At 31.4% G+C, this 42,299-nt stretch carries 46 protein-coding genes and 3 pseudogenes; 19 read left to right on the top strand and 30 right to left on the bottom strand.

Annotated features, from left to right (window positions below; genetic code table 11):
• From KA900_RS10850 to KA900_RS14890, 3 genes are all read right to left on the bottom strand, one after another.
• Positions 1 to 345, bottom strand: a 345-nt coding sequence (locus KA900_RS10850) for an alcohol dehydrogenase catalytic domain-containing protein (protein WP_210139606.1), incomplete at its 3' end; no start/stop codon positions are given.
• A gap of 175 nt (positions 346 to 520) precedes the next feature.
• Entirely contained in the window at positions 521 to 1,852 is a 1,332-nt protein-coding gene (locus KA900_RS10845) for a hypothetical protein (RefSeq protein WP_210139605.1), read from the bottom strand.
• A 223-nt stretch (positions 1,853 to 2,075) separates the two neighbouring features.
• The gene (locus KA900_RS14890; protein ID WP_021459888.1) at positions 2,076 to 2,168 is read right to left on the bottom strand and encodes a type I toxin-antitoxin system Fst family toxin; all 93 of its coding nucleotides are present in this window, start codon (positions 2,166 to 2,168) and stop codon (positions 2,076 to 2,078) included.
• A gap of 203 nt (positions 2,169 to 2,371) precedes the next feature.
• Here KA900_RS14890 and KA900_RS10835 point away from each other — a divergent pair, with 203 nt between their 5' ends.
• The 3 genes and pseudogenes from KA900_RS10835 to KA900_RS15015 form a co-directional block, all read left to right on the top strand.
• The gene (locus tag KA900_RS10835) at positions 2,372 to 2,629 is read left to right on the top strand and encodes a type II toxin-antitoxin system Phd/YefM family antitoxin (RefSeq protein ID WP_210139604.1); all 258 of its coding nucleotides are present in this window, start codon (positions 2,372 to 2,374) and stop codon (positions 2,627 to 2,629) included.
• Positions 2,630 to 2,896 (top strand): Txe/YoeB family addiction module toxin, encoded by a 267-nt coding sequence (locus KA900_RS10830; RefSeq protein WP_210139603.1) that lies wholly within the window; start codon positions 2,630 to 2,632, stop codon positions 2,894 to 2,896.
• 81 nt (positions 2,897 to 2,977) lie between these two features.
• Positions 2,978 to 3,054, top strand: a pseudogene (locus tag KA900_RS15015) (hypothetical protein); the annotation flags it as partial.
• 1,936 nt (positions 3,055 to 4,990) lie between these two features.
• Here KA900_RS15015 and KA900_RS10825 read toward each other — a convergent pair.
• The gene (locus tag KA900_RS10825; protein ID WP_210139602.1) at positions 4,991 to 5,410 is read right to left on the bottom strand and encodes a plasmid mobilization protein; all 420 of its coding nucleotides are present in this window, start codon (positions 5,408 to 5,410) and stop codon (positions 4,991 to 4,993) included.
• 789 nt (positions 5,411 to 6,199) lie between these two features.
• Positions 6,200 to 6,595: an HTH domain-containing protein gene (locus KA900_RS10820; RefSeq protein ID WP_210139600.1), complete on the bottom strand. Its 396-nt coding sequence runs from the start codon at positions 6,593 to 6,595 to the stop codon at positions 6,200 to 6,202.
• 252 nt (positions 6,596 to 6,847) lie between these two features.
• Here KA900_RS10820 and KA900_RS10815 point away from each other — a divergent pair, with 252 nt between their 5' ends.
• Positions 6,848 to 7,546 carry a MerR family transcriptional regulator gene (locus KA900_RS10815; RefSeq protein WP_245339181.1) on the top strand — a complete coding sequence of 233 codons (699 nt, stop codon included), beginning with the start codon at positions 6,848 to 6,850 and terminating at the stop codon, positions 7,544 to 7,546.
• A gap of 515 nt (positions 7,547 to 8,061) precedes the next feature.
• On the opposite strand, the gene KA900_RS10810 is transcribed toward KA900_RS10815, so the two are convergent.
• The 4 genes and pseudogenes from KA900_RS10810 to KA900_RS10795 all read right to left on the bottom strand — a co-directional run bounded on the left by KA900_RS10810 (position 8,062) and on the right by KA900_RS10795 (position 11,197).
• On the bottom strand, positions 8,062 to 8,409 hold the full coding sequence (locus KA900_RS10810) for an ArsR/SmtB family transcription factor (protein WP_064210029.1): 348 nt from the start codon (positions 8,407 to 8,409) through the stop codon (positions 8,062 to 8,064).
• An 18-nt stretch (positions 8,410 to 8,427) separates the two neighbouring features.
• A complete protein-coding gene (gene cadD / locus KA900_RS10805) occupies positions 8,428 to 9,045 on the bottom strand; it encodes a cadmium resistance transporter CadD (protein ID WP_210139598.1) in 618 nt (205 codons plus the stop codon).
• Between the two features lie 867 nt (positions 9,046 to 9,912).
• Positions 9,913 to 10,210, bottom strand: a pseudogene (locus KA900_RS14800) (protein rep); the annotation flags it as partial.
• A 15-nt stretch (positions 10,211 to 10,225) separates the two neighbouring features.
• A complete protein-coding gene (locus KA900_RS10795; RefSeq protein ID WP_002508634.1) occupies positions 10,226 to 11,197 on the bottom strand; it encodes a replication initiator protein A in 972 nt (323 codons plus the stop codon).
• Between the two features lie 418 nt (positions 11,198 to 11,615).
• On the opposite strand from KA900_RS10795, the gene KA900_RS10790 reads away from it, so the two are divergent.
• The gene (locus tag KA900_RS10790) at positions 11,616 to 12,350 is read left to right on the top strand and encodes a DUF536 domain-containing protein (RefSeq protein ID WP_046466204.1); all 735 of its coding nucleotides are present in this window, start codon (positions 11,616 to 11,618) and stop codon (positions 12,348 to 12,350) included.
• 118 nt (positions 12,351 to 12,468) lie between these two features.
• Here KA900_RS10790 and KA900_RS10785 read toward each other — a convergent pair whose 3' ends face one another.
• From KA900_RS10785 to KA900_RS10770, 4 genes are all read right to left on the bottom strand, one after another.
• On the bottom strand, positions 12,469 to 12,603 hold the full coding sequence (locus KA900_RS10785) for a hypothetical protein (RefSeq protein WP_002509686.1): 135 nt from the start codon (positions 12,601 to 12,603) through the stop codon (positions 12,469 to 12,471).
• 13 nt (positions 12,604 to 12,616) lie between these two features.
• Positions 12,617 to 13,501, bottom strand: coding sequence for a permease (locus KA900_RS10780; protein WP_002509687.1), 885 nt, complete (start codon positions 13,499 to 13,501; stop codon positions 12,617 to 12,619).
• A 90-nt stretch (positions 13,502 to 13,591) separates the two neighbouring features.
• On the bottom strand, positions 13,592 to 13,912 hold the full coding sequence (locus tag KA900_RS10775; RefSeq protein WP_002509688.1) for an ArsR/SmtB family transcription factor: 321 nt from the start codon (positions 13,910 to 13,912) through the stop codon (positions 13,592 to 13,594).
• Positions 13,913 to 13,961: 49 nt separating this feature from the next.
• Positions 13,962 to 14,156, bottom strand: a complete 195-nt coding sequence (locus KA900_RS10770) for a hypothetical protein (RefSeq protein WP_002509689.1) — start codon at positions 14,154 to 14,156, stop codon at positions 13,962 to 13,964.
• Between the two features lie 284 nt (positions 14,157 to 14,440).
• Here KA900_RS10770 and arsD point away from each other — a divergent pair, with 284 nt between their 5' ends.
• The 6 genes from arsD to arsC are packed head-to-tail and all read left to right on the top strand — an operon-like array spanning position 14,441 to position 20,176.
• A complete protein-coding gene (arsD, locus tag KA900_RS10765) occupies positions 14,441 to 14,788 on the top strand; it encodes an arsenite efflux transporter metallochaperone ArsD (protein WP_013730043.1) in 348 nt (115 codons plus the stop codon).
• On the top strand, positions 14,775 to 16,496 hold the full coding sequence (arsA, locus tag KA900_RS10760) for an arsenical pump-driving ATPase (RefSeq protein ID WP_210139607.1): 1,722 nt from the start codon (positions 14,775 to 14,777) through the stop codon (positions 16,494 to 16,496). The genes arsD and arsA overlap by 14 nt, the downstream gene beginning before the upstream one ends.
• Complete coding sequence (locus tag KA900_RS10755; RefSeq protein WP_210139596.1) at positions 16,496 to 18,160, top strand: FAD-dependent oxidoreductase; 1,665 nt, start codon at positions 16,496 to 16,498, stop codon at positions 18,158 to 18,160. Before arsA ends, KA900_RS10755 begins: the two co-directional genes overlap by 1 nt.
• On the top strand, positions 18,157 to 18,471 hold the full coding sequence (locus KA900_RS10750) for an ArsR/SmtB family transcription factor (protein ID WP_002509693.1): 315 nt from the start codon (positions 18,157 to 18,159) through the stop codon (positions 18,469 to 18,471). Before KA900_RS10755 ends, KA900_RS10750 begins: the two co-directional genes overlap by 4 nt.
• On the top strand, positions 18,471 to 19,763 hold the full coding sequence (gene arsB / locus KA900_RS10745) for an arsenite efflux transporter membrane subunit ArsB (RefSeq protein ID WP_210139595.1): 1,293 nt from the start codon (positions 18,471 to 18,473) through the stop codon (positions 19,761 to 19,763). Before KA900_RS10750 ends, arsB begins: the two co-directional genes overlap by 1 nt.
• A 17-nt stretch (positions 19,764 to 19,780) precedes the next feature.
• Entirely contained in the window at positions 19,781 to 20,176 is a 396-nt protein-coding gene (gene arsC / locus KA900_RS10740; protein ID WP_002509695.1) for an arsenate reductase (thioredoxin), read from the top strand.
• A gap of 306 nt (positions 20,177 to 20,482) precedes the next feature.
• On the opposite strand, the pseudogene KA900_RS10735 reads toward arsC, so the two are convergent.
• The 8 genes and pseudogenes from KA900_RS10735 to cstR form a co-directional block, all read right to left on the bottom strand.
• Positions 20,483 to 20,608: pseudogene (locus tag KA900_RS10735) on the bottom strand (helix-turn-helix domain-containing protein); the annotation flags it as partial.
• Positions 20,609 to 20,888: 280 nt separating this feature from the next.
• A complete protein-coding gene (locus tag KA900_RS10730) occupies positions 20,889 to 21,437 on the bottom strand; it encodes a YdhK family protein (RefSeq protein WP_031797011.1) in 549 nt (182 codons plus the stop codon).
• Between the two features lie 19 nt (positions 21,438 to 21,456).
• Entirely contained in the window at positions 21,457 to 22,890 is a 1,434-nt protein-coding gene (gene mco, locus KA900_RS10725; protein WP_000277153.1) for a multi-copper oxidase Mco, read from the bottom strand.
• A gap of 14 nt (positions 22,891 to 22,904) precedes the next feature.
• Positions 22,905 to 24,950, bottom strand: a complete 2,046-nt coding sequence (copB, locus tag KA900_RS10720) for a copper-translocating P-type ATPase CopB (RefSeq protein ID WP_080947926.1) — start codon at positions 24,948 to 24,950, stop codon at positions 22,905 to 22,907.
• Positions 24,951 to 25,377: 427 nt separating this feature from the next.
• On the bottom strand, positions 25,378 to 25,704 hold the full coding sequence (locus tag KA900_RS10715) for a four-helix bundle copper-binding protein (RefSeq protein ID WP_031917994.1): 327 nt from the start codon (positions 25,702 to 25,704) through the stop codon (positions 25,378 to 25,380).
• A 122-nt stretch (positions 25,705 to 25,826) separates the two neighbouring features.
• Positions 25,827 to 26,432: a recombinase family protein gene (locus KA900_RS10710; protein ID WP_031917995.1), complete on the bottom strand. Its 606-nt coding sequence runs from the start codon at positions 26,430 to 26,432 to the stop codon at positions 25,827 to 25,829.
• A 119-nt stretch (positions 26,433 to 26,551) separates the two neighbouring features.
• Entirely contained in the window at positions 26,552 to 27,307 is a 756-nt protein-coding gene (locus KA900_RS10705) for a sulfite exporter TauE/SafE family protein (protein WP_031863945.1), read from the bottom strand.
• Complete coding sequence (cstR, locus tag KA900_RS10700) at positions 27,307 to 27,567, bottom strand: persulfide-sensing transcriptional repressor CstR (protein ID WP_031863946.1); 261 nt, start codon at positions 27,565 to 27,567, stop codon at positions 27,307 to 27,309. Before cstR ends, KA900_RS10705 begins: the two co-directional genes overlap by 1 nt.
• 137 nt (positions 27,568 to 27,704) lie before the next feature.
• Between cstR and cstA the strand changes: the two genes are divergently transcribed.
• From cstA to KA900_RS10670, 6 genes are all read left to right on the top strand, one after another.
• Complete coding sequence (gene cstA, locus KA900_RS10695; protein ID WP_012816716.1) at positions 27,705 to 28,772, top strand: persulfide response sulfurtransferase CstA; 1,068 nt, start codon at positions 27,705 to 27,707, stop codon at positions 28,770 to 28,772.
• 30 nt (positions 28,773 to 28,802) lie between these two features.
• Positions 28,803 to 30,137 carry a persulfide dioxygenase-sulfurtransferase CstB gene (cstB, locus tag KA900_RS10690; RefSeq protein WP_031863947.1) on the top strand — a complete coding sequence of 445 codons (1,335 nt, stop codon included), beginning with the start codon at positions 28,803 to 28,805 and terminating at the stop codon, positions 30,135 to 30,137.
• Positions 30,138 to 30,307: 170 nt separating this feature from the next.
• Positions 30,308 to 30,901 carry a recombinase family protein gene (locus KA900_RS10685; protein WP_021459089.1) on the top strand — a complete coding sequence of 198 codons (594 nt, stop codon included), beginning with the start codon at positions 30,308 to 30,310 and terminating at the stop codon, positions 30,899 to 30,901.
• Positions 30,873 to 32,315, top strand: coding sequence for a Mu transposase C-terminal domain-containing protein (locus KA900_RS10680; protein WP_210139593.1), 1,443 nt, complete (start codon positions 30,873 to 30,875; stop codon positions 32,313 to 32,315). Before KA900_RS10685 ends, KA900_RS10680 begins: the two co-directional genes overlap by 29 nt.
• The gene (locus KA900_RS10675; RefSeq protein WP_040030688.1) at positions 32,308 to 33,123 is read left to right on the top strand and encodes an AAA family ATPase; all 816 of its coding nucleotides are present in this window, start codon (positions 32,308 to 32,310) and stop codon (positions 33,121 to 33,123) included. The genes KA900_RS10680 and KA900_RS10675 overlap by 8 nt, the downstream gene beginning before the upstream one ends.
• Positions 33,124 to 33,279: 156 nt before the next feature.
• Entirely contained in the window at positions 33,280 to 33,417 is a 138-nt protein-coding gene (locus tag KA900_RS10670) for a hypothetical protein (protein WP_021459086.1), read from the top strand.
• A 73-nt stretch (positions 33,418 to 33,490) separates the two neighbouring features.
• Here KA900_RS10670 and KA900_RS10665 read toward each other — a convergent pair whose 3' ends face one another.
• The 3 genes from KA900_RS10665 to KA900_RS10655 all read right to left on the bottom strand — a co-directional run bounded on the left by KA900_RS10665 (position 33,491) and on the right by KA900_RS10655 (position 35,150).
• Positions 33,491 to 33,658 carry a hypothetical protein gene (locus tag KA900_RS10665; protein WP_021459085.1) on the bottom strand — a complete coding sequence of 56 codons (168 nt, stop codon included), beginning with the start codon at positions 33,656 to 33,658 and terminating at the stop codon, positions 33,491 to 33,493.
• 30 nt (positions 33,659 to 33,688) lie between these two features.
• Complete coding sequence (locus KA900_RS10660; RefSeq protein WP_210139591.1) at positions 33,689 to 33,919, bottom strand: SHOCT domain-containing protein; 231 nt, start codon at positions 33,917 to 33,919, stop codon at positions 33,689 to 33,691.
• A gap of 289 nt (positions 33,920 to 34,208) precedes the next feature.
• Positions 34,209 to 35,150 carry a hypothetical protein gene (locus KA900_RS10655; RefSeq protein WP_245339180.1) on the bottom strand — a complete coding sequence of 314 codons (942 nt, stop codon included), beginning with the start codon at positions 35,148 to 35,150 and terminating at the stop codon, positions 34,209 to 34,211.
• A 144-nt stretch (positions 35,151 to 35,294) separates the two neighbouring features.
• Here KA900_RS10655 and KA900_RS10650 point away from each other — a divergent pair, with 144 nt between their 5' ends.
• Positions 35,295 to 35,969 (top strand): IS6 family transposase, encoded by a 675-nt coding sequence (locus KA900_RS10650; RefSeq protein WP_210139589.1) that lies wholly within the window; start codon positions 35,295 to 35,297, stop codon positions 35,967 to 35,969.
• A gap of 201 nt (positions 35,970 to 36,170) precedes the next feature.
• Here the strand turns inward: KA900_RS10650 and KA900_RS10645 are convergent, their stop codons facing one another.
• The 6 genes from KA900_RS10645 to merR form a co-directional block, all read right to left on the bottom strand.
• A complete protein-coding gene (locus KA900_RS10645) occupies positions 36,171 to 37,517 on the bottom strand; it encodes a dihydrolipoyl dehydrogenase family protein (RefSeq protein WP_019467798.1) in 1,347 nt (448 codons plus the stop codon).
• A gap of 125 nt (positions 37,518 to 37,642) precedes the next feature.
• Complete coding sequence (merA, locus tag KA900_RS10640) at positions 37,643 to 39,286, bottom strand: mercury(II) reductase (RefSeq protein WP_019467797.1); 1,644 nt, start codon at positions 39,284 to 39,286, stop codon at positions 37,643 to 37,645.
• 19 nt (positions 39,287 to 39,305) lie between these two features.
• Positions 39,306 to 39,986: a cytochrome c biogenesis CcdA family protein gene (locus KA900_RS10635; RefSeq protein WP_021459891.1), complete on the bottom strand. Its 681-nt coding sequence runs from the start codon at positions 39,984 to 39,986 to the stop codon at positions 39,306 to 39,308.
• The gene (locus tag KA900_RS10630) at positions 39,983 to 40,345 is read right to left on the bottom strand and encodes a TlpA family protein disulfide reductase (RefSeq protein WP_348635048.1); all 363 of its coding nucleotides are present in this window, start codon (positions 40,343 to 40,345) and stop codon (positions 39,983 to 39,985) included. Before KA900_RS10630 ends, KA900_RS10635 begins: the two co-directional genes overlap by 4 nt.
• A 117-nt stretch (positions 40,346 to 40,462) precedes the next feature.
• Positions 40,463 to 40,747: a hypothetical protein gene (locus KA900_RS10625; RefSeq protein ID WP_002510753.1), complete on the bottom strand. Its 285-nt coding sequence runs from the start codon at positions 40,745 to 40,747 to the stop codon at positions 40,463 to 40,465.
• 27 nt (positions 40,748 to 40,774) lie between these two features.
• Positions 40,775 to 41,173 carry an Hg(II)-responsive transcriptional regulator gene (merR, locus tag KA900_RS10620; protein WP_002510754.1) on the bottom strand — a complete coding sequence of 133 codons (399 nt, stop codon included), beginning with the start codon at positions 41,171 to 41,173 and terminating at the stop codon, positions 40,775 to 40,777.
• A 401-nt stretch (positions 41,174 to 41,574) separates the two neighbouring features.
• On the opposite strand from merR, the gene KA900_RS10615 reads away from it, so the two are divergent.
• The gene (locus tag KA900_RS10615; protein ID WP_046208376.1) at positions 41,575 to 42,126 is read left to right on the top strand and encodes a recombinase family protein; all 552 of its coding nucleotides are present in this window, start codon (positions 41,575 to 41,577) and stop codon (positions 42,124 to 42,126) included.
• The last annotated feature ends 173 nt before the right edge of the window (positions 42,127 to 42,299 follow it).

The following is a 42,299-nucleotide window of genomic DNA, read 5'->3' as shown; positions in this document are numbered from 1 at the left end:
AAATGAATAACCATCATAAAGGTCAATATTTTCTTCTTTTTCACGATTTGAAACTGTAGGATTAATAACAACACGATCGCCTTTGTTAAATTTTGTAACCTTAGAACCAATATCATCTACTACGCCTGCAAATTCGTGGCCTAATGTAACGGGCGCTTTTTGGCCAAGGAACGGGTCTGGTTTGTCTGTTGAAATAAATATAGGGCCTTCTAAGTATTCATGTAGATCTGTACCACAAATGCCAGCCCAAGACACTTTAACTTTAACCTCATTATCTTGTAACTCTTTAGATTTTCGATCTTCAACACGTACATCCTTTTGACCATACCAAACTGCTGCTTTCATTGATAAAACCTCCTTGTTTTAGTTAATTTAATAGTATGCCTTTTAAAAATTACTTTCAAATAAACTAACCTTTTAATATAGTGTTTCTAAATTATTATATGATTAGAGTGTACTCTAATTAAACGTTGATTTTTAAATAATGTATAAACAAACTACTTATTCACTTATATTTAGTTTATTTCTTTAGCCAATTTAAATATTTTATATATATAACTGAAATAATTATACCAACACCTATAATACTACTCACAATAAGTGGTTTATCGTCTGTGAAAATATCAATTATTTGGCCTAAAGAAATAATAGTAAATATCAGGATAATGACATTTAAAAAGTTTATTTTTGAATCCGTCACTTCCTGTTGTTTACTTATTATGTTATTCGTATTTTCAAAGTGTATTTTTTGTATAAAATCAAATTCTCTATCATCTATAAAGTTTTTATCTAGTTCACTTCTTAGATTATGGGATGGTAAATATTTTAATGAGTACCCTTGTATTATAGTCTTTTCTAGTTTATTGAGCCATTCTTTATGCAACGGTGTATCAATATACGTAGTTTCTGCTAAAAGGTTCAATATAGTTTTCTTTATATATATATGGTTTAATGCAGACATAATAAACGCATGATTAATTCCTCTAAAATGATCCTTATCACTAATATAGTCATCTTTAGATATTTCATACTCATTTTTTCCACTTTTTAAATTAATAACCATGCGATCAATATTTCCTATAAAAGTAAAATGGTTAAAATTAAATTGATTTATTCCATTTATAAAATAAGATCCGAATTTATTATAATATGGGGCTGTCGCTATTTTTTTGTAATCGTTAATATTACTAGAAATATTATGCATACTATTATCTATCATAAAAAGCGTATAATACGAATGTTTAGTAACTTGATTAAATATTTTTTCAATATTTTCGACAATTTCTTTCCAATAGTCGCTAATAAAGTCATTTATTATATCTTCTTTTATTTCCGTTTCTTCATAGTCAATTTCTCCTTCTGTTAATTTTGGAATTAAAACTTTATCTCCTTTTCCTACTATTTCCAAAATATTAAAATTATCCTCCTCTGTTTCTAACTTATCTAGTTCATCGGATATTTCCACATAAAAGATTCCTTGTTCAAATATTTTCAAAGTAAAGTATGTATAAATATTTTTATTCTCTATTTCAAATACAATAGGTGCTAAAAAAAAAGTATGGTAACTAGAATAGGAATCCATAGATATACAGTTACTGTAATACCCTTCAGACTCTAAATAATTTCTTCCGATATATTTTAATGTCTCTTTATAGAATTTTTGCTTTTGAAAAAGTTGATGGTTTTCAGTAATTTTCCCAAAATTCATTTCATTTTTTCTCTTAAACTTACCAAATGCTACGACCGGTAATACTTCCATTATTTTACTTAAATCATAGTTATCAGAGTTCTCTACTACATTTTCAAAAACATGATAATGATATATGTATCTATTGCCTTTAATATTATTCACTAAAAACTCTCCTTTGCACCTAATTTTATATCAAAATTGTATATCTAATTTACAGATTTAATTTTGTAAAGATAGTTATTTTTTCCTAGCTTTAACAAGCTTTTTGCATTCCTCTACACTATGATGTTATAATACAATTAACGAATAGAAAGTCCATAGATATACACCGAGCCCCAACCTATTGCCGTAGGTTTGGGGCTCTTTATGTGATATGGATAGTCGCCTATTTATTGTGCTGATTTAGCCAATAGGTAAACCAAGCTACAATACATCCAGTTATCACAGGTGCAATAACCGTTACGAATAAAAAGTCCACAGATGCTCACCTCCTTCCATAGTAATTTCGCCTATGGAAGTTAAGGCGACTCTGTTATTATACCATCTGTATCTTTTGAAGCATATGCACTTCCGATAAGTTGAATTATGTAAAAATCAAACTTATAACTCATTATAGGTCATAACTTTACGTACGTTTTTAAGTACGTTATAATATAGAATAATGAAAGGACGTGACTAATAATGAATATTAAAACACCTACTAATGCGAGAAAAGAATTCTATGAACTACTTAAACAAGTTAATAATAGCCACGAACCGGTTATTATAAGTAGTTCTAAGAGTGAAAATAACGCCGTAATCATAAGTCAGAAAGATTGGGATAGTATTCAAGAAACGTTATATCTTGAAACAACAGGGACTATGAATAAAGTACGAGAGCGTGAAAAAGATAACAGTGGCTACACTAACGTTGATGATTTAGACTGGGATAATCTCTAAATGGATAATTACAGTATTTCTATTAAAAATTCAGCAAAAACTGATTTAAAGAAAATTAAACAATCACAGTTGAAAACACAATTCTTAAAAATTATAGACACGTTAAAAGAAGACCCTTATTTTCCGAGTCAATCTTTTGAAAAGTTGCAACCTAAACACTTAGGGCGCTATTCAAGAAGAATAAACCATCAACATAGAGTTGTTTACACAGTTGATGAAGATGATAAGAAAGTTTTTATCCTTTCTGCATGGTCACATTATGAATAAAAGCAGCTAATTTTTAGCTATGGATTATATATTAAAATAGCATATGGGCATTTATGTAATACAATATTATTATTGATTTGTATAGAAAAAGGACAACATGCGCTAACATGTTGCTAAATGAGCCCGTTCGAAAGACGGTAGCCTTATTATTTATCTAAAATAACCATTAACCGGCTAAAGTTGGATGGTTATTTTTTTTGGTCTTTATTACTAAATAATCACTAGTAAATAATAAATCGAAATTTAAGATATGAAAGATTAATTAATCATATTGATATATTTGATTATATATCATTACTAAATTGGTTGGATAAAATAAATATAACAGAACCACATGCTATAATCGGAAAAATAAAACGTGGTTTCAATTCATATATGAGTGTTAATTTTAAAAATGATGCAGTAAAACAAATGAAACGGATTGATGAAATTATTTAGGGAACTATTAATATAGTTCTCTTTTACCTACAAGTGATGTAAAAGATGCATTAAGTTAATAAAGTATATTTCAAATATCTTTAGAGGAATTTATATTATGTATAGATTCCTCTTTTTTATAACATTTAATTAGTATTTCAAAAACTAAACCTCTTGCATTAACTTATAACTAAGTTTAATTGCATTTAATAAATCAAAAATAAAAATGTGGTTATTTGATTTATTAAAGTATATCTAATGTTCCTAATTAGCGTCACATTTTATATACATTAATTGGTTGTTTATTAATAAACGAACTCAATTAAGATGATTAAAGTTTATTAATATAAAACTTATAACATTATATTAATGGTAATTAATAGAACAACTTATATTGTTTATTCTTGCCTATTAATTATATCAGCGACTCCTTTTAGACTCCCTGATAACAGGATAAGGAGGAACAATGCCATTGCCATGGCACCCAGCATAGCTGGGGTTCTCTAAACTTATCCTTTAACACTATAAATGCTGATATGATAGTGTTTATATAATAATTTATAACGCGATAACAATAGAGTTTGTTTATTTTTACATGGCATTTTTATGAGCATTTACCGAACGACATATCCCTTGTCCCGCAAGAGGTTTAAAAACGAGGACTCTTTAGAGTCGTTACAGACTCCCTAAAGGAGTCTGGATTTTATGTATTTTATTTAAATTAACGAGTATTTGTGAAAGACTTAACATGTATTATTTACATAATTTATTCGCCTTAAATTAACCTTTGAAATTATTTTTATGTAGTAACTTATGCTTATACATTAACGGTACCAGAATAAAAAAGTGTTCAGTTAAATATTTTAACTGAACACTTAATGTTTAAATAAATGTATTTATATCTTCATTTATTTGATTATCTTTATTGTTATTGTCATTAGTTATTGATTTGTTTGTATCATCTTCATTGGTTAATTGTTTTATGAATTGAGCATTTTCTCAGTAGTTTGTTGTGATAGGTAATATTCTTTATAACGTATTATATCGTTATTGAAATCATTTAATTGATTAATCAATTCATTTATTTCGTTTTCTTTATCTAATATAAAGTTTGAATTTTCATCAATTTTAACTTCTCCATAATTCAATTCTTCAAAGTTAATGTTTTTATATAACTAATTTAATTTCTTTTATATACCTTCTATTTGTTTAATTTTTCTAGGCGCTACCAGAATAAAATCATTCTTCTTATTTTGGTTTGTCATTTGATCTGATTCCAGTCTTATTATTTATTGATGTTAATTCATAAATTTTATCAGTACTAAAATGATTAAGTTGTTTTTTCTGAGCTTTTAGTCCTTCTTGAGTATCGTTTTCTTATTCTATTTCACTATATAATTTTTCCATTTCATCTACTGCATCGTTTCTTATATTTTCAATATCAGTATTTGAAATGTCTGTACTTTCACTTGCTGCGTTGTCTAGATCGGTAATAGCAAACAGAATTACTAGCTCTTTTTCCTCATCTTCATCTAAAATAAGCGAATGTATAACGAGTGAAGATGACAGAATTTATCGAGTGAGAAAGCCCTCGATTTTAATTGTGTGGGTGAGAACGAAAACTTCAAAATGTAATATAAATTATATTCGTATGTTTTATATCTTTGAAAAATTAAATCAGTTTTCAAAAAATGATTTAATAGCATCCCTAATATCTTCTTTAAGCTTTTCATCATTTTTATATCCATTCAAATTAATATATTCCGCATCCTCTTGTACATACTGTAAGAACTGCTTAAACGTATCAATATAAGTTTTATAATGTTCACATTGTGCTTCTAAAAGTTCAACATCTTCTTTTGGTACGCTTGTCTCTAAAGCCATTTCAAGTTTTTGTTTTTCTTTTTTTAACTGTTCAGTATGCTCATCTGTGTTGTAGACAATTGTAGGTTTGATACGATTACCTAATGCCACAAGCCGTGTATAAGCTGTTGGATTTAAATCTCTATCTTCTGCTAACGCTTTTACCTTTTTATATTCTTCTTCAGTCAAATTGATATTGATTGTTTTAGCTTTTCTATGACTTTTATCGATCATTTTTGACCCCTCCATAACTAAGTAATTACTCATTTGTTCATCCGATAATATGGTTAGTAATCACTTAATATTTTTACAAAAAATAAACTAAGTAAATACTCATCTATTTTAACAAGTTGTTGACTTAGCAATTACTTAGTTTTATCGTATCATATTAAACTTAGTAATTACTAATAAAATATAGAATGAAATATTGATTAATTTAGAAGGGAAATAGGGAATCCTTTAGGGAATCCCTAGGGAATCTAAAGATTCCTTGTTGCTAAATCCCTTGCGCCCCAAAGGATATAAGAATTGCTGTTTTCCAAAGAAAATGCCATGTAAAATTTCATGGATTCCTTTGTGTCCATCATTAAATATGATTCATAAACACCGTAATATCAGCATTTAGATCTTTTAAAGATAAGTTTAGAGAACCCCAGCTATGCTGGGTGCCATGGCAATGGCATTGTTTCTCCTTATCCTGTTGTCCGGGATTCCTTCCGCGATTCCTTTGGTTAAAGTCTTAGTCAATATAAATTCATTTTCAATGATCTAAAAGTATAAATAACTCTCTTTCATAAAATATATATTAAACTCCTTTTTTTATCATTACAAATACTGCTAACAAACTTTCAATAAAAAAAGTGACCTATTGCATTAATTCTTAATACATGTAGGTCACTTTTTACTCACATTATTTATTTATAAAATTCGAACACTATGTTGGTTAGCTCAGATTCAATATTTAGACCTAACAATAAAATACTGCTTACTAATATCATAAATTAAAGTTTTTTTATTTGTTCTTTAATTCCTCTCTCTTTTATATTTAAGCAATTCTTTATTAGCATCTAATTGTAATTTTTGTTGCTGTTTGAATAATATCGTTAAATCTTCAATTAAGTTATCTTTCTTACTAATTTCGCTTTTAAGATATTCATTATCTTTAAAAATTTCTTCAGCTCTTTTTTCCAGTAAAACTGTTTCCATATCTGAATCCTTAGATTCCTGCTTTTCACTATTTAAATCTTCATTTCTATTTTTTAATATACTATCTTTTAAAAATTTTTCTACCTCAGTATCAATTTTGTAAACGTTTTTTTGTTTAAATTTTGATAAATCCTGAGATAGTTTTTTTAAATGGTTTCTAACTGTGGTGTTAGAAACGCTTAAATTTATTGCAATCTCTTGAATTGTTTTCAATATAAATATTCTCCTTATATATAATCAAGCTACCACATAGTGTCAATTTTTTTACCACCAGTATGATTTTATCAATAATTAAATTAAAAATCTTACAAATGATACTATATAATTTAAAAAGAACATTATTTCTATATAGTATCAAGACAAAAAGAAACTCGTTTCAAAATCACCAAAAATAATAAATATTTATCGCTTTGTATTGACCATTACGTTAGGTCATAGAATACAAATGAAAGTGGAGGTGAAACTATGTCTGAATATTCAACAGGAGAATTAGGTAAATTATTTAATATTTCCAACAGATCCATTCAATTTTATGATAAAAAAGATTTATTAAAACCTGCATATATCAAAGATAACAATTACAGAGTTTATACTGAAAAAGAAGTTGAAAAGCTTAAAATCATCTTAATTTTAAAAAACATGGATATATCTCTAAAAGACATCACAGAATTACTAAAAAATGATAAAGATATGAGATCAACCAACTTGATAATAAGCGAAAAAATTAACGAAACAGAAAAAATCATTCAAGAAAACAAGAAAAAGTTAGACCATATGTACAATATAAAAGCTATGATTTCCGAAAAATCTAATTCTCAAATACAAAAGTTAATAGACATAGAAAACGCTATGACAAAAAACGCAGAACGTAAGAAACTATACAAAAAATTATTTTTAATCGGCGGTATAGGAACATTTTCACAACTATTAGGTATTTCTATAAGTTTTGCAATTAAAAGTTATTTACCCTTTTTAATATCACTAATAATAGCAATACTATGCGCTATATTAATAACAAATAAATATTTCCAATCAGTCATATACATGTGTCCTAATTGTCATAACCAATTTAAGCCAAAACTTTTACACATAATGTTCGCAGCACATACGTCAAAAACTAGAAAATTAACATGTCCATATTGCAATGAAAAAACCATTGCTTAGAAGTTATACACGATTAAAAAATTAGTTACTTGATTGATGTTGAGACTCGAAACCTCTAACAAATCCAAAATTTGTCGAATGATCGGTTTAATAGCTCACACTATGATGATATTCATTTGCAAGCTTAGTTAAGAATTTTTCGCAACACACAATATATTTTCTCAGCATAAAATAAAGAAATACCACAAAACTTTAAGTAAAATGTCTCAAGGCGTGGGCGCTTTATTTTTTGTGGTTTTAAGTGTTGCATTAGTAACAGGACCTATCGGCGATATACTAATGATTAATAGCTATGCAGAAAGCATTCATGATCAAAACATACAAACTGTACAAATTATCAGCAGAAGACGAATGATGTTTTAAGAGTCTGGGACGAAGGGCCAGACTCTTATTTTTTAAATGATATTAAAGAATTAATTTTTATGAACTTAAATCAAAAGCTATTGTAATAATGGATTACATATTTGAATTATTTCTAATAGTATCAAGACAAGAAGAAACTCGTTTCACTCGTTTCAAAAACCCTCCTGATTTTTAGAGAAAAACTCTCTTATTTCATCGTCTTTAATAAAATAATATGCCATCTTTCCCTCTTTATAAAAATCAAGTACATCATTTTTATATAAAAGTCTTAAATGATGTGAAGTTGAAGCAACACTCATTTTCAATATCAAAGAAATATCACAAACACACAACTCATCTTCTTTAATCAAAGATAATATGATTTTCAATTTCTTATCATCACAAATTTTTTCTAAAATGTTAAGTAATTTCTTAGATTTATCATCTTCTAAAAAACTTAAAGCATTGTTAACTTTATCCTCATGTACACAGATCACATCACAAGCATTTTCATAACTCATATAAAATCACACCCTAAATTAAAATATAAATCCTAAAATTGTTTGAATAGTGTCATTTTCAATAATAATAAATAAACCTAAAGCTATATAAATAACAGCCATAATCCAACGACTAAATTTCTCAACAATTTCTCCAACTCCTGGAATATTAGCTAATTTTTGTGCAGTAAATACCAAGAAGAAAATTAAAATTAAAAAGACAAACAAAGTAATTAATAAATTAGTAACACTTAATGTCACAAAATACGGAACAAATAAACCAATATTATCAGCACCACAACTTGCTATCGTAACAATTACAACCGTACCAACTAATTTAGACAACCCTTTTTCATTCAATTCTTTTTTAGCTCTCTTTTCTCCTTCACAATCACCATAAATAGCCACTTTAATTCCTAAATAAATCGGTATTAACCCTAATAATCCTAATATCCATTTTTCAGGAACATAATTTAATACATAAGCTAAAAACAAACTAACTAATATTAAAATAATAGAACCCAAATACTGACCAATATAAATATCTCGATATTCTTTCCTAGTCTTTGCTCTAGCAAAAAATATTAATAAAATCACTAATAAATCTACTGCTGTCGCAATATAAAGAATAGCAGCAGTTACAATAGTCTGAATCATAATTACACCTCATTCAAAAATATTTTTGAATGTATTATAACTTATGTTTTCAAATAATCATAGATGCTTTATTCCAATTGCTTTATTGACGTTGAGCCTCGGAACCCTTAACAATCCCAAAACTTGTCGAATGGTCGGCTTAATAGCTCACGCTATGCCGACATTCGTCTGCAAGTTTAGTTAAGGGTTCTTCTCAACGCACAATAAATTTTCTCGGCATAAATGCGTGTTCTTGTTATAATATGGCTATAACGTTTAGGCGCTTATTAACAGTAGTTTTTTATAATCTACTTTGCAAAAGCCATTCCATTTTTATGTGGATTGGCTTTTTATTTTATATATCCAAGGGCGCACTTACACACCTAAAAGGTGTCGTTCTAAAATCATATTTGCGTTTGATAATCTAATATATCTATTTTGCATTTTAAGGGGGTATTTAGAGCAAACTCTAAAGTAATATATATTTTTATCTGTATAATCATTTTTATTTCTTAAAACACAAATATGAGCCAAATAAGAGGTGTTCTTTATGATAATAAACTTTGAATTTATATTTTCCGTATTTGATAAAACATCACAAGAACTTTTTGATCTATATGATATTCCAAACACTAAAGAATTATAAAAACAATCCAAATTATGAAAAAGCAAAATATCTCTGATACTGATTTGGAATTTCTTAAACTTTATAATTTTTATTTTGCAGATAAACCATACATAAATTTCTGATAAATCCAGTGTCGATTTTTAAGACACTGCCCAGTTACATGCAAATTAAAATTTTCATAGTAAAACTGGTCAACGATGCCGGTTGAACGCTATAGTTCCCCCAGGGGAAAAAATACATAAAAAACGCTAGCTTTTAAACTAACGTTTCAAAGCTTTTAAGTAATAATTTGGTTTTTCAAAATTCCAAATTGCAGTAATTGAATGTGCTTTTTCTTCTTGGTTTGTTGTTTTATCTTAGTCACTTATATTAATTAAATTGCCATCTTCGGCATCATCTAAATTTAGAATTTTATATTTTTATTTAAGTAATCCACCATAACTCAACATACATTTTCGATATAAACCTTGTTTTAAATTACTAACCTGAATTTTTTTTACTATATCCAGTTAAATAATCCGATGACTTAATCGGATATTTTGAGGCCTCTTTGATTGCTATAGATTATTTGAATTACTGATTAAAGATATTATGTTGTTTCATGTTTTGACGTCGCATATAAAGTGCATGTGTTTCTTCGAATTCAGCTTTAATGGATTGCATTAAATACCCTTGCATCGCTTCAACCGTTTCATTCTTTTGTAGCAGCATCGCTTTAAAACGTTTCAACACACTTACAATTTCAAACTCAACATCTTCTAAACGGTAATACGTATCATGTGCATTATTAAATGATTTTTTACCTTTGAGTAATACACTTTTAATAATCCGAATTTCTCTAATTTCAAATTTACTTAAATAGTCTTGAAGTTGTTGAGGCAATTCTTCGAGGACTTGAAACTTAAGCGCATCATTATTAAATTCGGTTTGTTGATGATTTGTATGATTCGAATGATTATTGTTTATTGAATTGTTGTATGTATCATTCATATCATGCGTATCATTATTCTCAGTCTCTATATAATCAGTATTACTTAAGTCAGTATCATTAGAGTCTAAGTTTTGGGATTCTGGGCTCCCATTGTTTGGGATTCTGGGCTCCCATTGTTTGGGATTCTGGACTCCCATTATTTGGGATTCCTTGCTATCACTTGATTCGTCATTGTTTGAAGTGCTATTTTGTATTTCTTTTTCAATATTTATATTTGTTTCAATTTCATGAAGGTATAGTTTGTTTGGTCGATTAAATCCAGTTTTAACTTGTTCTAATAAACCCACTTCTTGTAATTCTTTTTTAATTTTGGTTATTGTATTTTTACTTTTATCTAACACTTCTTGAAGATTTTCATTTGTGAAAATAAAATATATATCTCCATTTTGATCTATCCAATTATTTTTAATAGATAAACTTACTCTATCATTAAGAATTGCATAGGTAACTTTTGCACTATCACTTAACTTTTTATATTTTTCATTGATAAATAATACTTTATGTAGCATATAGAAATTTTGACTGGCCTGATTTTTTATGTTTTTTCTAGACATAATAAAAACCCCTTTCCTATTCAAATTTTGGATAGAGGTAATAAAACATTACAAGAACACATAAATTTTTTGCTTGCACTTTGATGATATAGTTGTATATAATACAGATATCAAAATATTTATAAACGTGCTGCAACGTTTTATTACCAAACCCCGACTATTACCAGTAGTTGGGGTTTTTGTTGTATTAAGGTTATTATAGCACTTTGAATAAGCTTATAAAAGGGAAAATGTAGGTTTGTCAAGGGTTGATAAAGGGTTTATAAACCCTTGACAACAACCATCAACCCTTTATAAACACTTGATAAAAGGGTTGATGGTTGTATATTTTTGATTTACCAATTACTTTATTATGAAGCATAACAAGCTTGTAATATGTTATAAAGGGTTTATAAACATTTTATAAAGGGTTGATGATATGAAAAGCGTGAAAATATTGAGTGAAGAATTAGGGGTTAGTAAGCAAACAATTTTCAATAACATTAAACGATTGAATATAGAGACAATAAAACAGGAAAACACTTCGTTTATTAAAGAAGATACCGATATAGAAAAAATTATTCAAAGAGTAAATGAAAATAAAAAGAAATATGGTTTTGAAAGTACTACTGAAGACAAACAAAAAAAAGAGTCAGATAATATTAATGTTGAATCCAAAAGTGATACTCAAATAGTAGAAATCCTTAAAAATCAGATTGATACTTTGAATGATCAAATTGAAAAACAAGAAAATCGTCATGAAACAACAATTGAATTCTACAGAAAAGAGTTGCAGGAAAGATCAAAATTACTTGAGAATCAGCAAGTATTGGCATTAGAGAGTAATAAGAAGATTCAAAAATTGGAGAATCAATTAGAGGAAGAAAGACAGCTTAATTATTCCTTTGATACATCTGTTAATGATAGACAAAACGTTAATGCGCAAGAAGCAACATTTACCGAAGAATCTAAAGATATTAATCAAGAAGAAGAAGATGAACAGCCAACAGAAGTACAACATAAAGATGTAGCTGAAGAGAAAAAAGATGACAGTACAAACGAAAAAGTATTAGCAAAAGATGATAAACCATCTGAAGAAATAGAGAGTGAGAATGAGGATAGGGGAGAACAGCCCCCTAAAAAAGGGTTTTGGAGTCGTTTATTTGGTAACTAATTGTAATTAAAAAGGCACGACAAGTTTATGAACTTGTCGTGCTTTTTTATGTGAATCGAACTTCTGATAATCATCGATTATGTTAATAAATGCAAAATCAAACAGAACTTTTTTAATGTTAGCAACAATTTTTATTACCATTTTCTTTTTTCTCATTATTTTCGTCTTTTTTGTCTGTTTTCTCTTCAATTTCAACTGAACAACATGACTGTTCTTGAGGTTTTAATTTTTTTAATGCGTCTTTGATACCCATTTACTTCATCTCCTTAAATGATTAAGTTAACAATTAGACCAGTAGCAATAGCTACGACTAAAATTGCTATAACAAAAGATATTACAAATTTCTTTTTAAATAATTTAGATAACAATACAACTTCAGGAATACTTGCTCCTGCGCCACCTATAATTAATGCTACGACTGTTCCCAGTGACATACCTTTAGATACTAAAGCTTCAGCTATAGGAAGCATTGTTTCTGGTCTAATATACATAGGTATACCAATAACAGAAGCAATAATAACAGAGATAATACTATCGCCACTCGCATATTGTGTTATAAAGCTTTCTGGAATAAATCCATAAATAAATGCACCGATAAATACACCAATAATTAAATAAGGTAACATTGGATATAGGAAAGCCCAAGCATCATTTAACGCTTGCTTAACACGAGATCCTGATTTATTAGTGAAAAATCCATCACCTTTGACATTAACGCCTTTATAACTCTCTGCTAAATTCACTTTTGAAAAAACAAGGCCAGTTAAAATGCTGAATATCGCTAATACAACAAAATAAACAACAGCAACTTTCCACCCTAATAAAATCCATAGCATAAATATCATGAGTGGATTCATGAGTGGCGAAGCGATTAAGAAACTCATAGCTGGACCAAACGGAACTTTAGAGTTTAACAAACCTGCAAGTATAGGAATAGTAGAACAAGAACAAAATGGTGTTATAGCACCAAAAATCATTCCTAATACATAGTTGGTTGCTTTATTTGGTTTGCTTAAAAGCTTTTGTATTTTATCTTCTGATACTACTTGTTGAATTAAACTTACAATAAAACTTACAACTATAAATAATGCTAACAATTCAAAAAATAACATTAAAAATGTTTTTATGAATTCTATGATTGAATCTGTCATTAGTATAATTCCTCTGAATTTATTTAATCAACTTTTTTTGATATATAAATTAAAAAAAGTTGATTAATATGATGTGTAATAAGATAAATCCTATAATATTTTACAGCAAGTATCTTCAGTTAATACAACTTGAATTTGTGCTTCATTGATTTTGTAGTAGTTCCAAGTACCGTATTTTTCAGGTATTAAAATCTGTGCACTTACTAGTTTTTTTAAATGATATGAAATTTTAGATTGTTTTAAATCTAATAACTCCTCTAAGTCGCATACACATAGTGATTTATTAGGGCTTTGACTAATTTGATTAAGTATTTTTAATCTATTTTTGTCAGCAAGTGCATTAAACATGCTTTCATAAAAAGCTAATTGTTCATCTTCATTCATATCAGTTTTTGCTTTAATAACTTCCATAAAAAGAACACCTCTTTTTTATAATATTTGATTAGAGTTTATATTATTTTTATTTCAATTCTTGTATTGCTTGTTTGTAGTTATTTTCTGTTGATTCACCATACTGATGAATATTACCTTTAAAGAACTCCTTCTCCATATATATTGTAGCTTCTTTTAAAGTGACTTCTCTTGATACCATAACAAGATTTAAATAACTTACAAAGTAACCAACAGATAAAGTACTTGCGTGGTTTACTCGCAATCAGGCACACCTCCTTATTGTCTAAATAATTTTATTCCATTTAATATATCAATTTTTTTTGATATATTAAATATAAATCAATATATACATTATTGCAAGATTAAAAAACTATAATTTCACATAAACTTAGACATGCTCCACAGCAATAGTAAAAATATTTTCTTCCTAACTATATTATTAGAAACTCAAATTAAGTTAAATTTTAAAAATCCAAATCAATACATAGACACTAATCTATATAGATGCTAATCTATGGTAGTAAAATAATTAATGAGGTGAGTATAATGTTAAATATTGAAATATACGAAGAAGCTATGTGCTGTTCTACTGGCGTATGTGGTCCAGAACCGGATGAAACACTAATAAAGACGAACCAAATCAATGAATATTTAAAACAAAATCAAATAGAAGTTCAACGTTATAATATGAGTAATAATCCGAATGAATTTATTAAAAATAAAGAAGCTATTCGTTTAATTCAAGAAAAAGGTAATGAAGTTTTACCAATCACTTTTATAGAAGGCAATATAGCTAAAACGGGTACTTATATTACCCAAGAAGAAGCCGATGAAATTATTACGGTTAATCAGATGAGAAATGGAGGATGCTGTGGTGGAGATGGATGCTGTTAAATACTTAAATAAATTGAATTTAGATAATGTTGAGTTAACAAAATATTTGTTTTTTACTGGTAAAGGTGGCGTAGGCAAAACGACGATATCAAGTTCTATTGCTTTAAACTTAGCAGAGAATGGAAAGAAAGTAGCTTTAGTAAGTACTGATCCAGCTAGTAATTTACAAGATGTATTTCAAATGGAATTATCTAATAAATTAACTACATATCAACCTATACCTAATCTCTCTATAGCCAATTTTGACCCGATTGCTGCTGCAGGCGATTATAAAGCACAAGCTATAGAACCTTATGAGGGTATTCTACCAGAAGATGTGCTTTCTGAGATGAAAGAACAGTTAAGTGGTTCGTGTACAGTTGAAGTAGCAGCATTTAATGAATTTACAAATTTTTTATCCGATAAAACTTTAGAACAAGAATTTGATTTCATTATATTTGATACAGCTCCAACAGGTCACACCTTGAGAATGCTTGAATTACCTTCTGCATGGACAGATTATTTAAATACAACGAGTAATGACGCTTCTTGCTTAGGTCAATTATCGGGTTTAAATGAAAATAGAGGTAAATATAATTCAGCACTTGAAAAACTACGTAACCAAGACGATACGACCATGATCTTAGTTGCGAAACCTAACCACTCTTCTATATATGAAATTCAAAGAGCGCAACAAGAATTACAACAACTATCAATTTCTAAATTCAAAGTAGTCATTAACAACTATATAGAAGAAAGTCACGGTTTAATTTCGAGTCAGATGAAATCAGAACAAGATAAAAACATTAATCATTTTACTGAATGGTTAAATAACAATCATGCTTATTACGTTCCATATAAAAAGCAGAAAGAAGAAGGTATAGAAAGTTTAACTAATCTATTAAATGATGATAACTTAATTGAAAATGATGACTTTATTGTTGAAGATCATCCGCAATTCAATAAATTAATAGATGAAATTGAAAATAGTAAAGTTCAATATTTATTTACAATGGGAAAAGGTGGCGTTGGTAAAACGACAGTAGCAACGCAATTAGCTACAGAATTATCTAATAAAGGACATCGTATTCTTTTAGCAACGACTGACCCTACTAAAGAAATTAATGTTGAAACCACAAGTAATTTAAATACTGCTTATATTGATGAAGAACAAGCATTAGAAAAGTATAAAAAAGAAATATTAGCCACAGTGAATGATGATACACCACAAGACGATATTGATTATATTATGGAAGATTTAAAATCACCTTGTACAGAAGAAATAGCATTTTTCAAAGCCTTTAGTGACATTATGGAGAATCAAGAAGACATGGATTACGTAATTGTAGATACAGCTCCTACAGGCCATACCTTGTTGTTACTTGATTCTAGTGAAAATCACCATAAAGAACTAAAGAAAAAATCAACTCAAACTACCAGTAATGTTGAAACGTTATTACCTAAAATTCAAAATCAAGATTTAACACAGATGATAATCGTAACACTAGCAGAAAAAACACCTTATTTAGAATCTAAACGTTTAGTAGAAGATTTAAATAGAGCCGATATAGGACATAATTGGTGGGTCGTTAATCAATCATTAGTTACGCTAAATCAACGTGATGACCTTTTTAGTAACAAAAAAGAAGATGAATCGATTTGGATAAACAAGATTAAAAATGAAAGTCTTAATAATTACTTTGTCATACCTTATGGAGGGTTAGAATAATGAAAAAAATTGTTATCATTGGTTCAGTTGCTGCCGGTACGAGTGTCGCGGCTAAAGCAAGAAGAAATAGTGAAGATGTTGAAATTACCGTTTTTGATAAAGGTAGTGATATTTCGTATTCCGTATGTGGTATCCCCTACTATATAGGAGGTAATGTATCTGATATTGATGAACTCACGCCACGAAATGCTAAATGGTTTAAAGAACGCTTTAATATAGATATTTATACAGAACATGAAGTGAATAAGATAAATGATAGTGATCAAACAATAACAGTTACTAATTTAGTAAATGATGAAAAGATGATTCAAAAATATGACGAATTAGTATTAGCAACAGGTTCATCGCCTAAAGAACTCCCTCAATTAAATAGCGAAGAATATAATAATGTGTTTAAAGTTAAAAATATTAATGATGCCAAAGCAATTTATAATTATATTAATGACCATGATGTTCAGAATATAACAATCGTTGGCGGTGGATTTATTGGTTTAGAGATGTTAGAACAATTATCTAATTACAACACTTCAATTGTTCAACGTAACACTTTTATGCCTCATTTAGACTACGATATGAGTTTTATGATTCAAGAATATATTGAAGATAAAGCTAACGTATATACCTATAATGAAATTGACATTATTGATTATGATGAGAATCATACGATAAATAGAGTCAGCTTAAAAACTGGCGAATTAATTGATACAGACTTAATCATTATTGGGATTGGTGTCACACCAAATACTAAATTAGCTAAAGAAATTGGTATTAATATTGGAGAATCTGGAGCAATACAAACCAATAAGTATTTGGAAACAAATATTCCTCATATATATGCAATTGGTGATGCAGCAGAAAGTTATAATTTAATTACTGGTAATCCTATATATAGACCGCTAGGTTCTACAGCAAATAAAATGGGTCGTATTTTAGGAGATCGATTAACTGGTGGAAATCTAGAACATAAAGGCATTTTAGGCACAGGCATTGTCCGTATCTTTGATATGACAATTGCCCAGACAGGTTTAACCGAAAAAGAAGCTGTTGAGTTAGAAATTGATATTGATGTATTACACAATGTGAAACCGAATCGTCCAGAATATATGCAAGGTCAAGAAATGGTAATTAAAGCTATATTTGATAAAAATAATTCTAAATTACTTGGTGCGCAAATAGTTGGGTATGAGGGCGTAGACAAGAGAATTGATGTACTAGCTACTGCTATAACATTTGGTGCCAAAGCAGAAGATTTATTTCATTTAGATTTAGCATATGCACCTCCTTTTTCTACAACTAAAGATCCTGTTATTTATACAGGGATGATTGGTCACAATATTACTCGGGGACGTAAAATTATAACGCCTGAAGAAGTCGTAAAACAAAAAAATGATTTATTGATTTTAGATGTACGTTCTCCAAAGCAATTTGAAGTTGATCATGTTGATGGAGCGATTAACGTCCCATTGAAAACGTTGAGAAGTTATGCAAAAACGTTAGATAAAAATCAAACAATCGTGACTTATTGTAATAAAGGTACTACTGGTAATGCTGCACAAAACGTACTTATTAATTTAGGCTTTAAACAAGTATATAATTTATCAGGTGGCAATAAAAATTATCAACGATATAAAAGATTTCAAGTAGAAAGGGAGAAGAAAAATTGAATTATAATGAGATATCACAATACTTGAAAGTGATTGCTGATAGTAGCCGTCTTGAAATATTAGATTTGTTATCTTGTGGTGAATTATGCGCTTGTGATTTATTAGAGCATTTTTCTTTTTCTCAACCCACATTAAGTCATCATATGAAAGTATTAAAAGACAATAATTTAATTACATCCAGAAAAGATGGTAATAAAAATTTATACAAATTGAATCATGACGTATTGGATGACGTTACATCACGACTGACTCTATTGAGTTCCAGTACTGTCCCATGTATATGTGAAACAGTAGAGAAAGGTGAGTGTTAATGATGACGATATTAGCAATCACAATATTTGTATTAACGTTAATTTTTGTTATATGGCAACCTAAAGGTCTAGATATTGGTATTACTGCATTAATTGGTGCTGTAGTTGCTATAATCACTGGCGTTGTAAGCTTTTCAGACGTACTAGAAGTTACTGGAATTGTTTGGAATGCGACCTTAACTTTTGTTGCAGTTATTCTTATTTCACTCATATTAGATGAAATTGGCTTCTTTGAATGGTCTGCTATACATATGGTGAGAGCATCAAAAGGTAGCGGATTGAAAATGTTTATCTTTATCATGCTATTAGGTTCAGTTGTAGCAGCTTTCTTCGCAAATGATGGAGCAGCTTTAATACTTACTCCTATTGTTTTAGCTATGGTTCGTAGTTTAGGATTTGATAAAAAAGCGATATTTCCATTTATTATTGCTAGTGGTTTTATAGCTGATTCTACATCATTACCGCTCATTGTCAGTAATTTAGTTAATATTGTTTCCGCAGATTATTTCGATATTGGATTTATTGAATACTTCAGTAAAATGATTATACCTAATATATTCTCATTGATCGCAAGTATTCTTGTTTTATGGTTATATTTTAGAAAGTCTATTCCAAAAACATTTAATGCAGTAAACATTAGAGAACCAAGAGAAGCGATTAAAGATAAAAAACTTTTTAACATCTCGTGGATCGTACTTGGTATATTACTCATTGGTTATTTAATAAGTGAGTTTATAAATATTCCAGTATCCATTATTGCTGGTATCATTGTTTTAATATTTGTATTATTAGCGCGTAAATCTAAAGCCGTGCATACGAAACAAGTAATTAAAGGTGCGCCATGGAATATTGTTTTATTCTCTATTGGTATGTATCTCGTCGTATTTGGTTTGAAAAACGTGGGCATTACAACACTTCTTGGTGATGTACTAACAAACATTTCAAGTTATGGCTTATTTAGCAGCATTATGGGTATGGGCTTTGTAGCTGCATTCCTATCCTCTATTATGAATAACATGCCAACCGTTTTAATAGATGCAATAGCAATTGGTCAATCGAGTGCTACAGGAATATTAAAAGAAGGTATGATTTATGCGAATATTATCGGATCTGATTTGGGGCCTAAGATAACACCAATTGGTTCGTTAGCCACACTTCTTTGGTTACACGTACTAACTCAAAAAGGTGTCAAGATTTCTTGGGGAACCTATTTTAAGACCGGAATTATTATCACAATCCCTGTTTTATTTGTAACCCTATTAGGTCTATATTTAACACTAATAATTTTTTAAAAGAGAGGTAATAATAAATGGATAAGAAAACAATTTACTTTATATGTACTGGTAATTCTTGTCGTAGTCAAATGGCTGAGGGCTGGGGAAGAGAAATACTCGGCGAAGAATGGAATGTTTACTCAGCAGGTATCGAAACGCATGGCGTAAATCCTAAGGCGATAGAAGCTATGAAAGAAGTGGATATTGACATATCAAACCATACTTCTGATTTAATTGATAATAAAATTTTAAGACAATCAGACCTAGTTGTTACACTTTGTAGTGATGCTGATGAGAATTGTCCAGTCATCCCGCCTAATGTAAAAAAAGAACATTGGGGCTTTGATGACCCAGCAGGTAAATCTTGGTCAGAATTTCAACGTGTAAGAGATGAAATAGGTCAAAAGATCAAGCAATTTTATGATAATTAAGTTAATATAAAATTCAAAAACAGAGGATAAGCATTGTTATATGTGCTTATCCTCTGTTTTATATAATGATATTTGCTGCTTACCTTTTTCTGTTAGTTCTGCATATATTGTTGTGCCACATATAGGAAAAAACCCATTGTAGAATAACTCTATATTTTTTGCTAAATCTTGCCTCGCTATGCTTTCAAGTGCTAATAAAAAATTTTTTCGCTTACATCTAAAGTTTTAAAATCTACACTTTATTCTTCTCTAATCGATAACAGTACATTATACACTAAATCTTGTTTTAACAACGTTCATCACCTCTTATTTATCTAGATGACGATACAAGGTTGCTCTACTTATATTTGTCTGTTCTTTTATCTCATCTAAAGTGTATTTTTTGCTCATATACATCTCAATAGCATCTCTAAGGTTATTATCTGTGACTTTACCTGCTAATTTAGAATAACTTTTCTTGATAAATGATAAAGCTCAATACATTCACTATTCCATTTTATATTTTTCGAAATTCCATTGATAAATTATAAAAGATCCCCTCATTTTCATTAAAATCATTTAATTTTTCTAAACAAATGGCCACTCTCATTATTGTGGATATGAGAGTGGCCATAAATTTTATTTGTTTACTTGTCTATTTAACAAAGGGGATTCTCATTGCATTTATCAATCACTAACTAAATACTTTAAAGAACTAAAAGGATAATTTAATTTATCTCGATTTTAGTTCGTTACTTGTCATCCATTTATGATTTTTAACCATTTTGTCATTTTCAGTTGATCTATAATCAACTACATAAACAGTTGTCTTATTTACATCATCTATTTTTGCTTCTGCCCCCTTCATACCTGGCATATGGTCAGCTTCTAATTTAACTGTATCACCTTTCTTAAAGCCATTTTCAGGGGCATCGGCAACTTCTTCATTAACAACCCATTTATGATTACTGACCTTTTCATCCCCATTTGTGGGTGTATAGCTTACGACATAAGCATAAGTCTCATAAGCACCTTTTACAGTAGCTTCCGCATTTTTCATACCGGGCATATGTCCTGCTGTAATAGTAACTTCATCCCCTTTTTTAAATTTACTATCGTCTGTACGCTTCATATCATCTGGAGCCTTGCTTTCACTTTTATGTTCCATGTGTTCTTCTTCTTTTTGATCTTTAGAACCATTATTTTCTTCTTTACTACCCGTTGAGCAAGCTGATAATACTAATCCTGAAGCTACTATAATTGAGCTCAATTTTTTCATCATATTGAATTCTCCTTATAAATTATTTTGTTACTTTTATTTGTCCCATCATTCCATTATCTTCATGCTCAAGTATGTGACAATGGAACATGTATGTCCCAGTATTTTTAAAAACCACTTCTATTTTGGCTTTTTGTCCAGGTTCCAGAGATATAACGTCTTTTTTGCCTCTCATATCTTCTGAAGGTTTCTTCCCATCCACTGATAAAACTTTAAATTGCGTTCCGTGGATATGGAACGGGTGCTTCATACCACCCATTTTATCTTTGACGTTTTCAATTTCCCAAGTTTCTTTCCGGTTTACCTTTTGTGTGAAATCTATTCTGTTAGGATCGAATTTTTTGCCATTAATAGTAACATTATCGTCCATACCTTCTAATTTGATTTTTTTATCTACTTTTGGAGTAGTGTCTTTGTTAGTACTTTTTTCTTTGTTAATAATTGGTAAAATTACTGTTTCATCATTATCAACAAGATTGACTTTTTCTTCTTTCATTTTAGATAAATCTATTACTATTTCTTTTCTTGCTGAAGGAGCTAAATTAATTTCTTTTAACTTTTTAGTCTTTTCTAAATGGCCGCCTTCTGAAGCAATATATTCAAAACTTTGATTATTACTTAGCTTAAGATTTAAATCCCGAGCATTGGAGCCATTTAAAAGTCTCAAACGTATTTTTCCTTCTTTTGTTGTTAATTTAGGATCTACTTTCCCATTCACAAGGACTGTATCACCTTGAGTACCATCTTCATCTTTCGTTTTTGTATAATTTAATTTTTTAGATACAAATGTTTTATCTTGGATTATTATAGGCAAATCATTTTTCCCATAATTGCTAGGATAATTATTCTTTTTGTCATCCTCTATATATAATAACCCTGATAAACCATTATAAACTTGTTTAGCTGTATTTGGGGAGGGGTGGGGATGATACCATAATGTAGCAGCCTCTTGTTTAACCTCAAATTTTATTGTTTTTTCTTTTCCTGGTTTTATAACTTGAGAAGGGCCTCCATCCACTTTTCCATCTATTTCTAACCCATGCCAATGAAATGTTGTATTTTCATCTAAGTTGTTGACTAACTTAATTTTAACCTTATCTCCTTTTTTTAATTTTAAAGTTGGCCCAAGTAAATTTCCATTGTATCCTAAAGTGTTAGAGAAATTACCTTTGTAAAATTCTGTCTTTCCTTTCTGCGCTTTTAATGTATAACTTTTATAACCATTGTTATCTTTTTTAGGATCTAAAACTTTGGGAAATGTTATTTCATTTTTTCCTTGTGAAGAATTCAAATTTTTTCTTTCGTCATGACTTTTCATATCCATCATATCATTTCGCTTTTGATCATTTTCTTTCATGTCCATCATGTTGTGCTTACCTTCTGCAAAAGTATCATTAGGAACCATAAACATTATAGAAAATAACGTAATTAAAATTGTGAACATTTTTTTATACATTATATTTACCTCTTTTATTTTAATTTTAATGTAAATGCATTAATTGCTACGATGATCGTACTTAAAGACATAAGTATTGCACCCACAGCAGGTGATAATATTAAACCAATAGAAGCTAATATACCAGCTGCAAGAGGAACTGCAATCACGTTATATCCTGCGCCCCACCATAAATTTTGAACCATTTTTTTCATCGTATTTTTTGAAAGGGACAAAAAATTGATAATATCAGAAGGATTACTTTTAACGAGTATGACATCCCCCGATTCAACAGCTACATCTGTCCCTGCGCCAATTGCCATACCAATATCTGCTCTAATAAGGCTTGGCGCATCATTGATACCATCACCAACCATCATGATTTTGCTACCATTGCTTTGATAATCTTGGATAATACTTTCTTTATCTTCGGGCATCAATTGCGCGTGGACATCACTAATACCTAATTCTTCAGCCACTGTTTGTGCCACTTCTTTATTATCGCCTGTAAGCATGACTGGCGTAATGTTTCTCGATAATAAATCCGAAACCATTTGTTTTGAACTTTCTTTAATTTTATCGCCTTGTGCGATAATACCAATAACTTGTCGGTCATGAATTAGATAACTAATAGAATTCCCTTGTTGAGCGAGATTCGTAAATTGTTCTTTATTATAATCAAAATTGCTTTTATCGAGATAAGAAACATTCACTATTTTGAGTTTTTTATTATCAACTGTGCCTTCTAAGCCTACACCTGGAATATTATTAACTTCTTGAGGAGTAGCATATGAAATATTTTTGCCTTTAGCAAAATCAACAATACCAGTGGCAAGTGGATGATTAGAGTTACTTTCTAATGAAGTAAATAGACTCAATATTTCTTCATTATTTAGCTCGTTCGTAAAACTTTCATAGTGATTCACTGAAAAGTTACCTTCAGTAAGTGTCCCAGTTTTATCCATCATGATGTAATCAATGTGTTGTGCGATTTCTACAGATTCTCTGTTTTTTATGATTAAACCATTATGTGCGCCTATAGAAGTAGAACGTGCTGTAACTAAAGGTATTGCTAATCCCAATGCATGAGGACAAGCAATAACTAATACGGTTACAAGTCGTTCGAGTGCGAAATCAACGTTATTTTGAATAAGCATCCATACAATAAATGAAATCAGCCCAATTCCTACGGCAAAGTAAAACAAATAACCTGCGACTTTATCCGAGAGGAGTTCAGCTTTTGACTTATCGTTTTGCGCTTGGTTAACAAGACCCATAACTTGAGATAGGTAGCCGTTTTCACCCGTAGCTGTCACTTTAACTTGTACTGTGCCTGAACCATTAATTGAACCCCCAATAACATCATCATTATGAGTTTTATGAACTTTTTTTGATTCGCCAGTAACTAATGATTCATCAATTGATGTTTCTCCTTGAACAATGATTCCGTCTGTGGGTATACTTTCGCCTGCTCTGACTTCCACAATATCGTCAATATAAATATCTGATATTTTAACTTCTTCTCGTTGATTATTATCAATCAGTTTCACTGCAGTATTAGGTAAAAGTTCTGCCATTTTCTTCAGTGCATTGCCTGCATTACCTACTGCGTTCATTTCAATCCAATGACCTAATAACATGATTAAAATTAAAGTCGCTAATTCCCAGAAAAAGTCCATTGTATGTGTGGATGAACCACTGAAATTATTCATATAAAAGGCGTATAAACTATAAATATAAGCAACTGAAATACCTAGAGCAACAAGCGTCATCATTCCAGGTTTTTTAGTTGAAATTTCATCTTTAGCCCCTGATAAAAATGGCTTTCCTCCATAAAAGAATAAAATAGTAGCAAGAATTAATACAATCCAATCTGACCCTGTAAATGAAAATTGAAACGGTAATTTAACCCCCATCATGGGTGATAAAATAATAATCGGTATCGCAAAAATCAAAGAAATAAAGAATTTACTTTTAAAATTCCCATGATGATGATGTGCATGATCGCCATGACTAGCGTGATTCTCATGTTCTTGATGGCTATGATTCTCATGATTTTGATGTTTTTCATTATTCGGCAAAATAAAACCTCCTAATTTTATATTTTTAGAGATAGTAATAAGATAATGTGAGTATAACATATACCCCCTGGACGTATATATTATTTAGTATTTTTTATTTTTCAGCGTTCAGAAAATTTGATAGCCATTTAAATAGAAACTTTAGTCTTGGTTTGTCCATCGCCAAAGAAATTGTGGCATTGCATGGGGGAATATTGAAGTTGAGAGCAAACTAGGCAAAGGCGCTGGTTTTATACTTGATATCCTGATTATCATTATGACTGTGGTAAACCGACGTCCAAGAGGTATATTCATATTGCTGGGTTAAATTGCTGTGTTTCCAGGCACATACTTATTTTATATTCGTTTCTTTAGTTGCAAGAAATAAAAACGTGGCACATGGGGGCTTTATCTCCAATGTGCCACTCCTTATATTATTTGGTTTTGTTTACGCGATTTCTTTACAAGCTTCTACACATTTAAAGCACGTCTCTGCACAATTTTGACAATGGTCATGGTTATGCTTCTGACATTCATTACCACATGCTCCGCATACTTTGGCGCATATTGTCGCCAAATCAGAAGCAAATGGTGAATTTCTTGTTAGCGATTGTTCTAAAAATGCACAGATGTCTGCGCATTCACGATCCAGACGGATGCACTCTGCCATCATTGTCATGTCTTTTTCCTTCAAACAGGCATCGTAACAATGATTACACGCTTCCATACATTCATGTAGCGTTTGAACCAGATTGTAATATTGTTTATCAGTCATTTGATACACCTCCAATGAAATCTAAATCTCTTAAATTAATTCCCATTCTATTTAGTAAATAAACCGATAATTGCTGAACTCCATAGAAACTGCGCAGGATTTTAATATCAAATGTACTTCTCTTAATATTTTCTTTCTTTTTTAATTCTGTATATAGTTTGCCTTGTTATACCGACTTTTTTAGCTATCTTACTAATTGACATTTCTTTATTCAGTAGTTCAACAATACGATAATAAACAAGTCTTTTTTGAGGGTCTTTAGCATCGGGAGAATACAGAACAGGTCTTCCTTTATAAATACCTTTTTCTTTGACTACTTTAATACCTTGAGCTTGTCGACGTTTACTTTCATTTCTTTCTTGTTCTGAAATCATTGCCAATATTTGAATGATTAAATCTTTCATAAACTTATCTAGTAATGGATTACCAATCACTTCATTCATCATGGGTAAACTCGTTATCATTAATTGAACTTCTTTATCTTTTAAATAATTAACTGTTTGGATTATTTCATCGTAATTTCTTCCTAGTCTATCAATAGACTCAATAATTAAACGATCTCCCATTCTTAAAAAATTTAATACTTCTTGAAATACAGGTCGATTTTCTATAGATTTCCCTGATTGTTTTTCAGTGAAGATTTTCTCAGCACCAAAAGATTGCAAATTTTCAATTTGTCTATCCAAATTTTGATCAACGGTAGAAACTCTTGCATATCCAACTATCATTTTTAACACCCTTTCTCATACACCCTAATCATACAAACGAATGTAGCATGTCAATTTACTTGCTATATGAGAATTTTTTAACTTTATAAATAAGAAAGAGAAGNNCTTCTCTTTCTTATTTATAAAACAATTTGAATAATCGCAATAATAATTAAAATACTGATGATCCACTTTTGTACAAAACTAGGGACTTTTTTACCTAATTTTAAACCTAACGGAGCGAAAATAATACTCCCTATTATTAAAAATAACGCATCTTCTAAAGGAATGTAACCTTGTATAAGTTTAATGATAAAGGCGCCAATTGAAGATATAAAAGCAATTACTATACTATTAGCAACCACCGTATTCATTGGTAATTTGAATAAAACTAATAATATAGGAATAATAATAAAGGCGCCGCCTGCTCCAACTATACCCGAAATGATGCCAACGAAAAGACCCACAATAACCAATAAAGGCTTATTAAAGGAAGATTGGTCTGAACTAGGTTTTACGTTAATAAACATTAATATTAATGCAAGTAAAGCAATGATAATATACACCATATTTACAAATGTAGCATCAAATAAATTTGCTAGCAAAGCCCCTAACATGCTCCCTATAATCATACCTCCTCCCATATAAAGGACCAACTGGGGTGAGAATTCTGGTTTTTTTCTTGCTTTCAAAGAGCCACTTAAGGTACTGAAAAAGACTTGGCTAGAAGTAAGTCCTGATGCGATATACGCGCTATATGCAGGAGCCCCAAATAGTGGCGGTAACAATAAAATGGCTGGGTAAATAATAATAGCGCCACCTATACCTACTAGACCAGATATAAATCCTCCGAACACTCCGATGAGCAACATAATGATAATATTTATAATATCCATTATTTACTTTTCACCAATAAGTTAACAGCTTCATTAATGATTTCTTGTGAATCTTCATTGTTGTCATCAGCTGAATTGACGCATTCAATTAAATTTTCGCTAATAATAATCCCCATTAATCTTTGTAATGAACTTTTTGAAGCACTAAGTTGCGTAATCACATCTTTACAATGCTTTTCTTCTTCCATCATTTTTACAACGCCATTTAATTGCCCTTGTACTCTATTAATACGATTGATCATGTTTTTATCATAATTCATAGTAATTTCCTCCACTTTTAATTGAATACAGTCATAATAATAAATTAAAACAAGTTTGTCAAATACGTGCGGGGGTATTTGACAAAAAGAGTTATATCTTTTAACATACCCTTATAGGTATTTAACAGGAGGTTATTATGAAACAATATAATGAAAAACATATTAATGATTTAAGTAAATCAGAATTAGAAAAATTAACTTCTCAAGGTCAATTGATTGATGTAAGAACACAAGAAGAATATGAATTGGGGCACATCAATGGTTCCACACTGCATCCTGTAGATGAGATTGAGTCGTTCAATAAAGACAAAAATAAAACCTATTATGTACACTGTAAAAGTGGTAACAGAAGTGCTAAAGCTAGTAAATATTTAGCTGAACAAGGTTATGACGTTGTAAATTTAGACGGCGGCTATAAAGCTTATGAAGAAAAAAACGTCAGCGATGATACAAAAGAAGAAAACACAAATGTAGAAATTAAAGCAGAGCGTAAACAATTAAACTATAGTGGTCTTCAATGTCCAGGCCCTATTGTAAATATCAGTAAAGAAGTAAAAAATATTCAAGAAGGTGACCAAATTGAGGTTACAGTCACAGATCCAGGATTCGCAAGTGATATTAAAAGCTGGGCGAAACAAACGGGACACACATTAGTAAAACTTGATGGGGGTGACAATGAAATTAAAGCGATTATTCAAAAAGAACAACCCAAAGATTTAGAAGTGAGTCATACGTCTAAAGGCACTACAATTGTACTATTTAGTGGAGAATTAGATAAAGCAGTGGCAGCAATGATTATTGCGAATGGTGCTAAAGCTGCAGGAAGAGATGTAACCATCTTTTTCACTTTCTGGGGACTTAACGCGTTGAAAAAAGCGCAAACAGCTAACGTTAAAAAGAAAGGTATCGCAAAAATGTTTGATTTTATGTTGCCAAAAACACCCTTGAAAATGCCACTCTCTAAAATGAATATGTTCGGTTTAGGTAATATCATGATGCGCTACGTAATGAAAAAGAAAAATGTTGATTCATTACCATCACTTATCGACCAAGCAATCGACCAAGATATCAAATTAATCGCATGTACGATGAGCATGGATGTCATGGGCATTAAGAAAGAAGAATTAAGAGACGAAGTTGAGTACGGCGGTGTAGGCACTTATATAGGTGATACTGAAAACGCGAGTCATAATTTATTTATTTAATTAAATCTATTAAAATAAGGAGTTCTTTATATGTTTTTTAAACAATTTTACGATAACAATTTATCTCAAGCATCTTATTTAGTTGGCTGTCAACGCACAGGAGAGGCAATAATAATTGACCCTGTACGTGACTTAACAAAATATATGGAAGTTGCAGATAGCGAAGGTTTTACAATTACACAAGCTGCAGAAACCCATATCCACGCTGATTTTGCTTCAGGCATTAGAGATGTGGCAGAACAATTAAATGCAAACGTATATGTATCTGGCGAAGGTGACGATGAATTAAGTTATCGTAATATGCCAGAACAAACACATTTTGTTAAACATCAAGATATTATTCATGTAGGTAACATTAAATTAGAAGTATTGCATACACCTGGTCATACCCCAGAGAGTATTAGTTTCTTACTCACGGATGAAGGTGGCGGCTCAAGTGTTCCAATGGGTTTATTTAGTGGTGACTTTATTTTTGTTGGTGATATCGGTAGACCCGATTTACTAGAAAAATCAGTTCAAGTCGAAGGTTCTACAGAAGTTAGTGCGAAACAAATGTATCAATCTATAGAAAGTGTTAAAGATTTACCAGATTATATTCAAATTTGGCCAGGCCACGGTGCTGGAAGTCCTTGTGGTAAAGCATTAGGCGCCGTACCAATGTCTACGCTAGGTTATGAAAAAATAAATAACTGGGCATTTAGTGAAACTGATGAAATTAAATTCATTGAAACATTAACATCAAATCAACCAGCGCCACCACATCATTTTACACAAATGAAAAAAATTAACCAATTTGGTATGGAATTATATCAACCATACAATGTTTATCCTAGTTTAAGCAATGAAAGAATAGCATTTGATCTTCGTAGCAAAGAAGCCTTTCATGGTGGTCATACTAAAGGGACAATCAATATTCCTTACAACAAAAACTTTATTAACCAAATCGGTTGGTATTTAGACTATGAAAATAGTATAGATTTAATTGGTGATAAATCTACCGTTGAACAAGCAGCGCATACTTTACAATTAATTGGATTTGATAATGTAGCAGGTTATCGTTTACCAAAATCAGAAATTTTAACCCAATCCATCCATAGCGTTGATATGACTGGTAAAGAAGAATATATACTTGACGTACGTAATGAAGAAGAGTGGAATAATGGGCACTTAGATCAAGCAGTCAATATTCCGCATGGTAAATTATTAAATGAAAATATTCCATTTAATAAAGAGGATAAAATATACGTACATTGTCAGTCAGGTGTTAGAAGTTCAATCGCCGTGGGTATCTTAGAAAACAAAGGATTTGAAAATGTCGTAAATATTAGAGAAGGCTATCAAGATTTTCCAGAATCATTAAAATAATTTAAGAGTGTACAGAAAATAACCATTTTCTGTACACTCTCTTTTTATGTCGAAATAAGTGAGTATTACATATATTTTCGTGTTCAAAAACCCAACAAAAAATCTATGTTCACAAAAGACCTTGAAATTAAGTTATGGTACACTGGATATGTATATAGGAGGGTTGTATTTTGAAAATAGGTTATGCAAGAGTTTCAACTGGATTACAAAATTTGAATTTACAGGAGGATCGATTAAACGCATATGGTTGTGAAAAGATATTTAGCGACCATATTAGTGGTTCAAAAAGTAAAAGGCCTGGTTTAGATAAAGCAATTGAATTTGCGAGATCAGGAGACACGATTGTTGTTTGGAGACTAGATAGACTAGGACGTAACATGGAAGATTTAATCACATTAGTTAATGAACTTAACGAACGAGGCGTGAGTTTTCATAGTTTAGAAGAAAATATAACTATGGATAAATCAAGTTCTACAGGACAATTATTATTTCATTTATTCGCAGCGTTTGCAGAATTTGAACGTAACTTAATTTTAGAACGTTCTTCGGCTGGTCGAATTGCAGCTCGTGCCAGAGGACGTTATGGTGGAAGACCTGAAAAATTAAGTAATCAAGATTTGAATTTACTCAAAACACTTTATGATAATGGTACACCAATTAAGACAATTGCAGAACAATGGCAAGTTTCACGCACAACAATTTATCGTTACCTCAATAAATTGGAGGAAAAGGAAGATGAAAAACAAGGAGAAATACCTCACTAATTTTTCTGAAACCAAGCGTAAAGAGGCTATACAAAAGTACGATGTTATTAAACCTTTTATTTTAGGAAACAAATCCTTATCAAGTATTTCTAAAAATACAGGCATTGCGTTAAGTACACTTTATGGGTGGAATAAGTTATATAAAGAACAAGGGCTTAAGGGGCTAATTTATACAACAAGAACCGATAAAGGGACACGTAAAATAGAACCAAAGATAATTGATGAAATTGAACGCCTTGCACTTAAAAATAAAAGAAATAGTATTGCTACAATTCATAGGAAAATCGCTAATTATTGTAAAGAGAATAATTTTGATCCACCAAATTATAAACAAGTTTACAGTGTTATTAAAACAATACCTAAGTCTGTGGTTGATTTTTCTCATCATGGCGAAAAATATTATCAAAATAAGTACGACTTAATACAAATAAGAGAATCATCAAGGCCAAATGAAATATGGCAAGCTGACCATACTTTGCTAGATATCTATATATTAGATCAAAAAGGTAATATCAATAGACCCTGGTTAACCATTATTATGGATGATTATAGTCGTGCAATTGCAGGCTATTTTTTAACTTTCGATAGCCCCAATTCCAAAAATACAGCACTAACACTACATCAAGCCATTTGGAGTAAGAGTAATACAAGCTGGCCGATATGTGGTATTCCTGAAAAATTTTATACTGACCATGGAAGTGATTTTACTTCACACCATATGGAACAAGTCGCTGTTGATTTGAAAATTAATTTAATGTTTTCAAAAGTTGGAGTACCAAGAGGTCGTGGGAAAATAGAACGATTCTTTCAAACTGTTAATCAAATCTTCTTAGAACAACTTCCTGGATATATAAATAATAACGATACACTTAGTTATTTAATTGATTTTCAAAATTTCGAAGAAAAATTACGATACTTTTTAATTGAAGATTATAATCAAAAAGAACACAGTGCTATCCAGAGTACTCCTATCAATCGTTGGAACAGTAATCATTTTTTCCCTAATATGCCAAGAAGTTTAGAACAACTTGATTTATTATTATTAGAAATACCTAAATCCAGGAAAATTCATTCAGATGGCATTCATTTTCAAGGCTTTAGATACAGTAATACGAATCTAGCTGCTTATGTAGGTGAGTATGTACTGATTCGTTACAATCCTAATGATATGGCTGAAATACGCGTTTTTTATAGAGATGAGTTTCTTTGTACTGCTATATATCCTGATTTAGCTGATTATTCAATTGATATAAAAGATATACAACACGCACGTAGTCAGAGAAGAAAACACTTAAAACAAAACATTGTTAGCCCAAGTACCACTGATTTAATAAAGGAAGAAAAGAATTATGGTTATTCACCTCAAGAAACGACTAAAAACGTCAAAAAATTAAAGAGGTATCGTAATGACTAAAAATCAAAATTTCATTGAAACGAAAGAGTATAAACGCTTTGCTGAATTTTGTGATGCTTGTATTAAATATCAGTATATTGGTATATGTTATGGTCAACCAGGTGTGGGTAAAACATTATCTTCACGATATTATACCAATTGGGATATTATTGAAAACCAGGTTAACCATAGGGGCTGGAAAGATTTAGCTAATAAAACAACGGACGATATATTATCTGTAGACAAAATATTTTATACTGCACCAGCAGAAAAGCAAACAAGATTGAGTAGTGACTTACACAGTATTAATGGAAGTATTGATTTGGGTCAAAAATTACATGTTTTAAATAAATACGAGCATGAATATAGTGAAAATTTTAGTGATGCATTCCAAGACATTGAACTCATTATAATAGATGAAATTGATAGACTTAAAGTGCAACATTTAGAGCAATTAAGATTTATCTATGATGAACGTGACCTAGCAATGGTATTCATTGGTATGCCAGGTATTGAGAAAAAACTATCTCGTTATCCTCAACTATATTCTCGTATAGGTTTTGCACATGAATTCGATAATTTAAGCAAGGATGAAACACATCATATATTAGAGTATAAGTGGCAAGATCTAGGAGTTGATTTAAAACTTGAAGACTTCACTGACTATGAAGCCATAACAACCATTATTAAAATTACTAAGGGGAATTTTAGACTTATTCATCGCTTATTTGCACAAATAGATAGAATTATGGATATAAATGGCTTAGATAAAATCAGTACTGAAGTTGTAGAAACAGCGAGAGATAGTTTAGTTATAGGAATTCGATAACAGAAAGACAACGTACTATTTAAAAATGTACGTTGTCTTTCTCATTTATTAGATAAAAATATTCTCATATATCAAGTGAAGTGACAATCAGACTTAATGCAACAATTAAATGTAATCTTTTGACCTTACCCTTATTACTACATGGGACGTTCTGAAATGAACATGCCCGAAATGAATATGGAGCAAATGCAGCAGATGCAACAAATGATGATGGAACATATGGAAACAACAAAACAAATTAAACAAAAACTAGGCTACTTATCCCCTGTAAAATACAGAGAATTAGCAGCCTAGAACATAGTGTTTTTATTAAGTTCCCATTTTAAGGGTTCAGTGCCTTGTAGTTATTGTGTTTTTATATACTTTACTACTTATTTTCTTTGTTATCATCAAAGGACTGCATGAAGTTCGTGCATGCATTTATCATATTATCCATTCTCTGGTCATAATCAGAACCTTGGGCAAAACCAGTTTGTCCAATGACGATTAAACCAGCTAGTACAAACGACAGCACTAAAGGTAACTTCTTTTTCATCGCTTATTTCCCCTTTCATTCAAAGTATCCCTAATCTTTTTTTAACACTTTCTTTAATTTTTCATATTCATCTTCATTAATTTCCCCTTGGGCCAGCCTTTCCTTTAAAATTTGTAAAGAATCATCTGATCTTACACCTTTTGGTTTTTCTGAAGCTTTTGCAATTAATATATATATACCATAAAATAACAAGCCAAGAATGATAATCCAAAAAATCATGCCAATGCCCCCCATTCCGCCCATCATATTTCCTATACCCATACAATTTGTCAGTCCTTTCCTTCTTTCTTGTTTTACAATTATACCATATGGGGGTATTAGTATCCAAAAAAAGTGTTTTTAATATTAGTAGGGGTAGCGTCAGGAAAATGCGGATTTACAACGTTAAGGAAATCCAAATTTAAAAAAGCCTAATTTCGCGGTGTTGTAAGTGAGAAATTAGGCTTTAGTTACTTCATTAAAGCCCCCTATTATTGAATAGGAATTGATCGTTAATTTATAAAACAAGGGTGAATCCACCCTTGTTTTATATTACCTAATCCTGTCTCTTTTATATTTGCATTACCTTTCCACTTCGCTTCATTTCTAGCTTTTTATACGCTAAAACTGAACCAAACAGAAATACACATGTAATTAATGAACCTAACGGCAACAACGCTACGATTTTATCTGGAAAGATAAACGGGAGCAGTGGAAAAGCGTACACAGCCGGGATACGGACACCAACAATATGCAATAGAATGTACATTAAAATCATATTTATCAGCGTTATCAATATCCACGAGTCAAGAGCGAAGTATAACATCGTACCAACAGTCGCAGAGATGGTCAATACAAGACTTTGCTTAAAAGCTACTTTCCCATTGTACTTAGGCTTCTGAAGTGATTCATAAACAACGACAAGGATCGGCGGAATAGCTGCTAGTTGGGGATAGTCAACGGCCCAAGTTAAACCAATCCAGACGAAATTCAACATTAAAAACACGACTATGTACTTGTACTGTATCTTCACTTTCTTTTCAAGCCCGTTATTTAATCTAAATAGCAGAACCCCTAGCATCAATATAAAAGTAAGAATGAAAGTCGATATAATAAATGACCATCCGTCTACATCTATCACCACTGGTAGTAATCCTGTTGCAATAGATGGTGCCAGGTTCGATCGAATTAGACGCAATAAGAGCATCGAAAGTACAAGTGTGATACCTACTTTTCCTACATAAAAAATTGGTAATAGATTGACCATAAATCCAATGACAGCAGTTAGGGATGGGGCAAAAAGAATCTTCGATGGTTGCCTGATCCATCCGGCTTCCCGATATACCCACATGGCAATCGCCATTGCAGCAAGTTCCGGCAAAATAATTTGGTGATTATCCAATATCACCGAAGCCGTTATCATGGCAATAATAAATGTAATGGCAATGATATATGAAATAATTGTTACATTCTTCGAAACCGCCGTATTCACGGACAACTCTCCTTTTTGCATAAGAAAGCAAGGGTAAGAATTTCACCCTTGCCATTCGTTATTTATTGGCCTAATCCTGCTGCTTTTAATGCTTCGGTGTCGATGCCGGGTTCTGTTGCAAAGTTAATTTTATAGTATAATTTTAACAAAAAAGGAGCGTTCTCTATGAATTATTTTAGATATAAGCAATTTAATAAAGATGTAATAACTATAGCCGTTGGCTATTACTTAAGATACGCGCTTAGTTATCGTGATATATCTGAAATACTAAGAGAACGCGGCGTTAACGTTCATCATTCAACGATCTACCGTTGGGTTCAAGAATATGCTCCTATTTTGTATCAAATTTGGAAGAAAAAGCATAAAAAAGCTTATTATAAATGGCGCGTTGATGAGACATACATTAAAATAAAAGGAAAATGGTGCTATTTATATCGTGCCATTGATGCAGATGGTCATACATTGGATATTTGGTTACGTAAGAAACGAGATAATCATTCAGCATATGCGTTTATTAAGCGACTTATTAAACAATTTGGTAAACCTCAAATGATAATTACAGACCAGGCACCTTCGACGAAGGTGGCAATGTCTAAGTTGATTAAAGATTTTAAACTTAATCCCGACTGTCATTGTACATCTAAATATCTTAATAACCTCATTGAGCAGGATCACCGTCATATTAAAGTGAGAAAGACGAGATATCAAAGCGTCAATACGGCAAAGAATACACTCAAAGGTATTGAATGTATTTATGGTCTATATAAAAAGAACCGTAGGTCTCTTCAGATCTACGGATTTTCGCCGTGCTACGAAATTAATCACATGTTGGCCAGTTAAGGGAATACTACCATGTTAAAATGATAATTAGTTATATTTTTTCTGACTTTGCAACAGAACCATTTTGAAAGATAAAAAAGCTTAATTCCTCCGTATTTTTAGTGAGAAATTAAGCTTTTGATTTTCAACAATCGCCCTTTTCTGAATAAGCGTGTACAAGAGATAATGGAAAAATCATGCTGGAAAAACATATGATAAAAATTACAACATGTGTGCAATGTCTGAAGCTACTGTTGGATAGGCAAATATCATTTGTTTCAATTCTTTGGTTGAAATCCCAAAACGAATGGCTGTTGCAAAATGATTAATCAGTTCATCGGCTTCATTACTAATCAAATGAGCACCAACAATTTGATCATGATCTTCGTCAATCAGCACTTTAAACGCAGCAAAGTCCTCATTTGTCCGTTTATACGTAAACCAGTCGGAGATGTTTTTCTGCTTTACTTTAATATTCCGGCCAGAGTTTTTGGCTTCCTCCTCGCTCATACCTACCGATGCCATTTTAGGTACGGTAAATACAGCAGATGGAATCACGGGATATTCAATTTTTTTGCTGTTCCCTTTCAATAAATTAGATGCTACGACATGAGAATCTGCACTGGCTACAGGTGTGAGGGGCAAGCCATCCGTTGCTGCAGCATCTCCAGCTGCATAGACATTCGGGTTACTTACACTTTGCAAATACTCATTAACATGGACACCATGTTTTTTCCTTTCTATATTCCCTTTTTCAAGATTCATATCTAAGGCAGGGACCCGTCCAGCACCATGAATAACAATGTCTGCTTCAAACCGCGTTATATCCTCTTTTTTTCGAGCGTACACATGAAACTTTCCTTGTTCTTTTTCAATGGATTCAACGGAATGTTGAAGATGTACCTGTATGCCAATCTCTTTCGACTTTTCTAAAAGGATATCTACAAGATCTATATCAAAATTCTCCAAAGGTCTTTGACCTCGATGGATAATATGAACTTCTGATCCAGCACGTGCCGCGATATGAGCAAATTCAAACGAAATATACCCACCACCAACAAAGACGATTCTTTGTGGTAATTCATCCAACTCCAAAAACTCATCACTATAAGTAAGATGTTCTTCTCCTTCTATGGGTAAAGGGGTAGGTTTCGCACCACTAGCGATCAAGAAATGACTCCCCTCGAGCACTTCTTTATTCACTTCAAGTTTGTCCTCACTCACGAAAGATGCATTGCCATGATACGTATCGATTCCCTGTTTATTCAATGCTTCCTCTTTTTTTTCCGGGACATCATCTGTAAAGGTTCTTTTAAAATTCATAAGATCTTTCCAGTTGATGGAGACTTCAGACGGTACTCCATTCTTAACCATCCGTTTGTTCCAATCAATAAGCTCGGCAGCACCATGTAGAACCTTTTTTGGGTCACATCCACGTAGTGCACACGTGCCTCCAAACGGCCTGTCATCTACCATAGCTACATTCCAGCCGGCTTTATTACATTTTGCTGCTGTGATTGAACCCGCAGAACCTGTACCAATCACAATAAGATCGTATTTCTTTATCATCATTAACCTCCTCGCAGAATTGACTCTATAATACGTTTGCCTTATTTCTATCTAATGAAACCGCGTACCTTGTCCAAGGTTGAAAGAATCCACCGTCTTAACCAAACGGTGGATTCATTGTGTTGTTATCCCGCACAACAAGATAATTTTGAAACATCTTTATCAAACGTCAGGGCAGCTAATTTCAATCCTTCTGCCATTGTTAAATATGGTGCAAGGATTTCTTTTAAATCATCTACGGTTAAACCAAACTTAACGGCTAAAGTCGCTGCATAAATCACTTCACCTGCATTTTCAGATACAACATGAACCCCTAACATTTTCAATGTTTTCGAATCAGCAATAAGCTTAAAAACACCTGTTGTTTCATGATTTACTATCGCTCTTGGAACAGCATCTAAAGGCAATACGGAGGTTTTGACCTCATAGCCTTTTTCTTTTGCTTGTTCTTCTGTTAAGCCTACTGTTGCTACCCCTGGATTTGTAAATGTCACGCCGGGAACCACTGATAAATCTAGTTTTTTATTTAATCCACCGATTGCATTATCGGCAACAATTCCACCTTCATATGCTGCTAGATAGACAAATTGAGGCCCTAATGTAACATCTCCTGCCGCATAAATCTTTTCATTACTTGTTCTAGCATAATCATTTATCAGTATTTCTTTTCGTTTTCCGACTTTAACCCCAGCTGCATTTAAATTCAACGTATCCGTATTTGGTTTTCTTCCTGTTGCAACAAGCAGCTGCTCTGATTCAATCACTTTTTTCTTGCCATCTACTGTAACATGAACCTTCTTTATCTCTCCAGATTGTTCTACACGCTCAAAAGATGCCCCTTTTACAAGGTTTATTCCTTGTTCAATTAAAGCTTTTTCTACTACTTCAGAAATCTCTGGGTCATACTCTTTTAACAGTCGCTCACTTCTTTGCATAAGCGTTACTTCTGAACCTAAGTTATGAAACAATTGGCCAAGCTCCATTCCGATATATCCTGAACCGATCACCGTTAATCGTTTAGGTACCTTTTTTATTTCAAGGAGCGTTGTACTTGTTAAATACTCCACTTCTTCAAGTCCTGAAATCGGCGGGAGAGAAGGAGATGCACCCGTTGCAATTAAAAAGCGTTTTGCGGAAAGTTTCTCCCCATTGACTTCAACCGTCTGTTCATCAGTAAATTTTGCTTCACCTACAATTAAGTCAATTCCATATTCATCAATTAGATCCACATATTTTTGATTGCGAAGCTCACTCACTAATTCATCTTTTTGCTTGATTAAGGGTGCTAATTCCACTTCTCCAGCAGATGTTTGTAATCCCGTAAATGGATTTACTTTTGCTAAATGATTAATTTCTCCAGCCCTAAGAAGTGTTTTTGATGGAACACAGCCAATGTTTACACATGTTCCGCCAACGGTTCCACGCTCAATCATGGCTACTTTTGCCCCGTATTCAATCGCTTTGATCGCAGCTGAAAAAGCCGAACCACCGGAACCAATGATAAGTAAGTCATAATCGCCTTCATTACCTAACACCACATTTTCTTGTGATGATATTTCTTCTATTTCTCCAGGTTGATATTTCGCCTCATCAATAGCCTTTTTTGCACTTTCAATCCCAATATCATCGGGTAATTCAAATAATACTTCACCGTGACGAAAACTAGCTTCTACATTCTTGGCACCAATATTTTCAAGTGCAACTGCTACATGTTCTTCACAACCCATACAAGTCATGCCACTAACTTTCATACTGATTTTCTTAGTCATTTTTTAACACTCCTTTTAATTATCGAAATATGCCACCCGGACCAATCCCCCAATAATAAGAAATATAAATTCCTGAAATTAAAATAACAATGGAGGAAATAAATTGGATCATTGCCATATTTTTAGAAAGTAATTGTTGGACATATCTTTTTGAAATCAAAGAAACAATGGTTATGGAAGTAACGACAACACCCATACCGATTGAGTACACAATAAATTTAAGTATAACCATCAATAACGAATTATCTTGCATAGATTCAGTGAGTACAAATAAAAAGGCTGGCAACGTACAACTTAATGATGTGATTCCATAAGCAATACCATAGAAATAAACTGATCGTTTACCCTGTTTAATATTAACTCTTAAAGGTAGAGAAACTTTTTTTCCAAGCAACATCCCTAGTCCCAAAAGAAAGATAAGTACGCCCATTAGAAATGACCAAATTGGAAAAACATTGATTAAAGCTCTACCTAATAACGATAATAGAAAACCGGCTATCACAAAAATAGTTAGAAATCCCAACGTCATAGACAATCCTAACCATAGCCCCTTTGAGATTGTCCTTATTAAGGAACGCCTTGTTTCAACCTCTCCTTCACCAATTAAATAACTAATATATGAAGGCAACATAACAATCCCGCAAGGATTAAACGCAGCAACTATTCCTGCTGAAAAAATAAATATAAAGGGAAACGTCATGAACTACTCACTCCAATACGTGTTAGTTCCTTTTGTAAATCATCGAAGGAAGGGTTAACCGCGTGATATATAACTTCTTGATTGCTATCTATTAAAAAAACTTCTTCCAATTGTTTTACTTTATACTTTTTAGTGAGTTCATATTCTTTATCGATTAAATGTGTCCATTCTCCACCATATTGACGTTGGAAATCCTTTAAATCTTGTTCTGTATCTTGTAGGGGATCCATATCAACAGTTATAAGTTGAACATTGTTCCCATATTTATTATGAATCTGTTTAAATACCTTTTCCCCTGCTACACAAGTCGGACACCAAGATGCCATGAAATAAATGAGTGTTGGCTTCTCGGAACTTATTGGTTGTGTTTTTTCATTGTTTATCGTGTTGGTTCCATTGGATATTCCACATGCTGAGAGGCTTACAATAATGAGAGCTGATAATAAAATCTTTTAAAGAACAATATTGATTTCAAATCACTCCCCCCCTTTTTCTTCTGTTTCACTGAATTTAGAATGGCAACAATCCGACTGACATGTATTACGACTACCTCTTCTTTTTACCAACATAATCAGTCCGACAATTAACAAAACAGCACCAAATATCCAAACTTGTTTTCCTATTAAGAAAGCACCCATAGAACTCAATCCAATTGCAATTAAAAGGATTGGTAAAGCGCAACATAGAACCAACAATGCTGGTATTCCTAAAAACAATAATTTATCATTATCCTTTACATTTTTTCGCTTTTGTACAGTCAATTTACATCACCTGCTAAAAAGTTGATTTTAACCCTCAAACATTTTCTCAATAATAGGGCAAGAATATAAATATTCTTCATTCGGACAACATTCTTTTAAATCATTCAACATATTCTCAACACGCATTAAATCTCTAATTTGTTGTTGTACTTCATCAACTTTTTGAGAAACGAACTCATATATATCCGAACACCGCACATCATCCTTATCTACAACACCAAGCAACTTGTGGATTTCACTTAAAGAAAAACCAAGCTCTTGCATCCGTTTAATAAACCATACACGCTTAACATCATCATCTGAATATATCCGATAACCAGCTTTCGTTCGGGAAGGTTCTTGTAATAAATTTTTTTGTTCGTAATATCTAATCGTCTCTTTATTTACCCCACATTTTTCTGCAAATGCAGTAATACGATAACTCACATAGTTCACCTCTAAATAATAATAAACCGCGTACCATAGTACGCGGTCAAGTATAATACATTTTTCTTCTTCAAGTGTCTTGCTTGTACTTTAAGGGAGCCTATCAACTCCACTTGGTTATTATTGTGATCTACTCAAACATTATAGTCAAATGACCATTTGATTGTATTTGTTATTCCTTTAAATAGTGACATAAATGGTCGTTTTTGATACAAAACCTCTTAACTTAATATTAAGAGGTTTTTCTTGGATATCGAAGTCTAAAAACTTGTGTTATAATCAATGTATCATAAATACCAAAAAATATGAGTTTTCAGACGATGAGAGCCGCGTTTATTTGCATCGAGAACTAGATTTCATTAGTAAGTACTCATAAAACGATTAAAAGAGGTGGTATTCAAATGGCTAAAATTGGTTATGCACGTGTATCAACGCAAGATCAAAGTCTTGATGGACAGATTGATACACTTGAGGAATATGGTTGTGAACGTATCTTTAGCGAGAAAGCGAGTGGTCGCAAAACGAAACGAACGGAACTTGATAAATGCTTAGATTATTTACGTGAAGGCGATATTTTAGTTATCTATAAACTAGATCGTCTTGGCCGAACAACCAAGCAATTAATTGAGTTATCTCAATGGTTAGATGATAATAGTATTGATTTACATATTATAGATATGAACGTATCAACCAAAGATGCGATGGGCAAGATGTTCTTTACTATGATGAGTGCATTTGCTGAACTTGAAGCTAACTTATTAAGTGAACGTACGAAAAAAGGATTAGAAGCAGCAAGAGCTAGAGGGAGAAAAGGTGGAAGACCATCATTACCAGATCATAAAAAAAGAGAGATTAAATTCTTATATGATGAGCAAAAACTTACTGGCGAAGATATTGCTAAACAAACAGGAGTGAGTCGTTCTACTGTATATAGAATAATAAAAATGAAGTAGTAAAAACAAATAATCACAGGAAGAAAACTAATGAAAGGAGAATCTCTAATTTGAAGATTCTCCTTTCGTTAGTTTTTATAACCTATATTATAATTTAACGAGAATTTTTGCTTGTGATTTATCGTTTACAAGTTGTTCAAATCCTGACTCTGCAATATCATTTAACTCAATTT

Origin of the sequence: Staphylococcus sp. GDY8P120P (genome assembly GCF_017892065.1) — a bacterium.
In the GTDB taxonomy this organism is placed as follows: domain Bacteria; phylum Bacillota; class Bacilli; order Staphylococcales; family Staphylococcaceae; genus Staphylococcus; species Staphylococcus nepalensis.
Note: the sequence above shows the minus strand (reverse complement) of the source record. Positions and strands in the feature narration are given on the sequence as shown.

Coding starts and splice junctions, on each gene's coding strand:
- KA900_RS10715 (WP_031917994.1), bottom strand. CDS start 25,704: ATGACTGATAAACAATATTACAATCTGGTTCAAACGCTACATGAATGT.
- KA900_RS10810 (WP_064210029.1), bottom strand. CDS start 8,409: ATGAGTTATGAAAATGCTTGTGATGTGATCTGTGTACATGAGGATAAA.
- KA900_RS10615 (WP_046208376.1), top strand. CDS start 41,575: ATGGCTAAAATTGGTTATGCACGTGTATCAACGCAAGATCAAAGTCTT.
- KA900_RS10675 (WP_040030688.1), top strand. CDS start 32,308: ATGACTAAAAATCAAAATTTCATTGAAACGAAAGAGTATAAACGCTTT.
- cstR (WP_031863946.1), bottom strand. CDS start 27,567: ATGAATTATGATAAAAACATGATCAATCGTATTAATAGAGTACAAGGG.
- merA (WP_019467797.1), bottom strand. CDS start 39,286: ATGACTAAGAAAATCAGTATGAAAGTTAGTGGCATGACTTGTATGGGT.
- KA900_RS10790 (WP_046466204.1), top strand. CDS start 11,616: ATGAAAAGCGTGAAAATATTGAGTGAAGAATTAGGGGTTAGTAAGCAA.
- KA900_RS10795 (WP_002508634.1), bottom strand. CDS start 11,197: ATGTCTAGAAAAAACATAAAAAATCAGGCCAGTCAAAATTTCTATATG.
- KA900_RS10665 (WP_021459085.1), bottom strand. CDS start 33,658: ATGAAAAAGAAGTTACCTTTAGTGCTGTCGTTTGTACTAGCTGGTTTA.
- KA900_RS10650 (WP_210139589.1), top strand. CDS start 35,295: ATGAATTATTTTAGATATAAGCAATTTAATAAAGATGTAATAACTATA.
- KA900_RS10815 (WP_245339181.1), top strand. CDS start 6,848: ATGTCTGAATATTCAACAGGAGAATTAGGTAAATTATTTAATATTTCC.
- KA900_RS10780 (WP_002509687.1), bottom strand. CDS start 13,501: ATGACAGATTCAATCATAGAATTCATAAAAACATTTTTAATGTTATTT.
- mco (WP_000277153.1), bottom strand. CDS start 22,890: ATGTATAAAAAAATGTTCACAATTTTAATTACGTTATTTTCTATAATG.
- KA900_RS10835 (WP_210139604.1), top strand. CDS start 2,372: ATGAATATTAAAACACCTACTAATGCGAGAAAAGAATTCTATGAACTA.
- KA900_RS10660 (WP_210139591.1), bottom strand. CDS start 33,919: ATGGGTATAGGAAATATGATGGGCGGAATGGGGGGCATTGGCATGATT.
- KA900_RS10755 (WP_210139596.1), top strand. CDS start 16,496: ATGAAAAAAATTGTTATCATTGGTTCAGTTGCTGCCGGTACGAGTGTC.
- KA900_RS10730 (WP_031797011.1), bottom strand. CDS start 21,437: ATGATGAAAAAATTGAGCTCAATTATAGTAGCTTCAGGATTAGTATTA.
- cadD (WP_210139598.1), bottom strand. CDS start 9,045: ATGATTCAGACTATTGTAACTGCTGCTATTCTTTATATTGCGACAGCA.
- arsA (WP_210139607.1), top strand. CDS start 14,775: ATGGATGCTGTTAAATACTTAAATAAATTGAATTTAGATAATGTTGAG.
- KA900_RS10645 (WP_019467798.1), bottom strand. CDS start 37,517: ATGATAAAGAAATACGATCTTATTGTGATTGGTACAGGTTCTGCGGGT.
- KA900_RS10670 (WP_021459086.1), top strand. CDS start 33,280: ATGAACATGCCCGAAATGAATATGGAGCAAATGCAGCAGATGCAACAA.
- cstA (WP_012816716.1), top strand. CDS start 27,705: ATGAAACAATATAATGAAAAACATATTAATGATTTAAGTAAATCAGAA.
- KA900_RS10775 (WP_002509688.1), bottom strand. CDS start 13,912: ATGGAAGTTATTAAAGCAAAAACTGATATGAATGAAGATGAACAATTA.
- KA900_RS10705 (WP_031863945.1), bottom strand. CDS start 27,307: ATGGATATTATAAATATTATCATTATGTTGCTCATCGGAGTGTTCGGA.
- arsB (WP_210139595.1), top strand. CDS start 18,471: ATGATGACGATATTAGCAATCACAATATTTGTATTAACGTTAATTTTT.
- KA900_RS10655 (WP_245339180.1), bottom strand. CDS start 35,150: ATGCAAAAAGGAGAGTTGTCCGTGAATACGGCGGTTTCGAAGAATGTA.
- cstB (WP_031863947.1), top strand. CDS start 28,803: ATGTTTTTTAAACAATTTTACGATAACAATTTATCTCAAGCATCTTAT.
- KA900_RS10710 (WP_031917995.1), bottom strand. CDS start 26,432: ATGATAGTTGGATATGCAAGAGTTTCTACCGTTGATCAAAATTTGGAT.
- KA900_RS10825 (WP_210139602.1), bottom strand. CDS start 5,410: ATGATCGATAAAAGTCATAGAAAAGCTAAAACAATCAATATCAATTTG.
- KA900_RS10785 (WP_002509686.1), bottom strand. CDS start 12,603: ATGGGTATCAAAGACGCATTAAAAAAATTAAAACCTCAAGAACAGTCA.
- KA900_RS10680 (WP_210139593.1), top strand. CDS start 30,873: ATGAAAAACAAGGAGAAATACCTCACTAATTTTTCTGAAACCAAGCGT.
- arsD (WP_013730043.1), top strand. CDS start 14,441: ATGTTAAATATTGAAATATACGAAGAAGCTATGTGCTGTTCTACTGGC.
- arsC (WP_002509695.1), top strand. CDS start 19,781: ATGGATAAGAAAACAATTTACTTTATATGTACTGGTAATTCTTGTCGT.
- KA900_RS10830 (WP_210139603.1), top strand. CDS start 2,630: ATGGATAATTACAGTATTTCTATTAAAAATTCAGCAAAAACTGATTTA.
- KA900_RS10635 (WP_021459891.1), bottom strand. CDS start 39,986: ATGACGTTTCCCTTTATATTTATTTTTTCAGCAGGAATAGTTGCTGCG.